52 protein-coding genes and 1 tRNA gene (1 of these 53 cut by a window edge) are annotated in these 57,118 nt (G+C 71.3%); 21 read left to right on the forward strand and 32 right to left on the reverse strand.

Annotation, left to right across the window (positions count from 1 at the left end; all coding sequences use genetic code 11):
• Window positions 1–62 precede the first annotated feature (62 nt).
• The 5 genes from AB0J39_RS02995 to AB0J39_RS03015 all read right to left on the reverse strand — a co-directional run bounded on the left by AB0J39_RS02995 (window position 63) and on the right by AB0J39_RS03015 (window position 6,435).
• Window positions 63–2,177 carry an FUSC family protein gene (locus tag AB0J39_RS02995; protein ID WP_363461203.1) on the reverse strand — a complete coding sequence of 705 codons (2,115 nt, stop codon included), beginning with the start codon at window positions 2,175–2,177 and terminating at the stop codon, window positions 63–65.
• A 51-nt stretch (window positions 2,178–2,228) separates the two neighbouring features.
• Window positions 2,229–2,690 (reverse strand): histidine phosphatase family protein, encoded by a 462-nt coding sequence (locus AB0J39_RS03000; RefSeq protein WP_363461205.1) that lies wholly within the window; start codon window positions 2,688–2,690, stop codon window positions 2,229–2,231.
• Between the two features lie 168 nt (window positions 2,691–2,858).
• The gene (locus AB0J39_RS03005; protein WP_363461207.1) at window positions 2,859–5,198 is read right to left on the reverse strand and encodes a sodium-translocating pyrophosphatase; all 2,340 of its coding nucleotides are present in this window, start codon (window positions 5,196–5,198) and stop codon (window positions 2,859–2,861) included.
• A gap of 438 nt (window positions 5,199–5,636) precedes the next feature.
• The gene (locus tag AB0J39_RS03010) at window positions 5,637–6,065 is read right to left on the reverse strand and encodes an ATP-binding protein (RefSeq protein WP_363461209.1); all 429 of its coding nucleotides are present in this window, start codon (window positions 6,063–6,065) and stop codon (window positions 5,637–5,639) included.
• Between the two features lie 19 nt (window positions 6,066–6,084).
• Entirely contained in the window at window positions 6,085–6,435 is a 351-nt protein-coding gene (locus AB0J39_RS03015) for an STAS domain-containing protein (RefSeq protein ID WP_030506779.1), read from the reverse strand.
• Window positions 6,436–6,580: 145 nt separating this feature from the next.
• Here AB0J39_RS03015 and AB0J39_RS03020 point away from each other — a divergent pair, with 145 nt between their 5' ends.
• Window positions 6,581–9,040, forward strand: a complete 2,460-nt coding sequence (locus AB0J39_RS03020) for a DEAD/DEAH box helicase (protein WP_363461211.1) — start codon at window positions 6,581–6,583, stop codon at window positions 9,038–9,040.
• A 105-nt stretch (window positions 9,041–9,145) separates the two neighbouring features.
• On the opposite strand, the gene AB0J39_RS03025 is transcribed toward AB0J39_RS03020, so the two are convergent.
• From AB0J39_RS03025 to AB0J39_RS03065, 9 genes are all read right to left on the reverse strand, one after another.
• Window positions 9,146–10,915 carry a hypothetical protein gene (locus AB0J39_RS03025; protein WP_363461213.1) on the reverse strand — a complete coding sequence of 590 codons (1,770 nt, stop codon included), beginning with the start codon at window positions 10,913–10,915 and terminating at the stop codon, window positions 9,146–9,148.
• A gap of 329 nt (window positions 10,916–11,244) precedes the next feature.
• Window positions 11,245–11,667 (reverse strand): Rv3654c family TadE-like protein, encoded by a 423-nt coding sequence (locus AB0J39_RS03030; protein WP_363461215.1) that lies wholly within the window; start codon window positions 11,665–11,667, stop codon window positions 11,245–11,247.
• A 101-nt stretch (window positions 11,668–11,768) separates the two neighbouring features.
• On the reverse strand, window positions 11,769–12,266 hold the full coding sequence (locus AB0J39_RS03035; protein WP_363461217.1) for a TadE family type IV pilus minor pilin: 498 nt from the start codon (window positions 12,264–12,266) through the stop codon (window positions 11,769–11,771).
• Window positions 12,263–12,859, reverse strand: a complete 597-nt coding sequence (locus AB0J39_RS03040) for a DUF4244 domain-containing protein (protein WP_363461219.1) — start codon at window positions 12,857–12,859, stop codon at window positions 12,263–12,265. The genes AB0J39_RS03035 and AB0J39_RS03040 overlap by 4 nt, the downstream gene beginning before the upstream one ends.
• Window positions 12,860–13,093: 234 nt before the next feature.
• Window positions 13,094–13,852: a type II secretion system F family protein gene (locus AB0J39_RS03045; RefSeq protein WP_363461221.1), complete on the reverse strand. Its 759-nt coding sequence runs from the start codon at window positions 13,850–13,852 to the stop codon at window positions 13,094–13,096.
• A gap of 25 nt (window positions 13,853–13,877) precedes the next feature.
• Window positions 13,878–14,627: a type II secretion system F family protein gene (locus AB0J39_RS03050; RefSeq protein ID WP_363461337.1), complete on the reverse strand. Its 750-nt coding sequence runs from the start codon at window positions 14,625–14,627 to the stop codon at window positions 13,878–13,880.
• Window positions 14,624–15,802 (reverse strand): TadA family conjugal transfer-associated ATPase, encoded by a 1,179-nt coding sequence (locus AB0J39_RS03055; RefSeq protein WP_363461223.1) that lies wholly within the window; start codon window positions 15,800–15,802, stop codon window positions 14,624–14,626. Before AB0J39_RS03055 ends, AB0J39_RS03050 begins: the two co-directional genes overlap by 4 nt.
• Entirely contained in the window at window positions 15,799–16,884 is a 1,086-nt protein-coding gene (ssd, locus tag AB0J39_RS03060) for a septum site-determining protein Ssd (protein ID WP_363461226.1), read from the reverse strand. The genes AB0J39_RS03055 and ssd overlap by 4 nt, the downstream gene beginning before the upstream one ends.
• Window positions 16,885–17,665: 781 nt before the next feature.
• Window positions 17,666–18,442, reverse strand: coding sequence for an oxidoreductase (locus AB0J39_RS03065; protein ID WP_363461228.1), 777 nt, complete (start codon window positions 18,440–18,442; stop codon window positions 17,666–17,668).
• A 260-nt stretch (window positions 18,443–18,702) separates the two neighbouring features.
• Between AB0J39_RS03065 and acs the strand changes: the two genes are divergently transcribed.
• From acs to AB0J39_RS03085, 4 genes are all read left to right on the forward strand, one after another.
• Window positions 18,703–20,679 carry an acetate--CoA ligase gene (gene acs, locus AB0J39_RS03070; RefSeq protein ID WP_363461230.1) on the forward strand — a complete coding sequence of 659 codons (1,977 nt, stop codon included), beginning with the start codon at window positions 18,703–18,705 and terminating at the stop codon, window positions 20,677–20,679.
• A gap of 252 nt (window positions 20,680–20,931) precedes the next feature.
• Complete coding sequence (locus AB0J39_RS03075) at window positions 20,932–21,429, forward strand: phage holin family protein (RefSeq protein WP_363461232.1); 498 nt, start codon at window positions 20,932–20,934, stop codon at window positions 21,427–21,429.
• Entirely contained in the window at window positions 21,419–22,339 is a 921-nt protein-coding gene (locus AB0J39_RS03080; protein WP_363461234.1) for an alpha/beta hydrolase, read from the forward strand. The genes AB0J39_RS03075 and AB0J39_RS03080 overlap by 11 nt, the downstream gene beginning before the upstream one ends.
• A 249-nt stretch (window positions 22,340–22,588) precedes the next feature.
• A complete protein-coding gene (locus AB0J39_RS03085) occupies window positions 22,589–23,071 on the forward strand; it encodes a DUF309 domain-containing protein (RefSeq protein WP_363461236.1) in 483 nt (160 codons plus the stop codon).
• A gap of 8 nt (window positions 23,072–23,079) precedes the next feature.
• Here AB0J39_RS03085 and AB0J39_RS03090 read toward each other — a convergent pair whose 3' ends face one another.
• The 3 genes from AB0J39_RS03090 to nth form a co-directional block, all read right to left on the reverse strand.
• A complete protein-coding gene (locus AB0J39_RS03090) occupies window positions 23,080–24,270 on the reverse strand; it encodes a MarP family serine protease (protein WP_363461238.1) in 1,191 nt (396 codons plus the stop codon).
• A gap of 87 nt (window positions 24,271–24,357) precedes the next feature.
• A complete protein-coding gene (locus AB0J39_RS03095) occupies window positions 24,358–25,011 on the reverse strand; it encodes a CoA pyrophosphatase (RefSeq protein ID WP_363461240.1) in 654 nt (217 codons plus the stop codon).
• 86 nt (window positions 25,012–25,097) lie between these two features.
• Window positions 25,098–25,835: an endonuclease III gene (gene nth / locus AB0J39_RS03100; RefSeq protein WP_169949821.1), complete on the reverse strand. Its 738-nt coding sequence runs from the start codon at window positions 25,833–25,835 to the stop codon at window positions 25,098–25,100.
• 352 nt (window positions 25,836–26,187) lie between these two features.
• On the opposite strand from nth, the gene AB0J39_RS03105 reads away from it, so the two are divergent.
• Window positions 26,188–26,868, forward strand: coding sequence for a Crp/Fnr family transcriptional regulator (locus AB0J39_RS03105; RefSeq protein WP_169949820.1), 681 nt, complete (start codon window positions 26,188–26,190; stop codon window positions 26,866–26,868).
• On the opposite strand, the gene AB0J39_RS03110 is transcribed toward AB0J39_RS03105, so the two are convergent.
• The 4 genes from AB0J39_RS03110 to AB0J39_RS03125 form a co-directional block, all read right to left on the reverse strand.
• Window positions 26,865–27,656 (reverse strand): MBL fold metallo-hydrolase, encoded by a 792-nt coding sequence (locus AB0J39_RS03110; protein ID WP_363461243.1) that lies wholly within the window; start codon window positions 27,654–27,656, stop codon window positions 26,865–26,867. The two genes, AB0J39_RS03105 and AB0J39_RS03110, sit on opposite strands and share 4 nt — an antisense overlap.
• Entirely contained in the window at window positions 27,653–28,477 is an 825-nt protein-coding gene (locus AB0J39_RS03115) for an NUDIX domain-containing protein (protein WP_363461245.1), read from the reverse strand. The genes AB0J39_RS03110 and AB0J39_RS03115 overlap by 4 nt, the downstream gene beginning before the upstream one ends.
• Window positions 28,478–28,573: 96 nt before the next feature.
• Window positions 28,574–29,035 carry a RidA family protein gene (locus AB0J39_RS03120; protein ID WP_363461247.1) on the reverse strand — a complete coding sequence of 154 codons (462 nt, stop codon included), beginning with the start codon at window positions 29,033–29,035 and terminating at the stop codon, window positions 28,574–28,576.
• On the reverse strand, window positions 29,035–29,187 hold the full coding sequence (locus tag AB0J39_RS03125; protein WP_076440089.1) for a DUF4177 domain-containing protein: 153 nt from the start codon (window positions 29,185–29,187) through the stop codon (window positions 29,035–29,037). The genes AB0J39_RS03120 and AB0J39_RS03125 overlap by 1 nt, the downstream gene beginning before the upstream one ends.
• 187 nt (window positions 29,188–29,374) lie before the next feature.
• Between AB0J39_RS03125 and AB0J39_RS03130 the strand changes: the two genes are divergently transcribed.
• Together AB0J39_RS03130 and AB0J39_RS03135 are read left to right on the forward strand one after the other, a co-directional pair.
• Window positions 29,375–30,415 carry an ArsA-related P-loop ATPase gene (locus AB0J39_RS03130; protein ID WP_363461249.1) on the forward strand — a complete coding sequence of 347 codons (1,041 nt, stop codon included), beginning with the start codon at window positions 29,375–29,377 and terminating at the stop codon, window positions 30,413–30,415.
• 52 nt (window positions 30,416–30,467) lie between these two features.
• Entirely contained in the window at window positions 30,468–31,607 is a 1,140-nt protein-coding gene (locus AB0J39_RS03135; protein WP_363461251.1) for an ArsA family ATPase, read from the forward strand.
• Between the two features lie 48 nt (window positions 31,608–31,655).
• Here the strand turns inward: AB0J39_RS03135 and AB0J39_RS03140 are convergent, their stop codons facing one another.
• A complete protein-coding gene (locus tag AB0J39_RS03140) occupies window positions 31,656–31,952 on the reverse strand; it encodes a WhiB family transcriptional regulator (protein WP_030506755.1) in 297 nt (98 codons plus the stop codon).
• Between the two features lie 259 nt (window positions 31,953–32,211).
• On the opposite strand from AB0J39_RS03140, the gene AB0J39_RS03145 reads away from it, so the two are divergent.
• Window positions 32,212–34,452: a transglycosylase domain-containing protein gene (locus tag AB0J39_RS03145; RefSeq protein WP_363461253.1), complete on the forward strand. Its 2,241-nt coding sequence runs from the start codon at window positions 32,212–32,214 to the stop codon at window positions 34,450–34,452.
• A gap of 132 nt (window positions 34,453–34,584) precedes the next feature.
• Here AB0J39_RS03145 and AB0J39_RS03150 read toward each other — a convergent pair whose 3' ends face one another.
• The gene (locus AB0J39_RS03150) at window positions 34,585–35,040 is read right to left on the reverse strand and encodes a GatB/YqeY domain-containing protein (RefSeq protein WP_193202142.1); all 456 of its coding nucleotides are present in this window, start codon (window positions 35,038–35,040) and stop codon (window positions 34,585–34,587) included.
• 80 nt (window positions 35,041–35,120) lie between these two features.
• Here AB0J39_RS03150 and AB0J39_RS03155 point away from each other — a divergent pair, with 80 nt between their 5' ends.
• Both AB0J39_RS03155 and AB0J39_RS03160 read left to right on the forward strand, forming a co-directional pair.
• The gene (locus AB0J39_RS03155; protein WP_363461255.1) at window positions 35,121–36,053 is read left to right on the forward strand and encodes a metallophosphoesterase; all 933 of its coding nucleotides are present in this window, start codon (window positions 35,121–35,123) and stop codon (window positions 36,051–36,053) included.
• Between the two features lie 35 nt (window positions 36,054–36,088).
• Window positions 36,089–36,165: transfer RNA gene (locus AB0J39_RS03160), tRNA-Pro, on the forward strand.
• A gap of 175 nt (window positions 36,166–36,340) precedes the next feature.
• On the opposite strand, the gene AB0J39_RS03165 is transcribed toward AB0J39_RS03160, so the two are convergent.
• Entirely contained in the window at window positions 36,341–37,807 is a 1,467-nt protein-coding gene (locus tag AB0J39_RS03165; RefSeq protein WP_363461257.1) for an RICIN domain-containing protein, read from the reverse strand.
• Between the two features lie 896 nt (window positions 37,808–38,703).
• On the opposite strand from AB0J39_RS03165, the gene AB0J39_RS03170 reads away from it, so the two are divergent.
• From AB0J39_RS03170 to AB0J39_RS03180, 3 genes are all read left to right on the forward strand, one after another.
• Window positions 38,704–40,059, forward strand: coding sequence for a hypothetical protein (locus AB0J39_RS03170; protein WP_363461259.1), 1,356 nt, complete (start codon window positions 38,704–38,706; stop codon window positions 40,057–40,059).
• On the forward strand, window positions 40,056–40,820 hold the full coding sequence (locus AB0J39_RS03175) for a helix-turn-helix domain-containing protein (RefSeq protein ID WP_363461261.1): 765 nt from the start codon (window positions 40,056–40,058) through the stop codon (window positions 40,818–40,820). The genes AB0J39_RS03170 and AB0J39_RS03175 overlap by 4 nt, the downstream gene beginning before the upstream one ends.
• A gap of 136 nt (window positions 40,821–40,956) precedes the next feature.
• The gene (locus AB0J39_RS03180) at window positions 40,957–41,154 is read left to right on the forward strand and encodes a hypothetical protein (protein ID WP_363461263.1); all 198 of its coding nucleotides are present in this window, start codon (window positions 40,957–40,959) and stop codon (window positions 41,152–41,154) included.
• Between the two features lie 49 nt (window positions 41,155–41,203).
• Here the strand turns inward: AB0J39_RS03180 and AB0J39_RS03185 are convergent, their stop codons facing one another.
• Window positions 41,204–41,800, reverse strand: coding sequence for a class I SAM-dependent methyltransferase (locus AB0J39_RS03185; RefSeq protein WP_363461265.1), 597 nt, complete (start codon window positions 41,798–41,800; stop codon window positions 41,204–41,206).
• Between the two features lie 206 nt (window positions 41,801–42,006).
• Between AB0J39_RS03185 and AB0J39_RS03190 the strand changes: the two genes are divergently transcribed.
• The 4 genes from AB0J39_RS03190 to AB0J39_RS03205 all read left to right on the forward strand — a co-directional run bounded on the left by AB0J39_RS03190 (window position 42,007) and on the right by AB0J39_RS03205 (window position 45,390).
• On the forward strand, window positions 42,007–42,669 hold the full coding sequence (locus AB0J39_RS03190) for a DedA family protein (RefSeq protein WP_363461267.1): 663 nt from the start codon (window positions 42,007–42,009) through the stop codon (window positions 42,667–42,669).
• Window positions 42,670–42,923: 254 nt separating this feature from the next.
• Window positions 42,924–43,931 carry a sporulation protein gene (locus AB0J39_RS03195; protein WP_363461269.1) on the forward strand — a complete coding sequence of 336 codons (1,008 nt, stop codon included), beginning with the start codon at window positions 42,924–42,926 and terminating at the stop codon, window positions 43,929–43,931.
• Window positions 43,932–44,301: 370 nt separating this feature from the next.
• The gene (locus tag AB0J39_RS03200) at window positions 44,302–44,628 is read left to right on the forward strand and encodes a hypothetical protein (protein WP_363461271.1); all 327 of its coding nucleotides are present in this window, start codon (window positions 44,302–44,304) and stop codon (window positions 44,626–44,628) included.
• A gap of 456 nt (window positions 44,629–45,084) precedes the next feature.
• On the forward strand, window positions 45,085–45,390 hold the full coding sequence (locus tag AB0J39_RS03205) for a hypothetical protein (protein ID WP_363461273.1): 306 nt from the start codon (window positions 45,085–45,087) through the stop codon (window positions 45,388–45,390).
• A gap of 158 nt (window positions 45,391–45,548) precedes the next feature.
• Here the strand turns inward: AB0J39_RS03205 and AB0J39_RS03210 are convergent, their stop codons facing one another.
• Together AB0J39_RS03210 and AB0J39_RS03215 are read right to left on the reverse strand one after the other, a co-directional pair.
• Window positions 45,549–45,794, reverse strand: coding sequence for a hypothetical protein (locus AB0J39_RS03210; protein WP_363461275.1), 246 nt, complete (start codon window positions 45,792–45,794; stop codon window positions 45,549–45,551).
• Between the two features lie 256 nt (window positions 45,795–46,050).
• Window positions 46,051–46,527 carry a hypothetical protein gene (locus AB0J39_RS03215; RefSeq protein ID WP_363461277.1) on the reverse strand — a complete coding sequence of 159 codons (477 nt, stop codon included), beginning with the start codon at window positions 46,525–46,527 and terminating at the stop codon, window positions 46,051–46,053.
• Window positions 46,528–47,185: 658 nt separating this feature from the next.
• On the opposite strand from AB0J39_RS03215, the gene AB0J39_RS03220 reads away from it, so the two are divergent.
• From AB0J39_RS03220 to AB0J39_RS03230, 3 genes are all read left to right on the forward strand, one after another.
• A complete protein-coding gene (locus AB0J39_RS03220) occupies window positions 47,186–48,154 on the forward strand; it encodes a hypothetical protein (RefSeq protein WP_363461279.1) in 969 nt (322 codons plus the stop codon).
• Between the two features lie 410 nt (window positions 48,155–48,564).
• A complete protein-coding gene (locus AB0J39_RS03225; protein WP_363461281.1) occupies window positions 48,565–49,041 on the forward strand; it encodes a hypothetical protein in 477 nt (158 codons plus the stop codon).
• 132 nt (window positions 49,042–49,173) lie between these two features.
• Entirely contained in the window at window positions 49,174–50,058 is an 885-nt protein-coding gene (locus AB0J39_RS03230; protein WP_363461283.1) for an arginase family protein, read from the forward strand.
• Window positions 50,059–50,074: 16 nt separating this feature from the next.
• Here the strand turns inward: AB0J39_RS03230 and AB0J39_RS03235 are convergent, their stop codons facing one another.
• The 5 genes in view from AB0J39_RS03235 to AB0J39_RS03255 are tightly spaced (at most 29 nt apart) and all read right to left on the reverse strand, a layout consistent with a single transcriptional unit that may run on beyond the window.
• Entirely contained in the window at window positions 50,075–52,861 is a 2,787-nt protein-coding gene (locus AB0J39_RS03235) for a DUF5682 family protein (protein WP_363461285.1), read from the reverse strand.
• The gene (locus AB0J39_RS03240) at window positions 52,858–53,973 is read right to left on the reverse strand and encodes an AAA family ATPase (protein WP_363461287.1); all 1,116 of its coding nucleotides are present in this window, start codon (window positions 53,971–53,973) and stop codon (window positions 52,858–52,860) included. The genes AB0J39_RS03235 and AB0J39_RS03240 overlap by 4 nt, the downstream gene beginning before the upstream one ends.
• A gap of 11 nt (window positions 53,974–53,984) precedes the next feature.
• A complete protein-coding gene (locus tag AB0J39_RS03245) occupies window positions 53,985–55,436 on the reverse strand; it encodes a VWA domain-containing protein (protein WP_363461339.1) in 1,452 nt (483 codons plus the stop codon).
• A gap of 29 nt (window positions 55,437–55,465) precedes the next feature.
• Window positions 55,466–56,878, reverse strand: a complete 1,413-nt coding sequence (locus AB0J39_RS03250; protein ID WP_363461289.1) for a hypothetical protein — start codon at window positions 56,876–56,878, stop codon at window positions 55,466–55,468.
• A protein-coding gene (locus AB0J39_RS03255) for a hypothetical protein (RefSeq protein ID WP_363461291.1) crosses the window boundary here: on the reverse strand, window positions 56,878–57,118 show its end. Its footprint extends 263 nt past the window's final position; the window shows 241 of its 504 coding nt (coding positions 264–504); its start codon lies beyond the right edge, outside the window — the gene reads right to left on this strand; its stop codon occupies window positions 56,878–56,880. Before AB0J39_RS03255 ends, AB0J39_RS03250 begins: the two co-directional genes overlap by 1 nt.

The following is a 57,118-nucleotide window of genomic DNA, read 5'->3' on the forward strand; positions in this document are numbered from 1 at the left end:
CGCCCGTCACGACGGCCGGGTCACGACGGCCGGGTCACGACGGCCGGGTCACGACGGCCGGGTCACGACGGCTGGGTCGCGAACGCCCCGGTGGAGGCCGCGCACAGCCGTACGGCGTCGGCGTCCAGCGAGCGCAGCGCCTGGTCGACGGCGGTGGTGCGCAGCAGCGCCCGCCCCGAACCCGGCTCGCTCGCGGCCGTCCGCGGGCCCGGCCCGGTCCCGCCCGTCTCCAGTTCCGTGAGCCGGCGCTCGGCCTGGGCGCCGACCCGCGCGGCGTCGTCCGCGAGCCCCCGGCCCACGTCCGCGGCCGATTCCTCGTACGGCTCCCGCCCCCGCACGGCCTCCGCGGCGGCCCGCAGGTGTCCGGCCACGGCGTCCAGGACGTCGGGGACGGGCCCGGCGCCGGTCGGCTCGTCACGCAACACCGAGATCAGCGTCAGAAGGTCGTCGCGGACCCGCTGGGCGGCCTCCAGGGCCTCGTCGACGGCGTCGGGGGCCGCGCCGCCGGGCTCCTTCGCGATGTAGTCGAGCGCCGCGGCGACCATCTCGGCGTCCACGGCGGCCTTCCTGATCCGCTCGTCGGCCCGCTCGGCGCCGACCCTCCCCCGGGCCAGCTGCGCGAGCGTACGGGCGACCGCCGCGTGCGAGTCGAGCATCCGGCCGACCCGCTCGGCCAGCCGGTCCGTCTCCCCCCGCGGCCACAGCAGCCGCGTGCACGCGATGGCGATGACGCCGCCGACGACGGTCAGCACGACCCGCGACTCGGCGATCTTCTCGGTCTGCGGCACCTGGAAGTCGAGCAGCAGCAGCACGCACATCGTCATGAACGTAGCCCAGTAGGCGTGGTGCGTCGGGGCCAGGCCGAACGCCAGCGCGGCCGACACCCCGATCAGCGCGACCAGCGGCCAATGGCCGGGCGCGACGTGCAGGATCGCGGCCGAGACCAGCCCGCCGGCCGTGCTGCCGCCCACCCGCCACCACACCCTGGCCCGCGTCTCCCCGTACGTCGGCTGGATGGTGACCAGCACCGCGATCACCAGCCAGTGCGGGAACGCGGGCTTGAACAGCACGATGACGATCGAGGCGAAGGCGGTGCCGAGCACGACCCGCAGGGCGTGCCGCACGCGCGGGTCGTCGAAGGCGAGCGGCGGGGGAACCGCCAGGGTGGCCAGATCGAGGCCGGGCGCGCACAGGCGGCGGGCCGCCTCGGCCGAGCCGTCGAGCGCCGCCTGGATCCGTCCGGCGCTGTGCGCGATCTGCCGCAGGAGGACGAGCACGACCATCTCGCGCTCGCCGTCCGCGCCCCGCTCGCGCAGCCGGTCCACCCGGTCGCCGAAGTCCACGACCGGCACCTGCTCGGGCGGGCACTCGGCCAGGTAGGCCCGCAGGGACGCGGACAGCGAGGCCACGAGGTCGCCCAGCCCCGCCTCGCCGGCCGCGCCCGGCGCCCGCCGCGCCAGCGTGTCGCACAGCCCGCGCAGCGCGATGATCTCGTGGAACACCCGGCGCAGCGCGAACGCGACGTCCTCGGCCGCCCGCGACCGCTCCCACCGCAGACGGCGGGCGCGCGCCGTACGGATCTCGGTGATCGCGTCGGAGGCCGTCCTGCGACGCTCGTCCCACTCGTCCTGACCCACCGAGGGGTCGGCCACCGCCTCGGCCAGCCCGGCCAGGGTGTCGGCCGTCTCGCCCAGCATCGTCGCGATCGGGCGGGTGCGCCGCCACCGCCAGGGCAGGGTGAGCAGGACGGCGGCCAGCACCCCGCCGAGCAGTTGCAGGCCCGTGTGCGGCGCGGGATCGAGCGGCAGCGGATTGGCCGCGGTCAGCAGCAGCGTGAGCGCCGGGGTGACGCCGATCGGGCGCACCAGGCCGCCCAGCCCGGCCAGGGCCGAGGCGACGGCGACCATGAGCCAGTCGCTGCCCGCCAGCAGGACCCCCAGCGACGTCCCCACGCCCACCGACAGCACGACCCCGAGCAGGTACGGCGTGCGCACGCCCGCGGGGTTCGCGATGGCCCGGCCCGCGACCAGCCAGGCGCCCAGACCCACGACCGCGCCGCCCGCCGGGTGACCGGTGAGCAGGCCGATGAGCAGCGGAATCCCCAGGCAGGCGGCCCCGGTCAGGCCGAACCCGAGCGCGAGGCGCGGATCCTCCAGCCTCGGCGCCCTGGCGAGCACGACGTTCCTGAGCGGCAGGCGGTTCTTCCTACCCGGATTCCCCGGGCGCTATCAGGGGTGGCTCGTCCGGACCAGGCGTCCGGTGCCGGGAGCGGCGTCCTCCCACGGCACGTCCAGCTCGATCACCGCGTACGCGCCGGGCGGGAAGCCGTCGAGCCTGACGTCCGCCAGGGCGGCGACGAGCTCGTGCACACCGGGGTTGTGGCCGACGAGCACGACCGACGCGATCTCACCGTCCGTACGGCGCAGCACGCCGAGCAGGTCGTCCGGGTACGCCTCGTAGATGTCGCGCTCGATCTCGATAGGGGCGTCGAGGCCCAGCAGCTCGGCGGTCCTGCGGGTGCGCACCGAGGGCGAGCACAGGACGAGCCCGGGCGCGAGCGATTTGATCTCCTCCCCGGCCGCCCGGGCGTCCCGCTCGCCGCCGGAGGTCAGCGGACGTTCGCTGTCCGAAAGCCCGGGCGCGTGGCCGGCCTTGGCATGCCTGACCACGACGAGCGTCCGGACGCTCACGGCATGGCCCAGATGGCGAGGCCCACGATCACGGCGATCATCGCCGTCATGGTCAGCAGGATCAGCGCCAGTGTCCTGCCCCCGTTCGGCTTGTCCATAAGTGCTCAGTGTATGGAGAAGGTCCCCCGCTCCAGGAGCAGGGGACCTTCGGGCCGCGTGGGTGCCGCGTCAGTGGGCGACGGGCTCCGTGGCGCGGGAGGCCTGGTCGGCCTCGCCGGTCGGGGCGATGCCCGAGGCGCGGCGCTTGGAGACGACCACGGCGCCGACGACGACCGCCACGGCGACGACCGTCGCGGTGACGCGGACCGCGACGTTGTCGGCGTACGCGACGACGGCCGGGGCGATCAGCAGCGCGACCAGGTTCATCACCTTGATCAGCGGGTTGATGGCCGGACCGGCGGTGTCCTTGAACGGGTCGCCGACGGTGTCGCCGATCACGGTGGCGGCGTGCGCCTCCGACCCCTTGCCGCCGTGGTGGCCGTCCTCGACGAGCTTCTTGGCGTTGTCCCAGGCGCCGCCGGAGTTGGCGAGGAACACCGCCATCAGCGTGCCCGCCGCGATGGCGCCGGCCAGGTAGGCGCCGAGCGGCGCGTACCCGAGCGCGAAGCCGACCGCGATCGGGGTCAGCACGGCGAGCAGGCCGGGGGTCGCGAGCTCGCGCAGCGAGTCACGGGTGCAGATGTCGACCACGCGGCCGTAGTCCGGCGTCTCGGTGCCGTCCATGATCCCCGGCTTGGTGCGGAACTGCTCGCGCACCTCGTACACGACCCGGCCCGCGGCGCGGCCGACGGCGCTGATCGCGAGGCCGGAGAAGAGGAACACCACGGCCGCGCCGACGATGAGGCCGACCAGCGCGTTCGGGGCGTCCACCGACAGGCTGAAGTTCGCGAACGACCCGAGTGCGTCCTTCACGCCCTGTGAGGCCTTGGCGAGCTCGCTCTCGACCGCGGTGCGGAACGAGCCGAACAGCGCGGTCGCCGCGAGCACGGCGGTCGCGATCGCGATGCCCTTGGTGATGGCCTTGGTGGTGTTGCCGACCGCGTCCAGGGAGGTGAGCACGCGGGCGCCCTCGCCCTCGACGTCGCCCGACATCTCGGCGATGCCCTGGGCGTTGTCGGAGACCGGGCCGAAGGTGTCCATCGACACGATCACGCCGACCGTGGTCAGCAGGCCGGTGCCGGCGAGTGCCACGGCGAACAGCGCCACGGTCACGTTGCCGAAGCCGAGCAGGAAGGCGCCGTAGACCGCGCCGCCGATCAGCAGCGCCGAGTAGACCGCGGACTCCAGGCCGACCGAGATGCCGGACAGGATGACGGTGGCGGGGCCGGTGAGCGAGCTCTCGCCGATCTCCCGGACCGGGCGCCGGTTGGTCTCGGTGAAGTAGCCGGTGAGGATCTGGATGGCGCTGGCCAGGACCAGGCCGACGAGCACCGCGCCGATGGCGATCAGGCGCGGGTCGGCGGTGAGCGCGGCGACGTCCGCGGACGCGCCGGACAGCTGGGCGAAGCTCGACGGGAGGTACGCGAACGCCGCGACGGCCACCAGCACGGCGGAGATGGCGGCGGAGATGAAGAAGCCGCGGTTGATGGCGGCCATGCCGGACCGGTCCCGCCCGCGCGGCGCGGTGGCGAAGATGCCGATGACCGCGGTGATGACACCGATCATCGGGACGATCAGCGGGAAGACCAGGCCCTCGGTGCCGAAGGCGGCCTTGCCCAGGATCAGGCTCGCGACCAGGGTGACGGCGTACGACTCGAACAGGTCGGCCGCCATGCCGGCGCAGTCGCCGACGTTGTCGCCCACGTTGTCGGCGATGGTGGCGGCGTTGCGCGGGTCGTCCTCGGGGATGCCCTGCTCGACCTTGCCCACCAGGTCGGCGCCGACGTCGGCGGCCTTGGTGAAGATGCCGCCGCCGACACGCATGAACATCGCGAGCAGCGCGGCGCCGAAGCCGAACCCCTCGAGGACGTTCGGCGCGTCGCCCTTGTAGACGAGCACGACGATCGCGGCGCCCAGCAGGCCGAGGCCGACCGTGAACATGCCGGCGACGCCGCCCGTGCGGAACGCGATGCGCATCGCGGTCTTCTCGCCCGACTCACGGGCGGCGGACGCGACGCGGACGTTTCCGCGTACGGCGAGCCACATGCCGATGAAACCCGTCAGCGCGGAGAACACCGCGCCGACGACGAAAAAGACCGACCTGCCGATTCTCTCGCCGGTCGAGCCGGCCGGAAGAAGCAGCAGCAGGAACGGAATGATGACGACGAATATCGCGAGCGTCCGGAACTGCCGCGCGAGATAGGCGGCGGCGCCCTGTTGCACGGCCCTCGCGATGTTCTGCATTCGCTCGGTGCCCTGCCCCGCGGCGAGCACCTCCCGCACCAGTCCGCCCGCGACGGCCAGAGCGAGCAGCGCCACGACGGCGACGACTATGACAAGGGTGAGATGGGAACCGTTCAGAGCTACCGCTGCGCCTTCGTCAGCGGCAGCGGCGTGATAGGCAGACATCCGTCCTCCTCGGCCAGACGGGTTTCGGTCCTCCTGCCCGGGCGGCGCTGAACGAACCCACTGGCCGTGCGGCGCACTTCCGGGCGGTTGGCAAGTGCCGCTTCCGGTTGCATCCGCAATACCTTGGCCGGTGCCGGGAGTCTACGCAGCGATGCCGCGGATATGAAGGCCCTCACGCCCCGCAATCGAGGCGGCGCCCGGTAATGGACGAACATTTGCACCGCTATCAAGGTGCTTTGACCAGCGGAGTCAGGAGCACGGCGGCAGAGGTCGGCCGGGTTACGGTACGCCCCGATAGCAGGCTTCGGGCGTCCGATATTTGGGAGGGCATAGCAAAAGATCGAGTGCCACGCCGGGGGGCGACACTCGATCTGTTCGGATCTTCGAGGTCTCCGAAGGCCCGCGAGGGCCTGGGAGATCCGCCGGAGGTCTCGGCGGTCAGAGGGCGGCGACGCCGTTGGGCGACGCGGGCCAGCTCATGCGGATGCGCATGCCCTTCGGCCCGGGAAGCACCTCGACGTCGTCGGCCAGCCCCGCGATGACCGCGATGCCCAGATTGTCGATCTCGGGCATGAGGCTGCCGCTCGCCTCCAGCACCTGGGGCGTCACATCCTCACTCGGGGCGGCGTCGGTGACAGTCACCTCGAAACGCCCCGCGTCATCGCGTAACTCGATGCGTACCGGCTCCCCCGGGCAGTGGAGGCGGTGCGCCTCCACAGCCCGCGAGCACGCCTCTCCGACGGCGAGCCGCACCTCGTCCAAGATCGCCTCCGCCACTCCCGTACGCCGGGCGATGGCCGTGGCGACCAGCCGGGCCGTACGCACGTGGGCGGGCAGAGCGCTGAACGTCAGCTCGACGGTGGCCATGTTGCTGAATCCTCGGCCGTCACTTGTCCCGGCCGTGGGCTTCCTTGGCCTCCTCGACAGAGGCGTAGATCCCGAAGACCTTCGTCAAGCCGGTGATGCGGAAGATCTTCAGGATGCGCTCCTGCGTGCAGACGAGCTCCAGGGAGCCGTCGTGCGCCCGCACCCGCTTGAGGCCGCCGACCAGCACGCCAAGGCCCGTCGAGTCGAGGAAGTCCACCTTCTCCATGTTGACGAGCAGGTGGAAGTTGCCCTTGTTGACCAGGTCGATCAGCAGCTCACGCAGTCTGGGCGCGGTGTAGACGTCGATCTCACCCTCGACATCGACGATGGTGAGATTGTCCTCGGAATGGTGGTCCAACTTCAGATCCACAGATCCTCCAGCGCCTTACTTGCGTAGGTCTCGATACAGGTCATGCATCCTGGTAGTCCAGAGGCACGACCCGATGCGCGGCATTCAACCACGCTACGACTCCGTGTCTATACGAAATCACGACTCCGGGCGACTCTCCCCGCAGATGCCAAACTGGAAACCAGTGACTCCGACTTCTTCGTCCTCTGCCCGAACAGGCGACCTTCTCACCCGTCTGCTCGCGGTTCCCGCACGCCGTGGGCGCGTGACGCATGTGGAGCATGTTCCAGCACGTCAGGCGAGTGCCGCGAGATGGCCGGAATGGGCCCCTGAGCTGCTGGTCTCGCGACTGCGCCTGCAGGGGGTCACCGGCCTGTGGGAACACCAGCTTGAGGCCGCCGAGCTGGTTAAACGTGGCCAAAACGTGATCATTGCCACAGGGACCGCGTCCGGAAAATCGCTGGCCTACCTGGTCCCGGCCGTCGCGGAGATCTTCACCGGCGGGACGGTGCTGTACCTCACCCCGACCAAGGCGCTCGCCGCCGACCAGCTGAGAGCGCTGCGGAAGCTGCGGCTGACGCAGGTGCGCGCGGCGACGTACGACGGGGACACACCGTACGAGGAACGCCGGTGGATCCGCCAGAACGCCAACTACGTGCTGACCAACCCGGACATGCTGCACAGGTCGATTCTGCCTCGCCACTCGTCGTGGTCGTCCTTCTGGCGGCGGCTGCGGCTGGTGGTCGTCGACGAGTGCCACGGCTACCGCGGGGTCTTCGGCTCCCACGTCGCCCAGATCCTCCGCCGGCTGCGCCGGATCTGCGCCAGGTACGGCTCCTCCCCCGTGTTCCTGCTGGCGTCGGCCACCGCCAGCGACCCCGCAGCCGCGGGAATGCGCCTGACCGGGCTTGAGATGGCCGAGGTGACCGCGGACGCCTCTCCCAGGGGTTCGACCACCTTCGCGCTCTGGGAGCCGCCTCTGACCGATTTACGCGGGGAGAGCGGGGCCCCGGTCCGCCGCACCGCCACCGCCGAGGCGGCCGATCTCCTGGCGGACCTCGTGATCGAGGATGTGCGCACTCTCGCGTTCGTCCGCTCCCGCCGCGCCGCCGAGACCGTGGCCCTCACCGCCCGCCGCACGCTCGAGGAGGTCGAGGCCCTCCTCGACGCGGGACCCGCGCCGTACGGCGAGGACGCCGGGGATCCGCCGGACGAGACGAGCGGCCCGAACGGCGGCGGACCCCATGAAGCGGCTGCCGGAGGGATCGGCGGAGAGACCGGTCGTGGGAGAAGCCGGCTGGCGGATCGGGTGGCGGCCTACCGGGCCGGCTACCTGGCCGACGACCGGCGGGTGCTCGAAAAGGCCCTTCGGTCGGGCGAGCTGACCTGCCTGGCCACCACCAACGCGCTCGAACTCGGCGTCGACGTCTCGGGACTGGACGCGGTCCTCATCGCCGGGTGGCCCGGCACCCGCGCCTCACTGTGGCAGCAGGCGGGCCGGGCCGGGCGCGCGGGCCAGGACGCGCTGGCCGTGCTGATCGCCCGCGACGACCCGCTGGACACCTACATCGTCCATCACCCGGAAGCCGTGTTCGGACGGCCGGTGGAGGCAATCGTCCTCGATCCCGACAATCCGTACGTGCTGGCACCCCACCTGTGCGCGGCCGCCGCGGAGATCCCGCTGACCGAGGACGACCTGGAGATCTTCGGCCCGGCGGCGCGGGACGCTCTCGACGACCTCGTGAGCCGCGGACTGCTGCGCAGGCGGCCCACCGGGTGGTTCTGGACCAGCCGCGACCACGCGGCCGACCTGGCGGACATCCGCGGATCGGGTGGCGCGCCGGTCCAGGTCGTCGAGGCGGCGACCGGCTGCCTGCTGGGCACGGTCGACGAGCCGTCGGCGCACACAATGGTCCATCCGGGCGCCGTCTACCTGCATCAGAGCGAGACGTTCGTGGTCGACACGCTCGATCTGGACGAGGGGGTCGCCCTGGTCACGGCCGCCGAACCGGACTACGCGACCTTCGCGCGGGACGTCACCGACATCCGGGTGATGGAGTCGCTGCGTTCGCGGCCCTTCGGGCCCGGCACCCTCCACTTCGGCTCGGTGGAGGTCACCCGCCAGGTCGTCTCGTACCTCAAACGGCGCACCCAGACCGGCGAGGTCGTCGGCGAGGAGCCGCTCGACCTGCCGCCGCGCACGCTGTGCACACGCGCGGTGTGGTGGACCCTGCCCGCACCCGCCCTCGCCTGCCTGACGCAGCCAGGGGCCGCGGTGGATCTCGGCGGGGCCGCACACGCGGCCGAACACGCCTCGATCGGCCTGCTGCCGCTGTTCGCGACCTGCGACCGCTGGGACATCGGGGGGGTGTCCACCGAGCTTCACCCCGACACGGGCCTGCTCACGGTCTTCGTCTACGACGGCCACGACGGCGGCGCGGGCTTCGCCGAGCGCGGGTACAGCCGGGCGTCGGACTGGCTGACGGCGACCCGGGAGGCGATCGCCTCGTGTGAGTGCGAGCGCGGCTGCCCGTCCTGCATCCAGTCGCCCAAATGCGGCAACGGCAACGAGCCCCTCGACAAGGCCGGGGCGATCCGCCTCCTGGACATCCTCCTGGACGCCTGAGCCGGGGGGTGCGTCAGGTCGCCGGGGGCGCGTCAGGTCGGGCCTCGGCGACTGTTCCCGCCTCCGATGTGGCCGGGAGGGGCAGGAGCAGGGAGCGGTGACCGTTCAGAGATCGCGAGGGCGGCCTGAATAGAGGCTGTCGTCGTCCTCCGTCCAGACGTCCGGCTCGGGCTGGCGGAGGGGCCGTTCCGGCATCTGACCGCTCAACGCCGCGCCCGCGGGCACCGCCGGCGTCGGGACCACCGGCATCTGGCCGGGCCGGCCGGCCGAGGACAGCGGCACGCGGGACGTGCCGATGCCGGTGGGGGGAAGATCGGCCGCGACGGCGGCGTGGGCGCCGTCGGCCGGGGCGCCGGAGGTCCGGTCCTCGGCGGTGGACGTGGCCGAAGTCACCTCGGCCACTGCTGGTTCGCCGCCGATGACCTCGGTGACATCCGCCAGCGGCTCCTGCTGGTCCGGCCGGGGAACAGGGCGGGCCGGCTCCTGATCGGACTGCGTGGCCTCCTGTCCCGAGGCCGTGCTCATGCTCGTGCCCATGCCCGGAATCGGGCTCGTGCTCGCGATCGTGGAGGCGACGTGGCCCGTTCCGGCCCCGGTGCCGATCTCCGTCTCCGGGGGGTTCTCGCGGGCCTTGGGCCTGGCCAGGATGACGGAGGGACGTCGTACGGGGGTGGTCCCTCGGGCCTTCGCCGCGGCGGTACCGCCGAGCACGGCCGCGCCACCGGCCACCGTGACGGCCTCAGGCGAGGCGCCCGTCTCCCCGGTCGTCTGATGGGCCCCCGAACCTCCGGCCTGTCCGTTGCCCGCGGTGTCCCCGGTCAAGCCCTTGCGCCGCAGCCAGGCGCCCAGATTCGCGCCCGTGAGCAGAAGGACGACGGCGAGCGCGACGTACACGCCGAAATTGAGCCCGCCGAGCGGCAGGAAGGATGACTGGGCCGTCATCTTCGGGTCGTCGGTCTTCTCCGGGACGACCACCGGCTCGGTCTGGTCACTGCCGCCGTTCGCCTCCGGCAGCGTGAGCTCGGTGTCCTTCGGCAGTTCCGTGTCCTTGGGCAGCGTGGTGTCCGTGGGCAGTGCCGGTTCAGGCTTCGGCTCGGCGGTGGGCCGGTGCGCCTTCGGGGTCTTGTCGACGGGCGGCCTGGCCGCCGACTGGTCCGGCCTCTTCGACGGCGTCGGAGAGGGGCTCGGGGAGGCCTTCGGGGCGGGAACGGCCACGTCACGGGCCGAGGAGCGCTGAGATCCGACCGTGCCGCCGGCGCCGTCCGATCGGAACGCCCGGACGGAGACGTCCACCTTCTGCCCGCCCAGACCGGCCGGGAGCGCGAGGCTCGCCTGACAGGTCGAACCCGAGCAGGCGGAGTCGGCGGAGACGGAGCCGGACTTGCCGGCCTTGACCGAGGTGATCTCGTAGGACTGGAGATCCGGTTCGGCGCCCTTCGCCCAGCTGACCTGGATCGTCGAGGCGTCTTTGAGTTGCGCCTCGACCCCGGACGGCGCCTCCGGCGGACGGCTGAGCACGAAGGTCGAGGTGGCGTAGGTCTTGTGCGTGACCTCGCCGAACAGGCTGACCGTGAACGTGCCGTTGGGGGCATCGCCTGGGTCGAAGGAGCCGCTGATCGTCTGGTTCGCGCCCCCTGAGGCGATCTTCTGCCGGGACACGGAAGGGCCCTCGACGTAAAGGGACATGCTGACCTGATACCAGTCCGTCTTGGCGGACACGGTCACCGGCCGGGACGACTTGAGGACCTCCCCGTTCCCGGGCGACAGGATCTCGGCGTCGGCCGCGTACGCCGGTGCGGCACCGGCCACCAGCGCGGATGCCAGAGCCGTCGAAACTATCACCGCCGCTGTGCCCAGCCTGCGAACCCTGGTCACGACGCATCCCTTCGTGGAGAACCGTCCACCCCCGGGCCGCCTTTGCCGATGCGTACGGCGACTGAGAGTACGCGGCACTTTATGCCAACCGTCCGCTCTTGGACCGTATGTCTAAGAAGTCGTGATTCTATTGCGACAGAAGTGGTGTGACATTACGGAAGCTCCAAAAGCCTTTTCTGCTGGTAGCGCCTCATCGCGACTCGACGGCAGTCAACGGCGGGACGACGGCTTCGACGACGGCCGCCACCGTGACGGCCACCTCCGTGACGGCCACCTCCGTGACGGCCACCTCCGTGACGGCCGCCTGCGTGGGGCAGCGATCCGCCCCCTCATGCCACCGCACCCACCGGACCGGCCTCGGCGGAGGCGGCGGCCGTCGCGGGACCGAGGAGGGGGACCGCGAATCGCACCGTCACCGTGACCTCGGCGACGCCGTCCGACAGCGCGCACGACCGCAACGACGCACCGTTGACCGTCGTGATCGCCTCCGCTCGATCACACGCCTCGTCCGGCGTCGCCAGTGCCACGCGCGCGGCCCCGAGCGCGCCGAGATCGGCTGCGCTCTGCGCCCGGTGCCGCGCTACACGAGCCACGCCCACCTGGACGACGACCATCGCCACCGCCCAGACGGCGGTCATGAGCGCGATCGTCCAGATGGTCGCCGAGCCGCGCTCCCGCAGGCAGCGCCTCCTGTTCTCGAAGTGCCGGAATATCCTCATCCGCACGCCCTCATGTCCGAAACGATCCGTCATCCACGTGTCCTCGCTGTCCGGAGTCATCCGCCATCCGCGCTCCTCCGGCCGTCCGCACCTGCACGCTCCTTCCGGCCCGGGGACCGGCCGACGCGCGTCCCTCATTCGTGTTCGGCCGGTCCAGGAGGGGCGCGGTCTCCCGTGTGACTCGGAGACCGGGCCGGCTCCGCAGCCGATGAAAGCGGCGCGAGGACGCCGGGCTCGGTGGCGGAGACGGCGGCAGCCCGGAGACGAACCGGCGGGAGCGGTGACCTGAACGGCGGCCTGACGGTGGCGACGACCTCCACCCGGGTGGTGTCGGCTCCCGTGCGGATGGACACCGTGGCGCCCTCGGGGGCGAGCCGCAGGACCACCGTCCGCACCTCCTCGGCGGCCTCACCCCGGGCCGCCGCGCGTGCGCCGGCCCGGGCGGCGTCGACGCATCGCAGTTGGGCGCCCGTGATCGTCACCGCCCACAGAGCGGCGGTCAGCACGAGCACGAGGGCCGGAAGGGCGACGGCGGTCTCCGCGGTGACCGAACCTCGATCCCGCGGGTGCCACACGTCGATCACACGGCGTCTCGGCACCCGGGCGCATCGGCGCACCACCGGTGGCCTCATGCGGCCAGTTTCAGGGCTTTCTGGATGAGCGCGGCGAGCATGGACCTCACCTCGGCGCTCGTGACCACCTTCCAGAGCAGTGCGGCGAACCCGCAGGCGGCGATCGTGCCCACGGCGTACTCCGCGGTCGACATGCCCGCCTCGGCCCTGGTCCCCGCCTGCACCGTCCACTGGATGCTCAGCTCCCGGGCACGGCACGAGACCCCGGCGGCGGAACGCCTCAGCGCGGCGAACAACCGCCCCAGAGCGTGGCGGACCGCCGGCACGGCGGACGCCCTCCGCACGGCGCCACGGACCACCCGGGCGGCGCCACGGACCGCCTGCGCGGCGGACAACCGCCCCAGAGCGCGGCGGACCTCCTGCACGCCACCGCCGGCCTTCGCCCACACGCAGGAGAGGGCCAACACGGACGCGCGTCCGGAGCGGCTGGACAGCGCCCTTCGCACGGCACGCCCGAGTGCCGCCCATCGCGCCGGACTCACCCTGTGACGGCCCCCGGCGTCTCCGGCTCGCCGCCGGAATACGGTGCCCGCCTGGGTGCCCGCCTGGGTGCCCGTCTGCTTCCTCCGGCCGGTCGCGGCGTGCTTGCTCATCGGTCCTCCTGACCCGCTCGGGGCGGCCCGTCCGCCCGCGCTGGGGCCAGGTTGCGGGATCGCGGACGACAGGAATCGAGCCGAGCGCGGTTCTGTGGACGAGAGCCCTGCCTACGTTGTTGTCCACAGCCGCCACGTCCCCACCTGTGGATCAACGAGCTGCGATATGGGAGCTTGCAGGTCATTCACCCAACTTGCTGTCCACAGGTGTGGATGACGTTGTCCACAGAGTGTTCATGGCAGGAGGATCTGGCCCGCCAGTCCTGCGACCATGGGAATGATCCCGAGGAAGACGAAGGCCGGCAGGAAGCAGAGCCCAAGCGGCGCGACCGCGTGCACGCCCACCCTTCGCGCCGCGGCCGACGCGGTCGCCCGAGCCGTACGCCGGGCGTCGTCGGCGAGCCGCGTGAGGACGTCGGCCACCGGTGCACCGCTCTGCGCGGCCCGGACCATCGTCCTGGCCAAGGCGGCGAGCGCGGGCTCCTCGGCCAGGGCGGCCCAGGCCTCCTCCGGAGGAGCACCGAGGCGCATCTGAGCGCCGGCCCACGAGAGGCGTTCGCCGACGGGGCCCGCGATGGCGACCGCGGTCGTCTCGACGGCCCCGCTCATCGGTTGCCCGGCTCGCAGACAGGCGACGATCAGGTCGACGGCGAACGGAAGGTCGGCCCCGATGCGTTCCCGGCGTCGCCTGACTTCGGCGGGCTCTCGCCTGCGCACGGCGACGAAAACGCCGACGGCCGTCGCCGTCCCCGCGAGCGCTCCCACCGGCCCTCCCACGAGGAGGAGGACCGCGAGTCCTACGGGTGCGGCGATGGCCACTCCTCGACGCGACGCGCTCACGTCCGCCGGCGCGTGGCCCGGCGGTCCCTGCATCGGCGCTTGCGGGGACGGCACCGACGACGCGATGGCGTTCAGGCGCGCGGCGGGCGAACGGGCGACCGGCCAGGTCAGCACCGCCAGCGTGGTCAGGACCCCGGCCAGCACGGCGATCATGTCTCGCACCCCCTTCCCGGCATGCTCATCGGGGAGCAGATCCCGGCGGCTCTTCCGCCCGGGCGACGAGCCTGCGTGTCCACCAGACTCCGGCGGCGTCGAGCGCGAGCCCGACGACCAGGCAGGCGAACCCCGCCGGGCCGCCGAGCAGGAACGCCAGCGGATTCATGCCGAGTCCGGCGGCCATCAGCAGGCCGAGCACGGGCAGGCCCGCGAGCATCCGGGCGGTCGCCCGAGGTCCGGAAAGCTGTGCGGCCACCTCCTCCCGGTGGGCCTGCGCCTCCCGCAGGGACACGCTCACCCGCTCGACCAGCGCGGTCAGGCCGCCGCCCACGGCCACGCTCACCCGCCAGCACGCGGCCAGCCTGACCAGGCCCTCACCACCGCGGGCGGGCGCGGCGACCAACAGGGCCGCGGCGACGTCGCCGCCGTCCCGGGCGGCGGCGACCACCGGGGCGAGCGCGGCGGGGTCCGGCAGGCTGACCGAGGAGACCGCCCGCGCGATGGCGTCGCCGGGAGGCCTGCCCGCCGACAGCTCGGCGGCCAGGCTCTGGCACAGCTCGATGGACGCCGCACGCCAGGCCGCCGCCGTCGCGCCGGGTCGTGGGCGGCGGGTGAGCGCCGCCAAGAACCGGCGCAGGTCCCTCGCCCGCCTCGTTCCGGTGAGCGATGCGAGCCGCGTCGTCCCGGAATCCGGCCCGGCCCACACCCAGGTGGCGAGGGCGGCGACGAGCACCGCGACCAGCCCCATGACAGGCCCGCCCGGCGGCGTCATGAGGGCCACGACCCCGCGCACCGTCGACGCAGCACGTCGAATGACGGGCCTCGGCTCGCCCGGCCGTGCGGGTCGAAGGTCACCGCCGGAAGCGCCGTCACCAGACCGGACGTGCCGCGGTCGAGCACGCAGATCTCCGCCACGCGACGACGTCCACCGCCCGCGTCGCGCACGAGGTGGATGACGAGGTCGAGCGCGGCGGCGATCTGGCTGTGCACCGCCTCCCTCGACAGGCCCGCGGCGCAGGCCAGGGCCTCCAGCCGCGCGGGCACGTCGGCGGCGTTGTTGGCGTGCAGCGTCCCGCAGCCCCCCTCGTGGCCCGTGTTGAGCGCCGCCAGGAGATCGACGACCTCCGCTCCCCGCACTTCGCCCACCACCAGGCGATCCGGCCGCATCCGCAGGGCCTGCCGTACGAGATCGCGCAGCCCGACCCCGCCCGCGCCCTCCAGGTTCGGCGGCCGGGCCTCCAGCCGTACGACGTGAGGGTGCGGGGGTTGCAGCTCGGCTGAGTCCTCGACCAGCAGCAGGCGCTCCGCCGGGCCCGCGAGGGAGAGCATGGCACTCAACATCGTCGTCTTGCCGGTGCCGGTTCCTCCGGTGACCAGGAACGCCAGCCGTGCCGCCATGATCGCACGGAGCACGGCGGCTCCGTCCCCCGCGGCGAGTTCCTCCACCGTGAACGCCCGGCGCGAGGGCAGCCGCAGGGACAGGCAGGTCCCCTCCGCCGCGATGGGCGGGAGCACCGCGTGCAGGCGCACGCCGCCGGCGAGCCGGGCGTCCACATAGGGGCAGGCGTCGTCGAGGCGACGTCCGGCCGACGCGGCCAGGCGCTGGGCGAGCCTGCGGACCTCGTCGTCTCCCGGGAAGGTCACGCTCGTCCTGCGCAGGCCGTCCCCGTCGTCCACCCACACCTCGCGTGGCCCGTTGACCAGGACGTCCGTGACGCCCGGCTCGGCCAGCAGGGTCTCGAGGGGACCCGCGCCGATGAGATGGGCGCGCAGCGTGCGTGCGACGGCCAGGACCTCGGCGTCGCCGAGCACGGCGCGCTCCGCGCGCAGGGCCGCCGCCACCTGGGCCGCGGTGGGAACGGTGCCGGTCTGCGACAGCCGTACCCTGACCGCCTCGACCAGGTCGGCGCCCACGCCGGGAACGGTCACCGGGCCTTCGCGGGTCATGGGCCGTCCGCCCCGGTGGAGGGCTGGCCCGTCCTGCCGGCCGGGAAGCCGTCCAGCAGGGCATCGATCAGCTCCCCGCAGAAGCGGCCCAGGGGGGAGCGGCGCAGCGGCGGCGGATCGCCCCGATCCAGCGTCTCCACGAGCCCGCGCACCTCCGGGAGAACGCCCGCGCAGGGGACCGACAGAGAGGCCGCGACGACCTCCGGGTCGAGCGTGCCCGCACGCATCACCAGGCGCAGGTCGCCGGTCCCCGGCCGCAGCAGCGTCACCGTCTGGGCCGCCGCGAGCGCCCCCCGCAGGTCCGCGGGAACGACGACGATCGTCGCGGCGGCCCTGGCGAGGGCCTCCGCCTCGCCTTCGCCGACGTGCCTCGGCAGGTCGACCACGACCAGGTCGCAGCCGCGCCGCGCGGCGTCGAGCACGACGCGCATCGCCTCCCGGGGTATCCGCACCGGCTCACCGCGGTGTGCCGACAACACCGTCAGTTCGCCGAAGGTGGGCAGCGCCTCCTGCAGGGCGGCGAAGCTCACCCTGCCTTCCCTTCCGACGACGTCGGGCCAGCGGGCACCCAGGGCCTCCTCCTGGCCGAGCAGTACGTCGATGCCTCCGCCGAGCGGATCGGCGTCGACGAGAAGCGTTCGCAGCCCGGCGCGGGACGCCGTCAGCGCCAGGGACGCCGCGAGGACGCTGGCACCGGCGCCTCCTTTCCCCGCGGCGACGCACACGACCGTGCCCGCCCTGGTGGCGGGTTCGGCCGCGTCGCCGAACTCCTCCACGAGGAGCCGCTCGGCCTCGGGCAACTCCAGCACGGTGTGCGCCCCGACGGCGACGCACCTGCGCCACATGTCGGGGTCGTCGGCCGTCCGCGTCACGACGACCACGTTCTGCCGGGCCGGCGGACCCGTCGCGGCGAGCTCATCGGCCAGGTCGCCGCCGACCACGACCAGCGGCGCCCGTGTCCAGTACGGCCTGGCGTGGGCGGCCGCGTGGGCCACGTCGAGTTCGACGCCCGCGGCGGCGGCGATGCGGAGCAGATCGTCGAGGAGTTCCTGGTCGTCGGTTATGGCCAGTGGGCGTGGCATCGGTGTCTCCCTGTCGTCCGGGACGACTCGGCGTTCGGGAGGACCACAATGCGAGCGACCGCCACCGGCCCGGGGCGGCGAACCACGTTCTGTGGACGAAACCCCGCCTGTGGACACGACCGAGCGGTTCGCTCTGATCGGCAAAGCCCGCCATAAAGATCAAGAAAAGGGGCGACCCCCGCCGGGGGGGATAGCGGGGGTCGCCGTAGCGGTCCGGCTCTGGGGGGGTAGAGCCGGTCCCGTATTACAAGAAAGCTTTAAACAAGAGACCAGGGCATGGCAAGGGTCCGACACCCCCGGGGACGCTCGCCGTTCCGAATCAGAGACACACCGTATGCTGCCTGATCACGAGAGGGACGTCGAGAACCCCGTCGAATCTGAGTAAAACTTTTTCCAAAAGTCAGTGTGACATGTCGACAGGTGCGGTCGCAACGGGTGAGGACGACAGCCACAAGGAGTCACCCACCGCATCCTTCATGCCGACATACGGCATAAATGGGGACAGAAGTACAGGAATGACGTACGTGACTCGTCAAAGCTCTTGGAACCGGGGGTTTTCATCCCGGGGGAACGGACGTAAAAAGGGATTACGGACCTGCGGGTCCGCGTACGGCATCGGGTACCCACGCGCGACCAGCCGCGGGAGGCGTGTCGAGACGGGCTTGACCCGCTCCGACAAATTCAGGTGCACGCTTGGTAGCCCGGTGACACGTACTGGCGACGGCGTCCCATACCAGGGACGCCGTCTGCTTTGTCCGCAGTCGGCGGCCGGGCGGGCGCGTCAGCGCGACATGGCCTCACAGATCGCCGTCGTCTCGCGCACGCCGTGGACGACCGCCGAGGCACAGTGCCGCACCCACGTTCCGACGCCCTCGCCCGTGCCCTTCAGGTACGCCCTGAGGCTTTCGGCGTACGCGTCACCGAGGTCGGCGTGGCCCACCTCGACGACGGCCAGCGACTTGGGGTCCAGACCCAGGTCGACCAGTGTGAGCCGTTCGGCGGCCCGGGCGACCAGGCCGTCGGCCACGCCGAAGGGACGCAGCACCGCCAGCTCGGCGTGCACGATCGCGGCGAGCACGAGTGCGGGCGCCGTGGCGGAATCCGTGACAAGCCCGGCGAGGGCCGACATACGCGCCGCGGTCTCCTCCGGTCCGGGCGCCGGGCCGAGCCCGAGCGGATCGGCGGTCGTGGGCTCGGTGCGCGGCCTGCCGGGCTCGGCGGTCAGACCTGCCGCCGCGAGCGCGTGCAGCCGGGCGAGCACCTGGCGTGGCGCCGACCGCCACGTCGGGGCCAGCCGGCCGAGTTCGGCCGAGGCGCGCAGCGCGCCCTGCACGACGGGGTCGGTCACCTCGCCCATGCGCAGCGGCTCGAGCGGCACGTCCACGCCCTCGATCGCGGCGGAGGCACGCGCGCCGCGCAGGGCCGACTCGGCCGACACCTCGGGACTGCGCCGGCGCAGCACCCGGTGACGGTAGAGCCGGTCGACGGCCTCGCGGGCCTCCTGCACGGCCTCGGGCACGCCGGGCAGTCCGGCGATCACGGCCAGGGGATCGCTCACAGCCCCCGACCATACCCGCCGGTAGAACGTCGTTCGCCGAGGAGGTGCGGCCGTTCACCGCACAACGGCGGCACCGGTCTCGGCGGGCTCCTCGCCTGCGGCTAAATTTGCAGGCCAAAGGCCGGTAACCGGACAAAACGCCCCCAGCCCGATTACTTGTACTTGACGCCGCTCGCCTGGTGAAGTGGGACACGACATACCCCTGCTTGGCCGAGGCGGCCGAACGAGAGACAACCTTTTAGACGCTGAAGGAGCACGGAGTGGCCACCGAGACCCCCGGTCAGGAAACCCAGGAGACGCTGTCGAACCTGCTGAGCGAGACGCGCCGGTTCGAGCCCCCGGCGGACCTGGCGTCGGCCGCGAACGTCACGGCGGACGCCTACGAGGAGGCCGCCCGGGACCGGCTCGCCTTCTGGGAGCGCGCCGCGGAGCGGCTGACGTGGGCGGAGCGCTGGGACACCACGCTGGAGTGGGAGCCGCCCTTCGCCAAGTGGTTCATCGGCGGCAAGCTCAACGTCGCCTACAACTGCGTCGACCGCCACGTGGAGGCCGGCCGCGGCGACAAGGTCGCCTACTACTGGGAGGGTGAGCCGGAGGGCGACAGCCGTACGATCACCTACGCCGACCTGCAGAAGGAGGTCGCGAAGGCGGCCAACGCGCTGCAGGAGCTGGGGGTGCGCAAGGGCGACCGGGTCGCGGTCTACATGCCGATGATCCCCGAGCTGCCGATCACCCTGCTGGCCTGCGCCCGGATCGGGGCGATCCACTCGGTGGTCTTCGGCGGATTCTCCGCCTCCGCCCTGAAGAGCCGCATCCACGACGCGGACGCCAAGGTCGTCGTCACGGCCGACGGCGGCTTCCGCCGCGGCGCGCCGAGCGCGCTCAAGCCGACGGTCGACGAGGCGGTCGCCGAGTCCCCCGGCGTCGAGCATGTCCTCGTGGTGCGCAGGACCGGCCAGGACGTCGCGTGGAGCGACCGGGACGTCTGGTGGCACGACCTCGTGGAGCGCCAGCCGGCCGAGCACGAGCCGGTGCCGCACGACGCCGAGGACCCGCTGTACATCCTCTACACCAGCGGCACGACCGGGAAGCCCAAGGGCATCCTGCACACCACCGGCGGCTACCTCACCCAGGTCGCCTGGACCCACGACGCGGTCTTCGACCTCAAGCCCGAGACCGACATCTACTGGTGCACGGCCGACATCGGCTGGGTGACCGGGCACTCCTACATCGTGTACGGCCCGCTCGCCAACGGCGCGACCAGCGTGATCTACGAGGGCACCCCGGACACCCCGCACCGCGGCCGCTTCTGGGAGATCGTGCAGAAGTACAAGGTCACGATTCTCTACACCGCCCCCACCGCGATCCGTACGTTCATGAAGTGGGGCGACGACATCCCGGCGAAGTACGACATGTCGTCCCTGCGGGTGCTCGGGTCGGTCGGCGAGCCCATCAACCCCGAGGCGTACGTCTGGTACCGCGAGCACATCGGCGCCGACCGCTGCCCCGTCGTGGACACGTGGTGGCAGACGGAGACGGGCGGCATCATGATCAGCCCGCTCCCCGGCGTCACGGCCGCCAAGCCCGGCGCCGCCATGCAGCCGCTGCCCGGCATCGCGGCCGACGTGGTCGACGACCAGGGCAACTCGGTGCCGAACGGCGGCGGCGGGTTCCTCGTGGTCCGCGAGCCCTGGCCGGCCATGCTCCGCACGATCTGGGGCGACGACAAGCGCTACGTCGACACCTACTGGTCGCGGTTCGAGGGGATGTACTTCCCCGGCGACGGCGCCAAGCGCGACGAGGACGGCGACCTGTGGCTGCTCGGCCGGGTGGACGACGTCATGCTCGTCTCCGGGCACAACATCTCCACGACCGAGGTCGAGAGCGCGCTGGTCAGCCACCCGAAGGTGGCCGAGGCGGCCGTCGTGGGCGCCACCGACCCGCTGACCGGCCAGGCCATCGTGGCCTTCGTGATCCTGCGCGGCAGCGCGGAGGAGAGCGACGACATCGCCACCGAGCTGCGCGCCCACGTGGCCAAGACGCTCGGCCCGATCGCCAAGCCGCGGCAGATCCTGGTCGTACCAGAGCTGCCGAAGACCCGCTCCGGCAAGATCATGCGCCGGCTGCTGCGCGACGTGGCGGAGAACCGCTCCCTCGGCGACGTCACCACGCTGACCGACAGCTCGGTCATGAACCTGATCGCGGAGAAGCTGCCCAGCGCCAAGAGCGACGACTGATCGCGAACCGCCCGATCTCCTGAGGAAGGCGTGGACGTACGGCGTCCGCGCCTTCCTCGTCTCCGCCCCGCCGCCGGTTCGGTGCGGCGGGGAGCGGGCAGATCGCCTGGGGCGTCATATTCCGGCCGTCTGTGGGCAGGTCCCCGCCTGTGCGGCCTCCGGACTGCGGTCATCCACAGGCGAGGGGCTTCGCGTGCACGCGCGCGGACGGGCACGAGATGATGTTTGATAGTCGCAGATAGGAGATCGCTCATGCCCGAGGACGAATCGCTCGGTGCGCTGGTCGCCCAGGCGAGCCATCACATCTCGACCCTCGTACGGTCGGAGATCGAGCTGGCGAAGGCCGAGCTCAAGTTCGACGCGAAGCGGGTCGGCATGGCCGCCGGGCTGTTCGGCGCCGCGGCCTTCATCGGGCACCTGTGCCTGATCCTGGCCTCCTTCGCGATCGCGTACGCCCTCGTGGCCGTGGGGCTGGCCACATGGCTCGCGTTCACGATCGTCACCGTGTTCTACCTCCTGATGGCCGGGCTGCTGATCTTCATCGGCTACCGGCGGCTCAAGGGGCTGACCGGCATGAAGCGCACCAGGCGGAGCCTGCGCGGCCTCGGGGGTCCGGAGGAGGCCGAGGAGCTGCCGGAGGAGATTTCAGCCGCCACACCGCGCCCCGCGGCCCCGGCGCCGCCGCCGTACACCGGCCCGACCGCCGGCCAGGTGGGCGCCCACCGGGAGTCCGTGAGCGATGCCGGTTGACGAGACGCTGATCGAGGTCGACGGCCCCTGGACGCACCGGACGGTGCACGCGGGCGGTGTGCGGTTCCACGTGGCCGAGGCCGGAGACGGGCCGCTGGTCCTGCTGCTGCACGGGTTCCCCCAGTTCTGGTGGACCTGGCGGCACCAGCTTCCCGCGCTGGCCGCGGCCGGCTACCGGGCCGTCGCCGTCGACCTGCGCGGATACGGCACCAGCGACAAGCCGCCACGTGGATACGACCTGCCCACGCTGGCCGTGGACGCGGCGGGTCTGGTGCGCGCGCTCGGCGAGACGAGCGCCGTCGTGGTGGGCCACGACTGGGGTGGTCTGCTGGGCTGGACGATGGGCGTCCTCGACCCGAAGGTGGTGCGGCGGCTGGTCGCGGTGTCGGCGCCGCATCCGCTGCGCCTGCGCGCCGCGCTGTTCACCGATCCGCTGGGGCAGCTCAAGGCCGGCCGCTACGCCCTGGGGTTCCAGTTGCCCTTCCTGCCGGAGCGGAAGCTGACCCGCAAGGGCGGCGCGGCGGTGGGCCGCATGGTCGAGAGGTGGGCCGGGCCGCAGTGGCCGGGCGACGGCGTGACACATGTGTACCGGGAGGCCATGCGGATCCCGGCGGTCGCCCACTGCGCGCTGGAGTACTACCGCTGGTTCGCCCGATCCCAGATGCGCCCGGACGGCTTCCGCTACGCCCGGCAGATGCGCGCCGAGATCGAGGCGCCGACGCTGCAACTGCACGGCGCGCTCGACCCGTGCGTCCTGCCGCGGACCGCCCAGGGCTCCAGCAGGTTCGTCGCCGCGCCGTACCGATGGCGGCTGATCGAGGGCGCCGGGCATTTCCCGCACGAGGAGCGCCCCGAGCAGTTCAACGCCGAGCTCGTCTCCTGGCTCTCCGACCCCGAACCCGACCGCTGAGACGCCGTCCGGTGCCCCGCCCCCCGGCAGCCGTCCTCCCCCTGCCACGAACGGCTGCCACGAACGGCTGCCACGAACGGCTGCCACGTCGGTTGTCGCGACCGGCTGCCGGATCGACACCCGTGATCTTGAAGGAGATAGTAGAAATGTGCCCTGAAGTGGCCCAACTTCCTGGTTGATCTACGATGCTCCAGGAGATCGCCGGTGCTTCGGCCGCCCTGAACCGCCCACGCGCCCTGCGGAGAGATCATGCGTGACCGTGACGAAGCGGGCCGCCCCCGCAATGCACGTCCTCGCGACGAGTACGGCAGGCCGCTCCCCAAAGGCACCGAGGGAGTGCCCCGGGTGCCGGACGACTACGCCCCCGCCGCCGAGGAGGCGCTGGAGGAGGCCAGGAAGCTGCTCGCGGCGGGCCGGCCGTTCCACGCCCACGAGGTGCTGGAGGCCCGCTGGAAGACCGGCCCGGCCGAGGAACGCGAGCTGTGGCAGGGGCTCGCGCAGATATGCGTCGGCCTCACGCACATCCAGCGCGGCAACCTCGCCGGCGCCGCCGCCCTGCTGACGCGTGGATCCGCCCGGCTCGGCGCGTACGGCTCGACCCGGCCCTACGGACTCGACCTGCGGGCCCTGGCGGTGGAGGCCGACGCGATCACGGCCGTCATCGACGAGGGGAACGCCGACGCCGGCTCCGCCGTCTCCGCCGTCCTCACCCGCCTGACCCCCGGCGAGTAGCCCGCGCGTCAGTCGCAGTCCTGCGTGTCCACACGGACGACGGCGCCGCTGCCGTCGGTGGCGTCGTTCATGACCTCCTCCGCCGTGAGCGCGAAGCCCGTCTCCGGCTGGTCCGTCGCGGCGGCGAAGATGACCCCGAGCACCCGGCCCTCCGGGCTCAGCAGCGGCCCGCCCGAGTTGCCCGGCTGGACCTTGCCGCGGATCGCGTAGACCTCACGCTCCACCTTGCGCTGGTTGTAGATGTCGTACGACTCGGCGCGCTGCTTGACCCTGATGCGCGCGGCGAGCGGCGTGAAGGGATGTCCCTTCGGGTAGCCGGCGATGATCGCGCTGTCGCCCTTCTCGGCGGTCATGTCGAAGCGCAGCGCGCCGATCGGGAGGTCCGGGACGAACAGCACCGCGATGTCGCGCTCGGGGTTGTAGAGGACGACCCTGGCGTCGTACTGGGTGCCGTCGTAATCGGTCACGTGCAGCCCTTCCGTGACCCCGGCGACGACGTGGGCGTTGGTCATGATCCGCTGCCGCGCGTAGACGAACCCGGTCCCCTCGATGCGCTTGCGGCAGCTCGGTGCGGTGCCCTGCACCTTGACGATCGCCCTGCGAGCCCGCACGAGGGCGGGGCTGCCGTTGATCAGGCTCTGGTCCGGCGGCGGCACGTTCTGGCCGCCGATGGAGGTGATGACCTGCGGCCACTCCGAGGTGCTGACGAAGTCCCTGAACTGCTTCTGCAGCGCTCCCACGCCGTCAGGGATGGCGTCGTCGACGCTCTGCCAGATCACCGAGCCGTTGATCTGATCCTTGACCAGCGGCTGGCCGATGCTCATCGAGACCATCAGGGAACCGATCAGCCAGGCGATCGCCAGAACCGACAGGCCGCTGGCGACCGAGCCGCCGAAGGCGTCGACCGCCTTGGCGGGCTCCCACGTGACGTGGCTACGGGCCATGGCGCCGATGGTGGAGGACGCGAACTGCCCGACGGTGGCCGTCAGGAAGACGATGACGATGGCTAACAGGGCCCGCTCGATGTCGCCGCTGACGATCGCTCCCGCCAGGGGTGGCGCGATGAACAACCCCAGGATGGCGCCGCCGACGAATCCGATGAAGCTGAAGGCCCCGATGATGAAGCCCTGCCGGTAACCCGACACCGCGAAGGCCACCACCAGGCCGATCAGGATGAGATCCAGAAGATCGCCGCGCACAGTTCCCACGGTATAGGCACGCCAGTCGTCGTGTGCGGGCGTCTGCCGGGTCTCGTCGCCATACGCGGCGTACGAGCACCCGCCGGCTCAGCCCCGCGCGGCCAGGTTCACGACCTCGGGGGGAAGATCCTCGACACGTGAGCGGTCCCAGGGGCGCTCGAAGCCCGCCGCCGTCAGCACGCCGTCCAGCACCCCGGCGGTGAAGCCCCACACGAGCAGGCCGCGTACGCGGAACGCCACGGAGGGGACGATCCCACGCGGGTGGCGCAGCCGCAGCCGGTTGGCCGGGTCCACCAGCTCCGCGACCGGGACCCGCTCGACGGCCTCGACCTCGTCGGGAGAGGCGGCGTGCACGGCGCAGGGCGTGTGCCACCAGGCGAGCACGGGCGTCACCCGGTTGTCGCTGCGCCACACGTAGAGCTCCGGCATGGTCCCGACGACCTCGACGCCCGTGGGGTCGAGCCCGGTCTCCTCCTGTGCCTCCCGCAGCGCGGCGCCGATCGGGCCGTCGTCTTCGGGGTCGACGCCGCCGCCGGGGAACGCGGGCTGGCCGGCGTGCACGCGGCCCTTTGAACTGCGCTGGATGAGCAGGATGTCGGGGCCTTCCGGCCCCTCGCCGAACAGCAACAGCACCGCGGCCGAGCGGCCGGAGCCGTTCGCGGGCGGCCGCAGCGCGGTGGGGACAGGATTGTGCGCGGCCTTCGCGGCCAGCTCCGTCAGCCAGGCGGGAGCCACGACCACCTCCACATCGTCACACCGGGTACAAGCAGGCCCAGGCGTGCCGTACAACCACGGAAGAACGCCGGAGCTTCCCGATCATTACGGATTCACGAGAACGGGCCCGGACGCACCAGCTTGCGCGCCTCGTCCGGGTCGGTGGGGCCGGTGCCGTACGACGGGCAGAGCGCGGCGAGGGGGCACACGCCGCAGGCGGGCTTGCGCGCGTGGCAGATGCGGCGGCCGTGCCAGATCAGCCGATGCGACAGCATCGTCCACTCGGACTTGGGGATCAGTTCGCCGACCTCGTGCTCGATCTTCACCGGATCGGTCTCGGCCGTCCAGCCGAAGCGCCTGGTCAGCCGCTGGAAGTGCGTGTCGACGGTGATGCCGGGGACGTCGAAGGCGTTGCCGAGCACGACGTTCGCGGTCTTACGGCCCACGCCGGGGAGCTTGACCAGGTCGGCCAGCTTGCCCGGAACCTCCCCCTTGTGGTGTTCACAAAGGGCCTGCGCCATCCCGATGATGCTGTTGGCCTTCGCGCGGAAGAACCCGGTCGACTTGATGATCTCCTCGAGTTCGGCGCGATCGGCTCCGGCGTAGTCGGCCGCGGTCCGGTACTTGGCGAAGAGCACCGGAGTGACCATGTTGACTCTCTTGTCCGTGCATTGCGCCGAGAGGATCGTGGCGACCAGCAGCTCCAGAGGGTTGCCGAAGTCGAGTTCGCAATGGGCGTCGGGGTAGGTCTCGGCCAGAATCCGGTTGGTTCGCCGCGCCCGCCGCACGAGCCCCAGGCGGGTCTCGGCCTGGCGCTGACGCCGTCGGGGAGCGGCCGTGTTCGTCGCCATGCCGCAAGCGTAGGGCCTGGGACGACCGCCCAGCTCCCGGTCCACCACGACGGGAGACTTGTCATACATGCCACATATGCGGCCTGTATTTGCCAATTTGTCCCTACGCTGCGCAATACACTGAGTCCGTAGGGGGACGGCCGGCCGCCCGAGCCGGTCGAGCGCGCAATGGGCGTAAGGATAGGTTTCCGCCAAGATTGTGTTGTTTCGCCAGGCACCACGCACACGACTGCGAGCCGGGATCGACGCCCATGCCACGTAACGGGACACCCCGTAATGCGTCGCGGAAGGCGTGGGTCACAATGGCTAGCACGGAGCCGGCGACCGAGCGCGCCCGCAGCAAGGAGGCACCGTGAGCACCGAGGAAGTACTGAGCAAGGCGCCGCTGTTCTCCGCGCTCGACCGCGAGAGCGCCGCGGCTCTGCGTGCGAGCATCACCGAGGTGGAGCTGCCCAAGGGCCGCACCCTCTTCAGTGAGAACGAGACGGGCGACCGGCTCTACGTGGTGCTCGAGGGCAAGATCAAGCTGGCGCGCACCGCCCCCGACGGCCGGGAGAACCTGCTGAGCGTGCTCGGCCCGGGCGAGATGTTCGGCGAGCTGTCCCTGTTCGACCCGCGCCCGCGCACGGCCTCGGCGATCGCGCTGACCGACGTACGCCTGGCGGGGCTGGGCCACGACGACCTGCGGCCGTGGCTGACCGGCCGGCCCGAGGTCGCCCTCCACCTGCTGCGTGCCCTGGCCCAGCGGCTGCGCCGTACGAACGACGTGCTCGCGGACCTCGTCTTCACCGACGTCCCGGGGCGTGTCGCCAAGCAGCTCCTCGACCTGGCCGACCGTTTCGGGCAGAAGACCGACGACGGCATCCGGGTGCACCACGACCTCACCCAGGAGGAGCTCGCCCAGCTCGTGGGCGCCTCGCGGGAGACGGTCAACAAGGCCCTGGCCGACTTCGCCCAGCGCGGCTGGCTGCGCATCGAGGCCAAGGCCGTGGTGATCATGGACAGGGAGCGGCTCTACAACCGCTCGCGCTAAAGGGTCTTCAGGTAGTCGAGCTGGGCCGCGACCGACATCTCGGCGGCCGGCCACAGCGACCGGTCCACCTCGGCGTAGACCATCTCGACGATCTCGCGGGCGTCCCTGGCGCCCCTGCGGATGGCCTCGCGGATCTGCTCCAGCCGCTCACGCCGGTGGGCGATGTACGCGTCGAGCACCGCGGACGGGTCGGGCAGCACGGGCCCGTGGCCGGGCAGCAGCGCGGCGGCCTCCAGCATCTCGGCGCCATGCCGCAGCCTGTCGAGGCTGCGCAGGTAGTCACCGAGGTTCCCGTCGGGGGCGATCACGGTCGTGCCCCGGCCGAGGACGGTGTCGCCGGTGAGCATCGCCCGGTCGCCGGGCAGCCAGAAGCACAGCGAGTCGAACGAGTGCCCGGGCGTGCCGACGACCCGCATCTCCACGTCGCCCGCCGTGACGACGTCGCCGTCGACCAGGCCCTCGTCGCCCAGGCGGTGCCGGGGGTCGAGCGCCCGCACCGGCGCGCCGAGCATCCGCGCCAGTGTCCCCGCCCCCTCGCTGTGGTCGGGATGGCCGTGCGTCAGCAGGACGGCGGTCACCCCGCGGCCGTCCACCCGCTCGGCGACCCGCCGCAGGTGGGCCTCGTCGTCCGGGCCGGGATCGACGACCAGCACGGCCCGCTCCCCGCCGACGATCCACGTGTTGGTGCCGTCGAGGGTCATCGGCGACGGATTGGGCGCCAGCACGTTCACGGTGCTCGCCGTGCCCGCACCGTCCGGTCCCTCCAGCGGGATGCGCAGACCGCTCACTCGCCCGTCTCTCCTGTCTCGGGGAACATCAGCACCATCCGCCCGTCCACCTCGGCGGGTTCCGGCAGGACGGTCGTGATCGACCGGGGGCAGGCGAGCACGTCGCCGGCCGACTCGAACGCCGCCATCTCGGCCAGCGTCCGGAAGGTGGGCGGCAGCAGGTGCGCCGTTCCCGCCCTCGCGGCGGCGAGCGCGTCCCGCGGCCGCATCCAGGCGACCCCCGACGCCTCCCCGCCCACGTCACGCGTACGCTGCCCGGGCGGCAAGGCCGCCACGAAGAAGCGGGTGTCGAAGCGCCGGGGCTCCACGACCGGCGTGATCCAGTGCGCCCACGCCTTGAGCAGGTCGGACCTGAGCACGAGACCGCGCCGGTCGAGGAACTCGGCGAACGACAGCGTGCGCGCGATCAGCGCGAGGCGGTCGGCCTCCCAGTCGGGTCCGGTCGTGTCCGTTACCACCGCCTCCGGGCCCGGCCCGGCCAGAAGCACGCCCGACTCCTCGAACGTCTCGCGTACGGCCGCGCAGACGAGGCCCCGGGCCGTGCTCTCGCCGGCCCGGAAGACCTCACCCCACTCCGCGGGCGAGGGACCCGCCCAGGCCACGGCGTGGTCGGCGTCCCGCGGGTCGACCGACCCGCCGGGGAACACGTACGCGCCGGCGGCGAAGGCCATCGTGGCCGTGCGCCTGAGGAGGTACACCTCCAGGGGATCGTCACGCAGCAACACCACCGTGGCCGCGTCCCGCGCGGGGACGGGGGCCAGGCGGCCGGCGAGGATCTCCCGTGCCCGCTCGCCGACCTCGCCGGGCAGCGGAAACCCCATGAGGTCCTCCAGAACAATCATCGGTTCGGCCGGCCCCCATGCTCCCCCACGCCTTCGCGAGACCGCAATCCCCGGTTCCGGTGAGCCGGATCCCCGTCAGCGGACCTCCGCGATGACCTCCACCTCGACCGGGGCGTCGAGCGGAAGCACCGCCACGCCGACCGCGCTCCTCGCGTGCCTGCCCGCCTCGCCGAACACCTCGCCGAGCAGTTCGCTGGCGCCGTTGACGACCTGCGGCTGCCCGGTGAAGCCGGGAGCGCTCGCGACGAACCCGACCACTTTCACGATCCGCACGACCTGCGACAGGTCGCCCACCAGGGACTTGATGGCCGCCAGGGCGTTGACGGCGCAGATGCGCGCCTGCTCCTTGGCCTCCTCGGCCGACACCTCCGCGCCGACCTTGCCGGTGACGCCCAGCTCGCCCTTCACGAGCGGGAGCTGGCCGGAGGTGTAGACGTGGTCACCCGTCCGTACGGCGGGCACGTACGCGGCCAGCGGGGGCACGACCTCGGGCAGCGTGAGCCCGAGCTCGGCGAGCCGCTCCTCCGGGGTCGCCATCACTTGGGCCGCTTCATGTAGGCGACCAACTGCTCCGGGTTGGGCCCCGGGATGACCGAGACGAGCTCCCACCCGTCTTCGCCCCAATTGTCCAGAATTTGCTTCGTCGCGTGCGTGAGCAGCGGCACGGTGACGTATTCCCACTTGGTCATGGCCAAAGGCTATCGAGGCGGGGCGCGCCCGGGGTGCTCAGGAACACGGTTCGGGCGAGAGCCCGTTGGCCAACCCTTACCCGATCGGTCGCGACGGGGGACGACCCCCGCGTATCGGCAGGTAACCCTTGGGTAGCCTTCCTCACGTGGGCGAGTGGAGCAGGCACGCCGACGCGGAGGAGGCACGGTGAGTCAGCCGACCGGCGGTCGCGCCGGAAGCAACGGGGAGGCCCGTGACACCGACTGGGACGGCGTGCGCCTGCACGTGGTGAGCGGCAAGGGCGGCACCGGGAAGACCACGGTGGCCGCCGCGCTCGCGCTCGCCCTGGCGGCGGGCGGGCGCAAGGTGCTGCTCGTCGAGGTCGAGGGACGGCAGGGCATCGCCCAGGCGTTCGACCTGCAGCCGCTGCCGTACGAGGAGCGCAAGATCGCCGTGGCGCCCGGCGGCGGCGACGTGTACGCGCTTGCCGTCGACCCCGAAGAGGCGATGCTCGAATACCTCGAGATGTTCTACGGCATCAAGCGCGTGGGCAAGGCGCTGACCCGCATGGGCGTGGTCGACTTCGCCACGACCATCGCCCCCGGTCTGCGGGACGTCCTGGTCACCGGCAAGACCAGCGAGGCCGTACGGCGCCGCGACAAGCTGGGCCGGAGGGTGTACGACGCGGTGGTCATGGACGCGCCCCCGACCGGCCGGGTCGCGCGCTTCCTGAACGTGACGCAGGAGGTCGCCGGGCTGGCCCGGGTCGGGCCCATCAAGAACCACGCCGACCTCGTACGGGGCGTCCTCGCCTCCCCGGAGACGGCGGTCCACTTCGTGACGCTCCTGGAGGAGATGCCCGTACAGGAGACCCTGGACGGCATCGAGGAGCTGCGCTCGACCGGGCTTCCGGTCGGCGGCGTGTTCGTCAACATGGTGCGCCCCGCCGGGCTGCCCGAGGGTGTGCTGAAGGCGGCCGGCCAGGGCAGGTTCGACTCCGCCGAGCTCGCGCTCGGCCTCAAGGCGGCCGGGCTGACGGACGCCACGGCCGACGCCTCCGCGGTCGCCGAGGCCCTCGCCCGGGAGGTGACCGAGCACGCCCTGCGGACCGAGCTGGAGAAGCGGGAGCGCGTCGCGCTGGAGGAGACCGGCGTGCCGCGGTACGACCTGCCGCTGCTGCCCGACGGCGCCGACCTGGCCGGGCTCTACGAACTGGCCGACGCCCTGCGCGCCCAGTCTGTGGCGTGAACAGTGCGCCGCGTGACCTGCTGATCGAGTGCACCGAGTGAGAGGCTGAGCTGTGACCAGGACGGCGCCCGCGCTGGACATCGACGCGATCTTGGATGATCCGGACACGCGGATCATCGTGTGCTGCGGCTCGGGCGGTGTCGGCAAGACCACGACGGCCGCGGCCCTCGGGCTGCGCGCCGCCGAGCGGGGCCGCTCGGTGGTCGTCCTGACCGTGGACCCCGCCAGGCGGCTCGCCCAGGCGATGGGCCTGACCGAGCTCGACAACACCCCCAGGCGGGTCCACGGCGTCGACGGCGCCGGGGAGGCAGGCGGCGAGCTGCACGCGATGATGCTCGACATGAAGCGGACCTTCGACGAGATCATCGAGGCCCACGCCGACCCCGAGCGCGCCCGGCAGATCCTGACGAACCCCTTCTACCAGTCGTTGTCGTCCAGCTTCTCCGGCACGCAGGAGTACATGGCCATGGAGAAGCTGGGCCAGCTGCGCCGCTCGGACGAGTGGGACCTGATCGTGGTGGACACCCCGCCGTCGCGGTCGGCGCTCGACTTCCTCGACGCCCCCGAACGCCTCGGCCGGTTCCTCGACGGCAGGCTGATCCGCATCCTCTCCGCGCCGGCCAAGGCCGGCGGACGTAGTGCGTTCAAGCTGCTCAACGCCGGATTCGGGATGGTCGCGGGCATCCTGACCAAGGTCATCGGGGCCCAGGTGCTGCGGGACATCCAGATGTTCGTCACCGCGCTCGACGCGGTGTTCGGCGGCTTCCGGCAGCGCGCCGAGCAGACGTACCGGCTGCTCCAGGCACCCGGCACCGCCTTCGTCGTCGTCGCGGCGCCGGAGCGTGACGCGATGCGCGAGGCGTCCTACTTCGTGGAACGGCTGGCCGACGAGCGCATGCCACTGGCCGGGCTCGTCGTCAACCGTGTCCACCGTCCGCTGGCGCCGTCGCTGTCGGCGGCGCGCAGCTCCGCCGCCGCCGAGGAGCTCGACGCCAGGGGCGAGCACGAGCTGACCGCCGCCGTGCTGCGGCTGCACGCCGGAAGGATGCAGCTCGCCGCCCGGGAGCGGCGCCAGCAGGAACACTTCACCTCGGCCCATCCGACGGTGCCCATCGCACAGGTGCCCGCGATGCCCGAGGACGTGCACGATCTGGCGGGACTGCGCCAGATCGGGCAACTTCTCGCGTCCTGAAGACATGTCGTCCGGCGTCCCGCTCCACAGCGGGACGCCGCGCCGGACTCAGCCGGCGATCAGCTCGTTCGTCCGCTCGTACTCTTCCTTGGCGGACTCCAGCAGGTCTCGCCAGGACTCCACGTCCGGCCTGCGCCTCAGCAGCGCGCGCCGTTCCCTCTCCGTCATCCCGCCCCACACCCCGAACTCGATGCGATTGTCCAGCGCATCGGCGAGGCATTCGGTACGGACGGGGCATCCACGGCAGATGAGCTTGGCCCGGTTCTGGGCGGCGCCTTGCACGAAGAGTGCGTCAGGATCCGCACCTCGGCAGGCGGCACGGGAGGTCCAATCCGTGATCCACATGTTCGACCCCACTCCCCTTAGGTGGTCAGTCGTCGTTTCGGCCGACGGGCGCGGGCGTCGGGCCTCCTGGTTTGCAGTAGCCGCAGAGGAGAAAGTACGCAAGGAAACGATCGAACCGACATACCCCGGGGGGACCAAATTCGTGCATGGTCATGTCAGGCCATGTGGCCGGGAATGACTAGTCCCCCCCTCGCGGGGGTAATGCGGTTCCGTGAGGTCGATGCCGGGAGAGCCGCCAAACGGACGTACCCTAGGTTCCGTGCAAGCTCACGGCAAAACTCTGGCATCCCGGACAGGTGCGGCCCTGCGTCTTGTCGGCGCCGCGGGCGTCGCGGGGGTGCTGGCGGCGGCGATTGCACTACCCGCGGTCGGCGGGGCCGGCGTCACGGTCAAATCGAGCATCGAGACCCTGAGCCTCAAGCCGGCGGACCTCGACGAACCGCCGCTGCCCGAGAAGACGGTCCTGCTCGACGCGGACGGCAAGCAGATCGCCCAGTTCTACTTCGAGAACCGGGAATCTGTCTCGATGGACCGCATCGCGCCGATCATGCGTAAGGCGATCGTGGCGATCGAGGACTTCCGCTTCTACGAGCACGGCCCGCTCGACGTCGAGGGCACCACCCGTGCGCTGGTGAAAAACCTCACGACCGGCGGGGTGACCCAGGGCGGCTCGTCCATCACCCAGCAGTACGTGAAGCAGGTCCTGTTCAACAAGGCGGAGACCGACGAGGAGAAGGCCGCCGCCGTGGCGCCGACCGTCGGGCGCAAGCTCAACGAGATCCGCTACGCGATGTCGATGGAGCAGAAGTACAGCAAGGACGAGATCCTCAACCGGTATCTCAACATCGCCTACTTCGGCGCCAGCGCGTACGGCATCGAGGCGGCGTCCAAGCGGTTCTTCGGCAAGCACGCCTCGGAGCTGAACCTGGCCGAGTCCGCGACGCTGGCGGGAGCCGTCCAGGACCCGAACGCCACCGACCCCAACCGGGGCAAGACGTTCCGGGACCGGCTGCTGGCCCGGCGCAACGTCGTGCTCGACCGCATGGCCGAGCTGAAGATCATCACCGAGGCCGAGCGCGACGCGGCCAAGAAGAAGAAGCTGGGGTGGAAGGACAAGGAGATCCCCGGCGGCTGCGAGGAGAGCGACTACCCGTACTTCTGCCTGTACGTGCGCAACGAGATCCTCAACGACACGCAGTTCGGCAAGACCAAGAAGGCCCGTCAGGACTTCCTGGCCCGCGGCGGCCTGACGATCCGCACCACGCTGAACCGGAAGATGCAGAAGGCCGCCGAGACGGCGATCAAGAAGTACGTCCACCCGTCCGACAAGCCGGTCGCCTCCGAGGCTCTGGTCGAACCGGGCACGGGTGCCATCAGGGCGATGGCCGCCAGCCGGAAGTTCGGCACCAGCAAGAAGAAGAACGAGATGTCGATCAACGTCGTGGCCGACGCGCTGCACGGCGGCGGCGCGGGCTTCCAGGCGGGATCGACCTTCAAGGTGTTCACGCTGATCACCGCCTTGAAGGAAGGGTGGAAGATCAACGACGGCATCAGCACCGGCGCGACCTTCCAGGCCAGCGGCTCCGCGGCCTTCAAGGACTGCGACGGCAACCAGGTCGGTGACCCCGGGGTCGTCCAGCACAACTCCGAGGGCGGCAGCGGCGGGTTCCTGACCCTGCAGACCGGCACCTTGAAGTCGGTGAACACCTTCTTCATGGCCTTGGAGCAGAGGGTGGGGCTCTGCGACGTCGTGAAGACCGCCAAGGACTTCGGCATCAAGCGGGCCGACGGAACCAAGCTCCGCGAGTTCCAGACGTTCACGCTCGGCTTCAACGAGATGGATCCGGTGACCGTGGCCAGCGCGTACGCGGCCATCGCGGCGCGCGGGAAGTACTGCAAGCCCATGGCGATCACGGAGATCACCGACCGCTACAACAAGGTGACCTCGTTCAAGCCGTCCTGCAAGCAGGCCGTCGAGAACGAGATCGCGGACGCCGCCACCTACATCATGTCGGGCGTGTTCACCAAGGGCACCATGTCGGGCGTCGGCGGCATCGGCCGGGACGCCGCCGGCAAGACCGGTACCGGCGACCAGTCCCGCACCGTCTGGTTCGCCGGGTTCACTCCCGACCTCGCGGGCGCGGTCAGCCTCGGCGACCCGCGCGGCCCGATGCGGTACCCGCTCCCCGGACAGGTGATGGCAGGCCGCACGTACGGCACGGTCTTCGGCGCCACCGTCCCCGGTCCGATCTGGAAGGCCACCTTCCTGGCGGCGCTCAAGGGCGTCGATGCCACGTCGTTCGTGAAGCCGGACATGTCGAGGTTCGGCGGCTGCGCCCACCAGTGCGCGCCCCCGCCGAAGCCGAAGTCCGACCGGGGCGGCGGTCCTGGCGACGGTCCCGGTGGCGGGCGCGGTGGCGATGGCCCCGGTGGCGGGCGCGGCGGCGGCAACGGCCGCGGGTTCGGCGGTGGCGACTCGCCGTTCGATCCGTTCAACTGATCTCGTCCGATGGGCCGCTCCCTCGCCGGGGAGCGGCCCTTCGGCGTCTCAGCGCCCGGGCCGGTACCGTCTCGGCGCCCGGGCCGGTACCGTCTCGGCGCCCGGGCCGGTACCGTCTCGGCGCCCGGGCCGTTACGCGGACAGACGGGCGCGTACGGCCTGGGCGACGCGGCCGCCCTCGGCGCGGCCGGCGACCTTCGGGTTCAGGATCTTCATGACCTGCCCCATGGCCTTGGGGCCCTGCGCGCCGCTCTCGGCGATCGCCTCGTCGACGAGCGCGTTCAGCTCGTCGTCGCTCAGCTGGGCGGGAAGGTACTCCTCGAGGACCGCCTGCTCGTCCAGCTCCGCCTGGGCCTGCTCGGCCCGTCCGGCGCCCGCGAACGCCTCGGAGGCCTCGCGGCGCTTCTTGGCCTCGCGGGTCAGCACCTTGATCACCTCGTCGTCGGAGAGCTCGCGTGCCTCCTTGCCCGCGACCTCCTCGACGTTGACGGCGGCCAGAGCCATCCGGATCGTCCGGACCCGTACCTCGTCACGGGCCTTCATCGAGGCCGCGAGGTCGGCCTTCAGCTTGTCCTTCAACGCACTCATGCGTCCATCTTGCCGTGCCCGGGCTCCGGTCTTCGCCAGGTTATGCGGGAGGCGGGCCGTACGTCGGGCATCATTGCTGTGTGAGGAAAGCAGCCGCGGTTCCCCTGTCCGTTCTCGGCCTCGGCGTCGCCGGTGTCGGTTACGCCGCCGTACTCGAGCGGAACTGGTTCCGGCTGCGCCGCTTCGACGTCCCCGTCCTGGCGCCGGGCCAGCGGCCGGTCCGTATCCTGCAGATCTCCGACCTGCATCTCACGCCCCGCCGCCACCGGCTGATCAAGTGGGTGCGGTCGCTGGCCGCGCTCAGCCCCGACCTCGTCGTGAACACCGGCGACACGCTGGCGCACCCCGACGCCGTCGAGTCGTACATGTACGCCGTGGAGCCGCTGCTCGACCGCCCGGGCCTGTTCGTCTACGGCTCCAACGACCTCTACGCTCCCCGGCCGAAGAACCCCGCCCGCTACCTGTGGCGCACCTCCAAGGGCGACTCGCGGCAGCACGTGCCGAACCTGCCGTGGGAGGAGCTGGGCGCCGCGATGCGCGAGGCCGGCTGGCTGGACATGAACAACGCGACGGCCCGCCTCAAGGTGGCCGACCTCGACGTCCACGTAGGCGGCATCCACGACTCCCACATCGACCGGGACCGGTACGACGAGATCGCCGGCCAGGCGCCCGCCGACGCCGACCTGCGCCTCGGCGTCATGCACTCGCCCGAGCCGCGCAACATGTCGCGCTTCGCCGAGGACGGGTACCAGTTGCTGCTGGCCGGGCACACCCACGGCGGGCAGCTGTGCATCCCCTTCTACGGAGCACTGGTGACCAACTGCGGCATCGACCGCGCCCGGGTCAAGGGGCTGAGCAGGCACGAGAGTGCCTGGCTGCACGTCTCCGCCGGCCTCGGCACCTCGCCCTACGCGCCCGCGCGCTTCGCCTGCCCGCCCGAGGCGACCCTGCTGACGCTCGTTCCTCGCCGCGCCGTCGTCCCGGATGGCACAAGCAGCCGCAAAGTCCGCTAGACTTGCCGAGGCGCAGGACGAAAAGTCCAAGCGACCGGGGTGTAGCGCAGCTTGGCAGCGCGCTTCGTTCGGGACGAAGAGGCCGTGGGTTCAAATCCCGCCACCCCGACCATGTAGTACCAGCTGAGAGGCCGGTTCCGAAGATCGGAACCGGCCTTCTGCATTGCTGGGTGACTGACTGAATGACGAATGCGCGCCGCAATCCGGATCCCCGGCACCGAGCGCACAGCACGAGATCGGCACCGGGGAGGGACGTACGCGGATCCGCGGTTACGTCGAGACGACCGTCAGACGGCCGTGCGCGACCACTGCTGGTTGGCGCCGGTGTTGCACGAATACTGCTTGAGGATCACGCCATCCGCGGTCGATGCGGACGGTACGTCCACGCATTTGCCGCTGTGTCGTGCCCGAAGCTGGAAGTACCCACCGTTGGCGACCATCTGGAACTGCTGATTGGCGCCGCTGCCACAGGTGTATTGAATGAGCTCGGCACCGTCGGCGGTTGACGCGCCCACCACATCAAGACACTTCCCGCTGTGGCGGCTGACGATGCGCCAGTAGCCGCTGCCGGCGTCCTGGAACTGCCACTGCTGCCATGGGTTGCCACCGTAGGTGTACTGGTCGACGCGCGCGCTGTTGTTGGTGCTCGCCTGCTGGACGTCCATCGCCTTGCCGCTGTGGCGCACGTTGAGCCTGTAGAACGTCTCCGGCTGCGGCGTCGGCGACGGGGTGGAGTCGCGGACGGTGTCGCCCCAGCCGTAGCGGACCCGGTCGGCGCCGGATTGGTTGCGGACGGCCAAGGTGAGGTTGGTGCCGCTGCCACCGAGGGCCCACATCGAGTACCAGTCGTAGCCGATGGTGCCCGGCTTGCCGCCGAGGGCGGGCCAGTAGGTGCCGCCCATCTGGTTGTCACGCATGACCTGGGCCACAGCGCGGAGGTAGCGCACGAAATTGTCCGTGCTGTTGGGGTCGGCGTAGTTGAGGCCGGTGGACATCGGCGCGCCGAATTCCGTCGCGATCGCGCGGGAGGCGCAGTTGCCCAGAAGCGTCTGGATGTGGCTTCGGAAGGCGTCGTAGGTCATCGCGCTGTAGAAGAAGGCGTAATAGTGGAAGGACAGCAGCGTCGAGTTGAAGCGGCTGTCGTTGCAGATGTCCCGGAGGTCCTGGCTGAAGCCGGTGCCGCCGATGAGCACCCGGCCCGGCACCGCCGAGGTGTGAGTGCTGAGCCAGTTCGCTGCTACGTTGCGCCACTCCGCTGATGAGTAACCGTGCGGCTCGTTCATCGGCTCGAAGTAGACGTTGCCGTTCGAGCCGTACGTGCTGATCACACTGGACCACATCGCGTTCCACGCGGCGAGGTTCGTGATCCTGCCGCCGGAGGCGGCGCCGTCCTCCCAATAGGCCAGGATGACCTTGAATCCACGGTCGGTGGCGGCGTCGATGGCGCCGCGATAGGAGTTCCACCAGGTCGTGTTGGCCACAGTGTGAGTGTTGATGGGCAACCGGACGGTGTTGACCCCCATGATGTATTCCATGTAGTCGTAGAGCGAGTTGGCCTTGGCCCGTACTGTCGCGTTGCTGTCGGACTGGCTCAGGCCCTGCAGGACGAGCGTGCCGGTGCTGAAGTTGTCACCCAGCACGGCCCAGTTCATGCCGCGGAAATGGCTGGTGGCGGCATTGGCCGCCGGCGCGGGGACGAGGGCTGCCGCTACGGTGAGCGCGGTCACCACGAGGGCGATCAGCAATCGGCGCAACGACCGGATGCTCCGCGATGGTCCTGATGAGTAACCATCAGACGCCATGCTCAGTGCCATGAAATGTCCCATCACTAGATCTAAACTGCTGGGTCAACTTTCACTTGTGCACATTGTTAGCGATAACAAAAAAGGCCGATCACCCACGGAGGCCTCACGCTAGAGAGGGGGCGGGAGTGCGTCAACAGAAAGGGAGACGACGTGCTCGAACCGCTGGTCCGTGACGGACACCGATGTAAATTTCAACCAGACTTTCCGGTCGCGCCGACGCCCCGACGGTGCCCATTCAGCTCCACCGCGCCTCGGCCACACGTTCCGCTCTCCGGCCGTGCCGCGACGCACCCGGCGGCTGCGGAAGAGCGCGCCGAGCCCACGGGGGACCGGGATCGAAGGGTGCTTACAAGGTTGAAGAACCAGCAATGGCCGTCGGCTACCGCAGGGACACGGGCAGGAATACGGTCACCGCATGGACGAGACCCACCCTCTGGTCCGAGCTCTTCCCAGAACTCATCGCGGACCTGATCGCATGCCTTGAGGAGGCCGGAGAAACCGACTTGCGATCGTCGCGTGGGATATCCGTCTCCACCAGTGGTGCGAGTGCGGGGATGATTTCTGCCAGAGCTTCTGCACAGCCCCACCTCTTGATGGGGCCTACGGTTCCGGACACCGTTGCGTACCGCTGATCCCCGAGAAGGGTGACCTGATCCTGGACGTTGTACGTGATCGGATCATGTATGTCGAGGTGTTGCACTACCCCAGCCTCCGGGGCGCGACGAGCCGGAGCACCGGCCCGGATGGGGCCCGTTACTGAGTGACGACGGCCAGGGCGGCCCCAGGACACCTGTTGATCGCTAGGGTGAGTCCCCACCCCCTGCTCGATCTTCTGGATGTATCGCGTGCGCCGTTATCAGTCGGTCCTTCCCGCCGTGCTCGTGACCAGTGGGTATGCGGCGGCGCTCGCGGTCGCCGCGGTGCTCGCGCTGACCGGTGGCGACATCGGCCTTCTGTGGCGGCTGTCGCTGTTCTTCGAAGCGGACGAGGACGCCGCGGCCACGTGGCCGAATGTGCTCATCCTCGTCCTGGCGGGCGGGCTGTGGGCCTGGGCGCTGTGGCAGAGTCTGCGGGGCCTGCGGGGCCTGCCGCCCGGGAAGCCTCTCGTGGCCGACCGCGAGACGCGCCCGCTGCGAAGAGCTCTGTACGCGACAGTGGCACTCTGGGCGTTATACGCGATCATGCCGATCTGGCCGTGGTGGGCGGTGGTGCTCGACGCACTCCTGATGTCGGCGGTTGTGGTGCTGTTCCACCCGGTGCTGCGCCACGAAATTCGCCACGCCGATCTCGCCTTGGGCGCCGGCCTGCTGGCCCAGGTGAGCCTGGCGGCGACCGAGGTGTTCGATGTGCTCGACTGGCGCGAGGCGGAGCGGGCGGCGGCGTTCGGCGGGTTCGCCGGCGTGGGAGATCTGGTGTGGTCCGCGCTGGTGCTCACGGCGCAGTGGCGCGGCGGCCGCTGGGGGCGGACCACCGTGTGGTACGGCATCGCCTCTCTGCTGGTGCCGGTCGCACTTCTCGTCGCGGGCATCCCGCTGCGCGGGAACGGCGACCTCTACGACGTCTACGACGAGGCCACCACGGCCGCCGACGCCCTGTTCGTCATCTGGCTGGCCCGAACCGCCCACGAACTCGGCTCCGCACCCAGCAGGCCCGCGCCGTACGTCCTGCCGGCCGATCGCAGGACCGCGTTCACGGTCGCGGCCCGCCTCACCGCGTGCCTGGTCCTGCTACTCCCGCCGCTGGCCAACCGCCATCCGGCCTGGATAAGCCCGCACGTGTCGATCGAGAGGCTGCCCCGCGTCCTGGATGGCGCCGTGGGTGACGCGGTTACGACGGGCTGGCACGCTTTCGAGCTGTTCGTCGGCATCGGCGGTTTGGCCGTACTGGTCCTCGTCGCCCTGCACCGGCAGGCCGCGTTCTGGGTGGTCATGAGCGGCCTGCTCTGCACCGCGCTCAGCGGGCTCGCCGCCGTGACCCTGATCGAGCGGCACGGCCTCGGCCTCCCCGGCGGCTGGTTTCTCACCCGGCCGGACGCCTCCAATCTGTACGGGATGATCACGACCTTCTCGAGGCCGGCCATCTCGCCCTTGTGGTTCACCACCGCCTGCCTGGTCTCGGCCGCCCTGCTCTGGTGGTCGCGCGAGCCCGGACACCGCGCCGACGAGGCCCCAGACGCCGGCGCCTATCGGCCAGCCATATGAACACGATCGGCGCGGCACGCCGAGCGCCGGTGGCGGATACGGCGCGTGCGACGACCTACTGGCAGTGGGCGGCAGGTCTCGATGAACAGGACACCGATCACGACGTCGCGAAGGCGATGGAGCTGCTCGACGAGCGCTGGACGCTCCTCATCATCCGGGAGCTGGTCACCGGAAGCCGATACTTCAACGAGCTGCGCCGCGGGGTGCCGAGGATGTCCCCCTCTCTGCTGTCCAGGCGGCTCAACCGGCTGGAGCGGGCCGGTGTTCTGCAGCGCCGTCCCGACGGCAACCGGGTGCGTTACCTGCTCACCCCGGCCGGGCAGGAACTGCGGCCGGTAGTCGAGGCACTGGGCGCCAGGGGCATCCGCTGGATCCCCGAGCTCGGCGACGAGGACCTCGATCCGCAGTTGCTGCTGTGGGACATGCACCGCAACGTCGACCACGACGTCGTCCCCGACCAGCGGACGGTGGTGCAGTTCAGCTTCACCGACGTGCCGATCCACAACCGCGACTGGTGGCTGGTCATCACCCCCGGCGACGTCGACGTCTGTGACGATGACCCCGGCTATCCGCCGACGGTGATGATGACCGTGGGCCTGCGGCGGATGACCGAGATCTGGCGTGGCGATCTCGCCTGGTCCGACGCCCTCCGCTCCGGCGCCGTCGAGGTGCACGGCCCGGAGGCGCTACGCCGCGCTCTGCCACGGTGGTTCAGACTCTCGACATTCGCCCAGGTCCCCCGCCCGCACCGCGTGAGCTGACGAGCACGGGCAGAACGCGCGAGCGATGGCGTCGTGCTGAGTCGATGGGCCGAATCCTCCGGCTGACCAGATCCGGCTACCCCAACGTACTACGCGCTCTGACTTCGTCATCGGAGAGGCCGAACCTCACTTCCCCTTGAACGCGGGCCGCGCCAAGGACGGCAGGATCGAGGTGGTCGCCATTCGCGGCGATGGCCAGCCTTATTGCATCCGGCTCGCGGCGACGCTGATAACCAGCATCGCCCTCAGCGTGGGTGTGGTGTGGCTGCTGACGCTGATACGCGATTGGCTGCTGGGGCAGGTCGCGATCGTGCCCTTCGACCCGCACTGGTAGATGACCTTTGTTTGCTCGCCTGAGCATCGCCACGGCCTCTTTCTGCCTTTCATCTGCGAGCCAACGCCAGATAGCGCTCCTCGGTGTCGTGGTAGTCGACCAAGGTCCATCCGGCGGCGTCCAGCAGGGGACGTAGGTTGTGCCGGGCCCGTACGTCGTCGGGGGTCAGGGTGCGTCCGCGCCGCGCCGCGAGCACCGCCCGGCCCACGGGGTGGAACAGCGCCAGCCTTCCGCCCTTCCGGGTCACCCGGGCCAGCTCGGACAGCACGGCGACCGGCCGGAGGACATGGGAGATCAGCCCGGACGCCAGCACGCCGTCGGCCACGCCGTCGCGGAGCGGAAGCCGCCCGACGTCGGCGACCAGCAGCCGGCCGTAGTCGCCCCGCCCCCGTTCGCGGGCCGACCGGATCATCTCCGGGGTGACGTCGACGCCCACCACGCGCCCTGCCGCCCCGACCGCGTCCCGTAGCAGGGGGAAAGCGCGGGCGGTTCCACAGCCGGCGTCGATGGCCAGCCCTCCGGGCGGCAGGGCCATCTCGGCGATAGCGACGGCGAACGCCGGGCCGTCGTCGGGATACTTCTCCTCCCAGGTGGCCGCCTTCGCGGCGAAGAACTCTCTGGTCTCCTGGAGAGATCTGTGGTTCATGCTCTTCGTCTCCTCTGCGGAAGAGGTGGGGGAACGATTCGACCATGAGCCTCGGGCCCCGCGCCCTCCGGCAGGCACCACGTGCACGGTGCGAAGTCTCCCTCGCGGGCCCGACGCTTACCGAGGTTTTCCCGCCGCGAGCTACTGACGTTCCCGGTGTGACGTGCATTGTGGGGAGAAGTCGTCGCGGCGGCGGGGGGCAACCGATGACGCAGGGGCTGCACCAGTTCATGGCGATGACGAGCCCGTGGGCCTACCTGGTGGTCGGGCTGATGGCCTGCGCGGAGACGGCGGCGCTCGTCGGACTCGTGGTGCCGGGCGAGCTCGCGTTGCTGATGGCCGGTTTTCTCGCCTTCACGGGGCACGTGAGCCTGCCGCTCATGATGGCCGCGGCCGGCGTGGGCGCGATCGCGGGGGATTCCATCAGCTACCGGATCGGCCGGCGGCTGGGGCCTCGCGTGCGCGACAGCCGGCTCGGCCGCCGGGTGAGCGCGGAGCGCTGGGACCGCACCGCGGACTACCTGCGGCGGCGCGGCGGCTGGGCCGTCCTCTTCGGTCGCTGGATCGGTCTGCTGCGCGCCCTGATCCCTTTGCTGGCCGGCATGGGACGCCTGCCGTACGCCAGATTCCTCGCCTTCGAGGTGCCCGGCGGCCTGGTCTGGGGGGCGGGCACCGTGGGGCTCGGATACGCCGCTGGAGGCTCGTACGGGCTGGTGGAGCAGGTCTCCCAACGAGCCGGCCTCCTGGCGGTGGCCGGGCTGGCCGTCCTGGCCGTCGTCGGCCTGAGCGTCCACCGGATGACCCGGCCGCGCCCACCGGTCGCGCGCCGGCTGGGACGCGCGAGGACCGCACCCTCCGGTCGCCGTTGAAGGGGACGGCCGCCCTCGTGCAGGGGTGTGAGACGGCCCTGACGCCCGCCCTCGTCCGGGTGTCCGGCGCCCCTGGCGGCCCGCCCTCGTGTGCGTGTGACGCGATCCTGGCGGCCGTCGCGGGACAGCGCCGCCGCACGAGCCCTTGACCAACGGAAGCGCGATCTTTACCAACCGGCGGAACCCGGCCCCGGGTCTTGATCGTTCAGGTGGGCGGCTGACACACCTCCTCAACCGTCTACAGGGAGAAACACGTGGTCTTCAAGCGGATGCTGGGCGCTCTCGGGGTCGGCGCCCCCTCGGTGGACACCGTACTGACCACCCCGCGGGTCCGGCCGGGCGGCGTGCTCACGGGCGAGGTGAGACTGTCCGGCGGCGACTTCGACGCCGAGATCGAGGAGATCACTCTCGGCCTCGTCGCCGGGGTGGAGCTCGAGCACGGCGACGGCGAGAGCGCGGGGCTCGGCGAGTTCTCCCGTGCCCGGGCGTCCGGTCCGTTCACCTTGCGCAAGGGTGAGAACCGGAGCATCGCCTTCCAGATCCCGATGCCGTGGGAGGCCCCGATCAGCGAGATCGACGGACAGCACCTGACCGGCATGGCGCTCGGCGTACGCACCGAGGTGGCCATCGCCAAGGCCGTGGACAAGGGCGACCTCGACCCGGTCGCCGTCGAGCCGCTCCCCTCCCAGCTGCGCGTCCTGGAGGCGTTCCTCCAGCTCGGCTTCGCCTTCAAGTCGGCCGACCTGGAGGCGGGCCACCTGCACGGCGTGCGCCAGGAGCTGCCGTTCTACCAGGAGATCGAGTTCTACCCGCCGCCGCGGCAGGCCGGTGTCGTGGGGGAGGTCGAGCTCACTTTCGTGGCCGACCCCGCTGGTCTGGAGGTCATCCTGGAGGCCGACAAGCGCGCGGGCCATCGGTCCGTCGACGCCATCGGCCGCTTCCGCGTCAGCCACGAGGACGCGGTACGCATGGACTGGGCCGGGGAGATCGACCGCTGGCTCACCGGGCTGGCCCAGTACGGCGCACCGTACGGCGGCCATGGCGGCTACGACGGCCACGCCGGCTACGGCGGCCATGGCGGTTACGAGCACGGACACGAAGCTCATTTCCACGGAGGCCACCACGAGCACCGCAGCGGTCCGGGCTGGGGTGCGGTGGCCGCGGCCGGCGCCGCCGGAGTGGTCGGTGGTCTGGTGGCGGGCGAGATCGTCGAAGAGATCTTCGAGGGCGACGAGGACGAGGGCGGGGACGGCGACTGGTAGGTCCCTCCGCGCCACCCCCCTCCGCGCCACCGCACCCCCACGTCCCGCCGCCCGCGACGCCGCCGGGTGTGACGCCGCCGGGTGCGACTCAGGGTGAGAGGCAGGCCCTCGTTCTGAAGCGGGTGCCGGCCGTGGTCTCCGGACAGGAGGCCACGGCCGGCTCGCGGACCGGCCTGTCCGGGAGGGCCAGGAGGGCCGGGAGGGCCGGCCTGTCCGGGAGGGCCAGGAGGGCCGGGAGGGCCGGGAAGCGTGGCGGCGCCGCTCGCGACATTGCCGTCGCTTGATGTGTCGCCGTCCAGGAACGTGATCAGCGGCGTTGTACCGTGTCAGCGGTCACATTCAGTGACTTCGAAGCAACAGGAGGTTACGCATGATTCAGCGACTGCTCCTGGCCGGCGCGGCCTGCGCCGCCGGACTCGTCGTCATGGCGCCGATCGCGGCCTCGGCCGAGACTGCCACCCCGCGGCAGGCGGCCACGACCGCACAGGCCGGCCTTCCGGCTCACGCCGCCGACTGGGGACGCGACTGGGGACACGGGTGGGGTCACCCCTCGGGCCACCGTTGGGGCAACGGCTACTGGAGCCGCCCACTCGGCTACTGGAGCCGCCCGCTGGGCTACTGGAGCATCCCGGTGGTCGTCGTGGACAGCGCCTACGACGACTGCGGGGCCGACTACTACGCCACCGCCTGCGACTGATCCATCGCGATAGGGGCACGGCGAGAGAAGGCCCCGGAGGACCGCGAGCATGACCCTCGATCGAGCATGCGCTCGACGGGGGATTTTAAAACCCCGGGTTGTCAGCAGATTCTGCTGACAACCTGGGGCCAAAGCCGACCAGGATCCTCAGATCTCGGATACCGTTCGTAGTCATTGCGTCTCTCTTCGCGCACGACACGACGTCCTCGGATCCCGGAGCGCGTGATGAACGGCCAGGACAGACCTCGCCCACACCGTCCCACCAGGCGGGCCCCCTACAGCCTCGCGCGCGCCGCCGGGCCCAAGCCGCCGCAGTACCAGCCCTCTTCACCCGGACGGCACCGGGGCACCGACGGTGGCGAACCTCGCGGCCGGCGAGGACCGGAATCCGAGCCATCCCCGCCTCCGGCACCCGGGCGGCATCGCTTTCTGCCCCGCGCCAGGCTGATCCGTTCCGTGATCGTGACCGGGGTCGCGGTCCTGGCCGCCGCGAGCGTCTGGGCGAGCACCGACGCCACCGGTCCGGTGCCGGGCGCGCCTCCGCCCGGCGGCATCGTCGCCACGACCATCCCCGACGGCGCGACCCAGCCCGGAATCGCTCCGTCGAGGCCCACGCCGCCGCCGATCGAGCACGACACCCGCTCGAGGCGCGGCGGGAAGGCCCGGTCGCCGCGGGCCCGGCGGCACCATGGCCCCGCCCATTCGTCCAGGCGCACGCGGCCTCCCACCGCGCGTCCCCGCCCGCACGAACCCGGCTTCTAGCCGTCTTCTTCGACTTCTTCGTCCGCACCGGCGGGGCGCCCCGCGGGACCGCGCCGGCTCCTCGGCGCCGCCTCCGGCCGTTGCTCATCTGCCGAGGACGGCGGACGCTCCTTTCCCGTCCGCTACGCAGCCTGGTACGGCATCGGCGTGCCGGGGGCTCACGTCGTACGCCGGACGAAGGCGCGGGTGACCGCGGTACCGGCGTCACTCAGGCAGGCGGCGAGTTCCTCGGTGATGAGCGTCTTCTCGACGCCGACTGTGATCTCGTCTGTCGCGAACTCGGCCACGGCGAGCTCATGACCGAGATCTCCGCTTCTTCTGACGCGGATGCGGAGCGCCGGCATCGGGCGCGTGTCCTCGACCGGCTGGAGCATCTTCAGCGTCGCCGTGCCGATCTCGTCCATGGGGATGCAGCTCGGGGGCGAACTGCCTCTCGTCGACGTAGGCGATGATCCGGTTTTCCTGAAGTGCGTGGAGGATTACTGCCGGGCAGCTATGCGGCAACTGGGCGCGACGGAATTCCACTGATGGTTGCGACGGCGATGACACGAATCATCCACCATATCCTTTCTGGCAATCACGTCCCCGATCGTTTCGCTGCTCGTTGCCAGGAAAGTTTGACGCATCAGCCCCACCGGAGGCGACCGTACATCCGGAACATCACGTTTCCTCCCTTTCCGGATCGGCCGGCGCGCTATTGATCGCCTGCATGAGTTGATCGGCAAGGCGCGCGGACTGTTCGGTCGTATACCCCTTGGGCACGCGAAAGATCAGGCGTTCTCCGACGCCGGTCCGGACGTCGGCGATGTCCCATCCGATCCACTGGCTGATCGCCAATGCCTTGACGCTGTCCGGATCCATCTCGAGGCCGGTCGCGAGAGCCTCCAGGCGCCAGAGATCGGGCATCCGCGACACCCGGCCGCTCAGCACGTCGGTAATCCACTGAGCGGTGAGGCACTGACCTGTGCTTCCGCTCACCGACCTCAATGCGAGCGTACGGATGCTCATCCCCTTGTCCGCCACATAGTCACGGATGCAGTCGCTCAGGGGGGTGGGGGGCTGGTCGGGTGTCACGCGCTGCGACGGCATTCGGTTGTCAGCTCCTCGAATCTTTCTGACCGCGATCGCCACCATCATGCCCGCTAGATCCTGACGACAGGGAGCAAACCCCGACGAAGCAAGGGATCAGTTGTGTCAACAAGATGCGTCATATAAAGCCATCACGCACAAGATTTATTCGCTGGAACCCTACGTTTCACGTGCGGCCGTGCGCTCGGTCGGATTAGAGTGCGACCTGCAGTCGAGACGTCAGCAGAATCTGATGATGCAGTTTCCATCGGAGAGGTTCGCTATGGCGGGAAAGCCGCAGATGCACCTTCGGAGCGTGGCACTCTTGCGCGCTTTGATGGTCGGCCACAGTCACAGCGTGGCCGATTTCGCTCGCCGGGCAGCACTTACCAGACAGTGCATCGACGGTCTGCTCAAACGAGGCACGTGCCGCCGCACCACGGCGGACGCCATCGCGGCGGCAGCGGGGGTGCGCACTCTCGACCTGTTCCGGCCTTCGATGTCGTCAAAATTTGCTGACACCGACGAGAGCTCGTGATCCCGTTACGGGCCTCCGATCCGGGGTCACCTCCTGAACCTCCGCGGAGGCTCTCACGGGGAGCCCGACTCGAATCGTCTCGACTGCGGTCCTGCGCATCCCGCTTCGCCGTCGCCACACCGCCGGCTGCCGGGATGCGCGTTTGATCCGACAGCAGCACCACCTCAGGAAAGGAATCGTCTCTTGACGATGAAGAAAGCCCTCCTCACGGGGGCACTCGCCACCGCCGCAATCGTCACCCCCGCGGTGCTGGCCGCCGAAGCCGCGAGCGCGGCGAGCACGGCGAGCACGGCCTCGCAGGCGACGAGCAGCATCTCCCGGCCGATCGACACCCCCAGGCGAGGACCGGATCCGCGCGCGGACATCCGCGTCCACCACTTCGTCCTGAAGGGCAAGACGTACATCCTCCCCAGCTGCCAGTACGTCGTCAACGGCGGCGTCTACGTCTCGCCGTCCTGCGGAACGGGCCTGACGCGGCCGGTGTACGTCCTGGGCGGCCGCACCTACGCCCTGCCGGGCGAGTGGTGCGACCAGGCCGTCAGCGGCCTGCCCGGCCGCTGGTACGGCCTCCCCGGCTACCAGCTCGGGGACGGCGTCCACGAGTACGTCGTGGCCGGTCGCACCTACATGCTCCCGAGCTGCCAGTACGTCATCAACGGCGGCGTCTACATCTCGCCGTCCTGCGGAACGGGCTTCACCCGGCCCGTCTACTTCGTCAGCGGCCGTTGGCTGCCCCTGCCCGGTAGCTGGGGGTGCGACACGTCCCTCGGCCTGCCCGGCCGCTGGTACGGCCTTCCCGGCCGTGTCTTCGGGAACCCGGGCCACAACTGGGGCGGCAGCTCCTGGGGCGGGCGCTGGGGACGCGGCAACTGGGGAAGCTGGGACGGTTGGGGCCGCTGGGGCCGCGGTGGTGACCACGGCGGTGACCATGGTGGCTGGGGCCACGGCAACACCGGCGGCTGGGGCCACGGCGGTCCGGGGGGCTCCGGCGGCCCTGGTCACGGCGGTCCCGGCGGCCCCGGCCAGGGCGGTCCCGGCGGCCCGGGGGGCGGTAGCTGGGGCGGCCACGGCGGTCCCGGTGGCTCCGGCCACAGCGGTCCGGGCCAGGGCGGTCCGGGCCAGGGCGGTCCGGGCCAGGGCGGCTGGGGTCACCGCTGACCGCTCGCCTGATGTCAGCCGGCGCGGTGAGCGGGCATCCCACAGCGCCGGTGACGACAGCACCGAAATGCTCTCGGCGGATGCGCGCCATCCCCGGGAAGGGCGAGGGGCGTGGGGGTAGCTAGTGGACGTCCCTCGTCCGGTTCGCGGCGGAGTTGCCTTCCGGGAGACCGGATGATCGTGGCCATCCACGCCCCGCTACCTGGGGCAGGGGCGCGGATGGACACGCGCCGCGAGAGAGCGGCTGCGACCGGCATCGTCGCAGCCGCTCTCCTTTGTCCTGTCTCATCCGTGGACCGTACCCGCGTCCCGGTCACGTCCCCCCGCGAGGCGACGGCGCGACGACCGGCGGTCGAACCTCCGCCCGGGGGGCGAATCGCGGTACGGCCCTCCCACGAAGGGAAGCCCCGATGACTCTGGACTGGTGCATCGAGGTGGCGCTGCTGAGTCTGCTCACGTTCTCGTCCTGGCCCCCGCCCCGAACCGGCCTGGTCCGGCGGCGGCCGCGCCTGCTCGGCGACGTCGTCGAAGCCGAGTTCGACCAGCACACGCGCCTGTATGTGCTGACGCAGGTCCGCGCCGGAGGCTCCACCACCACGCCGCTCGTCGCCACCTGGGACCAGATCACCGCGTACGCGGCACACTGCTCCAACGAGATCGACACTCTCTACGTATGCGTGCTGCACGGCCTGCAGAAGTGGTACTGGCAGTGTGGCCTGAAGACCGACGCCCCGGCCGACACGACCGGCGGCAGACGGACTGCGGGACGGCGGCACGCCAGGCCGTACGAGTGCCGGCAGCGGATCGACGCGGTGCTGGAGGCACTGGAGGATCGGCGTACGCCGTCGCCCTGCCGGTTCCGCCGACGCCCCAGAACAACCGGATGAGGGACACCACCGGCGATTACCCGAGCACGTACCGGCCCGGGACGGGCCCGTACGACGCGCACGGCACCACCGGCCCGAGCACGACGCGCACGGGCCCTGCCCGGGCAGGCATCGGCATGAAATGATCAAAGGGTGCTTCCGACCGTGGTGCTTCAGGTGCCCCAATGGCAGGGGTCGAGCGTCGAGGACGCACGGCTCCTGTCCCTCGGCGCCGGCCGGCTCGCCTCTCTGCTGACATCCGGCGAACCGCCCGCCGAACCGTCCGCCGAACCGCCCACCAAGCCGTCCGTCAGGGCCCTGCGGGTGCCCGTTCCGGACACCGCGGGCACCGAGCGGGACGGAGTCCGGGCCCTGGACGTCCTCACCACCGTCGCCGCCCGGACCCGCGCGGCGCTCGGCGAGTGCGGCACGGCCACGGTCGTCACGGTCGGCGGTGACTGCGGAGTGGAGATGGAGCCCGTCTCGGCCGCCCTCAAGCGCCACGGCGACGGGCTCACCGTCGTCTGGTTCGACGCTCACGGCGATCTCAACACGCCCGGATCCTCACCCTCGCATGCCTTCCACGGCATGGTCCTGCGCACCTTGCTGGGCGAAGGGCACCCCGATCTGGTCCCGCCGCGGGCTCTGCACCCCCGGCAGGTGGTCCTCGCCGGAGTCCGCGCACTGGATCCGGCGGAGCTGGCCTACGCCACCGGCGCGGGCCTCACCCGGCTCACCGTGCCCGAGCTGACGGCCGACCCCGGTGTCCTGGTCCCGGCCGTCGCCGCGGCCGGGGGCACCGCCGTCTACATCCACATCGACCTCGACGTTCTCGATCCGCAGGAGTTCGGGTCGCTCAGCTACCCCGAGGCCGGCGGTCTGTCCGTCGCGGCGCTGCGCGACGCCGTACGCGCGCTGACGGCTCGCTTTCCCCTGGCCGGCCTGGGGATCACCGAGTACGCCCCCCGCCGTGAGGAGGACGAGGCCGTCCTGGCCTCGCTTGTCCCCGCCCTGCTCGCCGACGCCGCCGCCGGATGAAATCGCGGGTGCGGACTCACGCGCCGAGCAGCGCGGCGACCGCACCGGTCGTCGCCGGATGCCGGTCGAGCAGGGCCGCCACCTCGTCGTCTCCGTGCCCGGTGCTCCCCCACTCCGCCGTACACCCGAGCAGCGCTGCGACGGCGTCGCACGCCCCCGGGTGCCGGGCCAGCAGCGTGGACACCGGCCCGCTCGGCGCGGCCGCCACCCGGGCCGCTCGCGCCGGTGCGGCCGGCCGTTCCCACGGCGGGGTCCAGGCGTCCAGCTCGGCCAGCGCGCCGGGGAAGGTCCGCCCGGCCTCACGGACGAGTACGGGGACCAGCTCGGGCGCGTGCTGCCGCAACGTGCAGATCAACGTCGGCAGCCACGGCAGCAGAACGGGATCGGGCAGCCGCGCGAAGGCCTTCGACAGCGCCTCGACCACGAACGGCGCGAGGCCGGGCACGGGTTCGAGCGCCTGGACGAATCCGCTCACATACAGCGGATACGCCGGCACGACGAGCGGGTTGGCCAGCAGCTCGTCACAGCGACTGCGCAGCTCGTCCCTGGTCAGCAGGCCCAGCTGCGTCTGGGCGGCCCACGACAACGCGACCTTGGCCGGATCCCGTGGATGCGACTGCCGTACGGCCAGTTCGAGCTGGGCCCGGTCGCAGCCCAGCGACAGCGCGAGGCTCTCCAGCGTGAACAGGAAGCCGAGCATCGCCCCGACCTGGCGTACGCCGGTGTCGTCGTCGGCGAAAGCGGTGGGCAGCAGCGTGCAGTAGTGGGAGTATCCGGCCGTGACGAAGTCCTCGCACCAGGTGGGCAGCTCCGGTTGGCTCGCCCGGTAGTAGGTCAGCAGCCGCCTGATGCGGCGCAGCACCTCGGGAGCGTCGTCGACGGTGCGCTCGGCGGCCAGCAGCTCGACGGCGCGGGCGCCGAGCTCGCCGGGCAGGCGCCGGCCGCCCACATAGAGAATGGCGTCCTCGACGGCCGCGAGCGCCACCCCGGCCGTGGCCTGGGGATCCCACGCCATGCGGCGCAGCCGCTGCTCCAGCACCTGCTCGACCGTGACACCCTCGTAGCCCAGCTCGACGATCTCCCGCTGGTGCCGTCCGAGCGCCACGTCCCAGCTCTCCTGGATCGGCCGCTCACCGAGGCGGCGCGCCCCCATGATCGGCCGGAGCGCACCGTCGGGCAGCAGGTAGCGCAGCGTCCACAGCAGGTCCGAGCACGGCTCCAGCTCCGGGTCCGCCCTGAGGTCGAGCAGCACCCGCTGCTGCGTGCGCCTGGTCAGGTCCAGCCCGAGGGGTTCCAGCCGGTCGTACACGTCGCGGGCAAGCGGAGGCAGCGCGTCGTAGCCGACCATCCCGATCTTGTCGCCGCCCAGGAGGATCTCGCACAGGCGCCGGACGTCCCGCCGGCCCGGCACGACGTCCTTCTCGATGCAGGTGACGGCCGCGTCGGCGAAGTCGTACGGCGTGGGCCTGGCCCGGCCGCGCAACCCGGCGAGCAGGATCGACGTCTCGAACACGGCGATGGCGTCGGCCGTGCTGGCCAGATAGCCGTTGCGGCGGGCCAGCCGCACGATGTCGACGCACCATCCGCGCAGTTCGTCCTCATCCAGGCCGTCCAGCGCGGGCGGGGTGGCGAGGAACCCCGACAGCCGGTCGGCCGTCGGCTCGGCCGCGACGGGCGGTGCGGCCTTGCCGCCCCGCTTGCCGCCTCGTTTGCCGCCGCCGCCCTGCTGCCCCTCCAGCCGGTACGGGGTGACGCCCCCGCGCCTGAGCGCCTTGGCCCACGTGGCGGCGGCGATGGACACCGAGCCCTGGGCCAGGCCGAACTGCGCCTCGATGGCGGAGTGGCTGGAGGGAATCAGTCCGTACAGCCAGCGGGTGCCCGTGCGCGGGGCGATGGTGTACGGCGACGCCTCGGACCGCAGGCCGAACTCCTCGACCGTGCTGACCGCGTGGAAGGCTCCGCACACGTAGAGGCAGTCGGCGGGGTCCGCGCCCGACTCGGCGAGGTGCTCGCGGATGCGCGTCCACATGTAACGCTCGCGTTCCTCGTCGACGGTCAGGCGGTCGTGCCCCTCCGGGCGGAGCCGCCGGAACAGGCTGCCGATCAACGCCATCGCCTGGCGGTAGGTGTCGTGGTCCGCTCCGGTCAGCGGCTGTTCGACGTACTGGTCCCACCACTCCGACCAGTGCCGCACCTTGCCGTGGTGCAGCAGGTGCTTCTCCAGTTCGGCGAAGCGTGGGCGCAAGTCGCCGATCTCGACACCCACGGCGTCCCCGTGGAGGGCCGTCTCCTCGCCCTGTGTGTCCTGCTCCTGCGGAGCCGGACCGTCCGTCTCCCGGGGCAGCCACTGGAAGACGTGGTCCACCGAGCGGTCGACCAGCACGATCTCGACGCCGGGGGTGTCGAGCGCGTACGCGATCGCCTGGTACTCCGCCGACGCCTCCGTGACCGGCGCGATCACGCTGAGCGGTCCGGAGCCGTCCGGGAACCCGTCCAGCTGGGTGGCGAACGCCTGGAGCGCCACCGGCAGCCGGCAGTTGCGCAGCTCGTCGAGGAGCGGGCGCATGTCCTCGCACAACTCCAGGTAGACGACCTTGGGCCGCTTGTCGCGCAGCCGCCGGGTCATGGCCAGGGCGGAGGCCGGTGAGTGGTGGCAGACCGGGAAGATCTCCAGCTCCTCGCGCAGCATGCGGTCGACGTCGTCGACCATGCCGCCCAGGATGCCGGCCAGGACGTCCCCGCCGCCGGAGAAGGCCTCGGCGGCGTCGAGAAGCTGCCCGCGCAGGGCATCGAAGGTGCTCATGACAGCGTCGAGATCGCCTGACGGCCGCCGTCGAGGAACCGCGTCCACTCGCCTCCGTCGTTCCTGCTGCGTGGTTCGACCATCCCGTGCCAGTACTTGTTGAGAATGGCCAGGTCTTCGGGGGCGCGCCTGGCCAGGGAGCCCACCAGGGCGCCGGCCAGCGTCTCGGCACGCAGCGTGCGGTCGCCGAAGAAGTGGCTGTGCAGGATGGCGTCCTCCAGCACGCCGATCTGCTCGGCGGTGGACAGGGCCGACTCCAGTTTCTCGTCCTCGCTCGTGGCCGAGGCCGCCGCGGTACGCAGGTCGGCGAAGCTCTGCAGCAGGAGGTCCAGCAGCGCCGGCGGCACGTCCAGCTCGATGCGGTGCCGGCGCAGCAGTTCTACGGTGCGGAAACGGACGATCTCCGCCTCGCTGGCCTTGCTCGTCACCACCGGAATGCGGACGAAGTTGAACCGCCGTTTCAGCGCCGAGGACAGGTCGTTGACACCCCGGTCCCGGCTGTTGGCGGTGGCGATGATCGAGAATCCGGGCTTGGCGAACACGGTGTTGTCGGTGTCGAGCTCGGGAATGGAGACGTACTTCTCCGACAGGATCGAGATCAGGGCGTCCTGCACGTCGCTGGTGGCGCGGGTCAGCTCCTCGAACCGGCCGATCATGCCCTGTTCCATCGCCGTCATGATCGGTGAGGGGATCATCGACTCGCGGGACTGGCCCTTGGCGATCACCATGGAGACGTTCCACGAATACTTGATGTGGTCCTCGGTGGTGCCCGCCGTTCCCTGCACGACCAGGGTGGAGTCACGGCAGATGGCGGCGGACAGCAGCTCGGCCAGCCAGCTCTTGCCGGTGCCCGGGTCGCCGATCAGCAGCAGGCCGCGGTCGGAGGCGAGCGTCACGATGCTGCGCTCGACGAAGCTCCGGTCGCCGAACCACTTCTGCGGAATCTCGCGGTCGAGGCCGTCGGACCGCTCGCTGCCGAGCACGAACAGCCGGACCATCCGGGGGCTGAGCCGCCAGGAGAACGGCTTGGGGCCGTCGTCAATCGACTCCAGCCAGTCGAGCTCCTCGGCGTACTTCACCTCGGCGGGCGCGCGGAGCATCTCGTTGGTCATATGGGGGTCTCCTAGGCGAGGAAGTTCTTGAGTTCGAACACGAGCTTGCGGATGTGGCCCGAGATCACCGGTGTGCCCAGGTCCTTGAGCTTCTGCCGGAACCACGGGTTGACGCTCTGCTGGCCACCGCTGTTCACCGAGCCCACCGGGATGAGCCGTACGCCGGACCGGTGCAGCGCCTCCATCCCGGCGTAGACGGCGTCGCAGTTCCACTCGTAGAAGTCCGAGATCCAGACGACGGCCGTGTTGCGGGGGTCGGCGACCTTCGGCTGGGCGACGGCCAGGGCCGCCGTGCCGTCCGTGCCGCCGCCGAGCTGCGTGCGCAGCAGCACCTCGAAGGGATCGTGCACCCACGGAGTCAGGTCGAGCGCGCGGGTGTCGTACGCGACCAGATGCACGTCGACCTTGGGCAGCCCGGCGAAGATGGATGCCAGGATGGTGCAGTTGACCATCGCGTCGACCATGGAACCCGACTGGTCGACCACCACGATCATCCTGGCCGGCGTCGTGCGCCTCGCGGTGCGCCGGTAGTACAGCCGGTCGACGTAGAGCCGCTGGTCCTCGGGGCTGTAGTTGACGAGGTTCTTCCAGATCGTCCGGTCGAGGTCCAGGTTGCGGAACACCCGTTTGGGCGGCACCGAGCGGTCGATCACGCCCGCGCCGGCCTTCTCGACCTGGGTGCGCAGCACCTCGGCGACCTCGTCGACGAACCTGCGGATCAGCGCCTTCGCGTTGGCGAGCGCCACCCCCGAGAGGTTGGCCTTGTCGCGCAGCAGCTGCTCGACCAGCGACATGCTGGGCGTGAGCTGCCGCGCCAGGGCCGGGTCGGCCAGCACCTCGCGCAGGCGCATGCGGCTGACGAGCCCGGCTTCGATGTCGGCCAGCGCCTTGGCCAGGTCGTCGTCGCCGATCCGGACGCCGGCGCCCGGCCCGAAGCCGGCCGTGGGTCCCACCCCCGCACCCGTCCCGGGCTCTCCGCCGGGTCTTCCCGCTTCCGCGCCCGGCCCCGCTGCCGAGCCCGTGCCCGTTCCCGTGCCCGGCCCGGACGCCGGCCCCGCGCACAGGGCCCGCTTGAGCCAGGCGGCGTCCTGCTGCCAGGTCGCGAGCTGGGTGGCGCTGACGTCACCCGCGCCGGTGGCGAAGGCGTTGAGCAGCAGCTTCGAGACAAGCGCCGCCCGGCGCACCTCGCCGCCCGGCACGTGCTCGTCCGGTGTGAGCAGGGTCTCGAACTCGGCGGCCAGCCCGGGGAAGCGCTGCACCAGCGAGTCGACCGACACGGCCGGATCGAGCAGCCCGGCGGGCAGGCCCAGGTCACCGACGACCGCGAAGCTCGCGGTCTCCAGCGCCTGCTGCTCCTCGTGGTCGAACAGCCGGGCCAGCAGCCGCCAGTAGAGCAGTTGGCGCCGGTTCCTGTCGGCATTCGCCGGTCCGTCGTCACCGGCCGTGGAGACGTCGTCGCCCATCGGGTGGGCGCTCGTGGAGATGTCGTCGCTCATCGTCGCAGCAACCGCCCAGCTCGCTCACGCAGCACGGCCACCGCGTCCGCGGCCCTGGCCTCAGCCTTGGCCGCCTTGGGGTCGGTGGGACCGAGCGCCCAGTCACCGGTGGAGACCACCACGGTCTCGCGCTTGACCTTCGCCTGCACGGCCAGCGGTTGCAGCGTCCAGCGGCCGCCGTCCCACCGGACCAGCCCCACGCACGCCGACGAGGCCGCCACCAGCTTGGGCGTGAGCGGGCCGCAGTCGGGCAGCCGCTCGGTGTCCACGGCGACGACGGCGCCGCCGAGGTCGAAGGAGCCGTCCCCGGTGACCTTGTAGCCCTCCACCAGCACGGGCTCGGCGATGCGTACCGGCGCCCGGTCGAGGGGCGGCACCGCCGGGGCGAGCGCACCGGGCAGGCACAGCCGGGCGGTGGCCAGCGGGTCGGCGGGCTTGCTCACGAAGGCGCGGTCGTCGTCCCAGACGAGGTCGCCGCTGTCGAGCAGGGGCATGTCCGCGACCTCGATGCCGCGGCGGTCCGCCAGCGCGGCCAGCAGCACCTTGTGACGCTGCGGCAGCTTCCACAGCGCGGGCCCGACGATGGTGTCGACCTTGGCCACCGTGACGGAGGTGCGCACCAGCAGGGACCGGCCGCCGTCGGCGGGTTCCAGGACGGCGTGCACCTGGAACTGGACGGCGGTGCCGTGTTCGTGGACGTCGACGCCGAGCACCAGCAGCCGTCCCGACACCGTGGCGGCGGGGCCGGGCTCGCCGGTCAGGACGCCGTCCTGCGACAGCAGCACGGCCCGGGTCCACAGGTCCGCCCAGCGCCGTACGGGCAGGTGTTCCGCAGCGCCGATCGGGCAGGACGCGCGCAGTTCCGCGGCGAAACCGTCCAGCAGCACCGCCAGCCTGCGCAGCGCCGGTGCGCCGAGCAGTGCCTCGATGACCTGGTCCGCCGCGGAGACGAGGTCGTGGTCGACGCCGCGCCAGCCGGTGATGGCCAGCTCCCGCAGCCAGGAGCGGACCCCCTCTAGCGCGTTGCCGGCGGGCTGAGTGCCGGAACCGCCGGGCGTGGTCGGCCATTCCGCGCGCTCCCGGCCCAGAGCCGTGTCCAGGCTCGCGAGCAGGGCGTCGTGCACGGCGCCGGACAACGCGACCCGGCCGCCGGCCAGGACCGTCAGGTGCTCCTGGGTGATCGAGCCGGACACGACCGCGTCGGCGGCCTCGGCGAGCCGGGCACCGAGGGGAGTGGCCGCGAACGCCGCGGCGAGCGCGGCCACCGCGCCGGCCCGCTCGTCGGCGAGCCGGGCGAGGCCGTGCACCAGGGCGTCGTCGAAGCCGTCCAGCAGCGCGAGCGCCTCTCCGGCTCCCTCGCCGGCGTCATCGGAGTCGCCGAGCAGGGCGGCGAGCTGTACGGCGAGCATCAGCGCACCGTCCCCGTGGCCGGGAACCAGTGCAGCTCCGGGATCGGCAGGGTGGTGTCGGGCACCTCCAGATAGGCCAGGTGACGCAGGAACCGGCTGAACACGACCGCGGCGGGGGCGGGTTCGTGGGTGCCGCGCAGGCAGTCGGCCAGGTCCGCGCCCTCGGGAACCTCCGCCCGCAGATAACGGGACACGCGGTCGGCGCCGTACTGCAGGACGGCCTCGGCGACCAGGGCGCGC

The organism is Microbispora sp. NPDC049633 (genome assembly GCF_040675265.1).
GTDB lineage: Bacteria > Actinomycetota > Actinomycetes > Streptosporangiales > Streptosporangiaceae > Microbispora > Microbispora maris.

Bases quoted from the DNA above. Each gene is read 5' to 3' on its own strand.
- AB0J39_RS03190 (WP_363461267.1), top strand. From the start codon at position 42,007: ATGACGCAGGGGCTGCACCAGTTCATGGCGATGACGAGCCCGTGGGCC.
- AB0J39_RS03210 (WP_363461275.1), bottom strand. From the start codon at position 45,794: ATGGACGAGATCGGCACGGCGACGCTGAAGATGCTCCAGCCGGTCGAG.
- AB0J39_RS03120 (WP_363461247.1), bottom strand. From the start codon at position 29,035: ATGGCGACCCCGGAGGAGCGGCTCGCCGAGCTCGGGCTCACGCTGCCC.
- AB0J39_RS03235 (WP_363461285.1), bottom strand. From the start codon at position 52,861: ATGAGCACCTTCGATGCCCTGCGCGGGCAGCTTCTCGACGCCGCCGAG.
- AB0J39_RS03040 (WP_363461219.1), bottom strand. From the start codon at position 12,859: ATGAGCAAGCACGCCGCGACCGGCCGGAGGAAGCAGACGGGCACCCAG.
- ssd (WP_363461226.1), bottom strand. From the start codon at position 16,884: ATGCCACGCCCACTGGCCATAACCGACGACCAGGAACTCCTCGACGAT.
- nth (WP_169949821.1), bottom strand. From the start codon at position 25,835: ATGGCGACGAACACGGCCGCTCCCCGACGGCGTCAGCGCCAGGCCGAG.
- AB0J39_RS03150 (WP_193202142.1), bottom strand. From the start codon at position 35,040: ATGAGTGCGTTGAAGGACAAGCTGAAGGCCGACCTCGCGGCCTCGATG.
- AB0J39_RS03225 (WP_363461281.1), top strand. From the start codon at position 48,565: ATGACTCTGGACTGGTGCATCGAGGTGGCGCTGCTGAGTCTGCTCACG.
- AB0J39_RS03055 (WP_363461223.1), bottom strand. From the start codon at position 15,802: ATGACCCGCGAAGGCCCGGTGACCGTTCCCGGCGTGGGCGCCGACCTG.
- AB0J39_RS03030 (WP_363461215.1), bottom strand. From the start codon at position 11,667: ATGACGGATCGTTTCGGACATGAGGGCGTGCGGATGAGGATATTCCGG.
- AB0J39_RS03005 (WP_363461207.1), bottom strand. From the start codon at position 5,198: ATGTCTGCCTATCACGCCGCTGCCGCTGACGAAGGCGCAGCGGTAGCT.
- AB0J39_RS03220 (WP_363461279.1), top strand. From the start codon at position 47,186: ATGAAGAAAGCCCTCCTCACGGGGGCACTCGCCACCGCCGCAATCGTC.
- AB0J39_RS03075 (WP_363461232.1), top strand. From the start codon at position 20,932: ATGCCCGAGGACGAATCGCTCGGTGCGCTGGTCGCCCAGGCGAGCCAT.
- AB0J39_RS03020 (WP_363461211.1), top strand. From the start codon at position 6,581: ATGCCAAACTGGAAACCAGTGACTCCGACTTCTTCGTCCTCTGCCCGA.
- AB0J39_RS03250 (WP_363461289.1), bottom strand. From the start codon at position 56,878: ATGCTCGCCGTACAGCTCGCCGCCCTGCTCGGCGACTCCGATGACGCC.
- AB0J39_RS03175 (WP_363461261.1), top strand. From the start codon at position 40,056: ATGAACACGATCGGCGCGGCACGCCGAGCGCCGGTGGCGGATACGGCG.
- AB0J39_RS03245 (WP_363461339.1), bottom strand. From the start codon at position 55,436: ATGGGCGACGACGTCTCCACGGCCGGTGACGACGGACCGGCGAATGCC.
- AB0J39_RS03240 (WP_363461287.1), bottom strand. From the start codon at position 53,973: ATGACCAACGAGATGCTCCGCGCGCCCGCCGAGGTGAAGTACGCCGAG.
- AB0J39_RS03115 (WP_363461245.1), bottom strand. From the start codon at position 28,477: ATGGGGTTTCCGCTGCCCGGCGAGGTCGGCGAGCGGGCACGGGAGATC.
- AB0J39_RS03035 (WP_363461217.1), bottom strand. From the start codon at position 12,266: ATGAGGCCACCGGTGGTGCGCCGATGCGCCCGGGTGCCGAGACGCCGT.
- AB0J39_RS03050 (WP_363461337.1), bottom strand. From the start codon at position 14,627: ATGACGCCGCCGGGCGGGCCTGTCATGGGGCTGGTCGCGGTGCTCGTC.
- AB0J39_RS03185 (WP_363461265.1), bottom strand. From the start codon at position 41,800: ATGAACCACAGATCTCTCCAGGAGACCAGAGAGTTCTTCGCCGCGAAG.
- AB0J39_RS03085 (WP_363461236.1), top strand. From the start codon at position 22,589: ATGCGTGACCGTGACGAAGCGGGCCGCCCCCGCAATGCACGTCCTCGC.
- AB0J39_RS03140 (WP_030506755.1), bottom strand. From the start codon at position 31,952: ATGTGGATCACGGATTGGACCTCCCGTGCCGCCTGCCGAGGTGCGGAT.
- AB0J39_RS03080 (WP_363461234.1), top strand. From the start codon at position 21,419: ATGCCGGTTGACGAGACGCTGATCGAGGTCGACGGCCCCTGGACGCAC.
- AB0J39_RS03010 (WP_363461209.1), bottom strand. From the start codon at position 6,065: ATGGCCACCGTCGAGCTGACGTTCAGCGCTCTGCCCGCCCACGTGCGT.
- AB0J39_RS03045 (WP_363461221.1), bottom strand. From the start codon at position 13,852: ATGATCGCCGTGCTGGCCGGGGTCCTGACCACGCTGGCGGTGCTGACC.
- AB0J39_RS03215 (WP_363461277.1), bottom strand. From the start codon at position 46,527: ATGATGGTGGCGATCGCGGTCAGAAAGATTCGAGGAGCTGACAACCGA.
- AB0J39_RS03200 (WP_363461271.1), top strand. From the start codon at position 44,302: ATGATTCAGCGACTGCTCCTGGCCGGCGCGGCCTGCGCCGCCGGACTC.
- AB0J39_RS03125 (WP_076440089.1), bottom strand. From the start codon at position 29,187: ATGACCAAGTGGGAATACGTCACCGTGCCGCTGCTCACGCACGCGACG.